54 protein-coding genes, 1 tRNA gene and 1 pseudogene are annotated in these 47,415 nt (G+C 65.1%); 25 read left to right on the plus strand and 31 right to left on the minus strand.

What is annotated here, in order from left to right:
* Positions 1-126 precede the first annotated feature (126 nt).
* Positions 127-534, plus strand: coding sequence for a tautomerase family protein (locus XI03_RS05690; RefSeq protein ID WP_271591582.1), 408 nt, complete (start codon positions 127-129; stop codon positions 532-534).
* 59 nt (positions 535-593) lie between these two features.
* Here XI03_RS05690 and XI03_RS05695 read toward each other — a convergent pair whose 3' ends face one another.
* Together XI03_RS05695 and lipB are read right to left on the minus strand one after the other, a co-directional pair.
* On the minus strand, positions 594-1,307 hold the full coding sequence (locus tag XI03_RS05695) for a DNA helicase (RefSeq protein WP_271591583.1): 714 nt from the start codon (positions 1,305-1,307) through the stop codon (positions 594-596).
* A 196-nt stretch (positions 1,308-1,503) separates the two neighbouring features.
* The gene (gene lipB / locus XI03_RS05700; RefSeq protein ID WP_271591584.1) at positions 1,504-2,241 is read right to left on the minus strand and encodes a lipoyl(octanoyl) transferase LipB; all 738 of its coding nucleotides are present in this window, start codon (positions 2,239-2,241) and stop codon (positions 1,504-1,506) included.
* 95 nt (positions 2,242-2,336) lie between these two features.
* Between lipB and XI03_RS05705 the strand changes: the two genes are divergently transcribed.
* Positions 2,337-2,579 carry a FliM/FliN family flagellar motor switch protein gene (locus tag XI03_RS05705; protein WP_011088012.1) on the plus strand — a complete coding sequence of 81 codons (243 nt, stop codon included), beginning with the start codon at positions 2,337-2,339 and terminating at the stop codon, positions 2,577-2,579.
* 220 nt (positions 2,580-2,799) lie between these two features.
* Positions 2,800-2,884, plus strand: a tRNA-Leu gene (locus tag XI03_RS05710).
* A gap of 10 nt (positions 2,885-2,894) precedes the next feature.
* On the opposite strand, the gene XI03_RS05715 is transcribed toward XI03_RS05710, so the two are convergent.
* From XI03_RS05715 to XI03_RS05790, 16 genes are all read right to left on the minus strand, one after another.
* A complete protein-coding gene (locus XI03_RS05715; RefSeq protein WP_271591585.1) occupies positions 2,895-3,080 on the minus strand; it encodes a hypothetical protein in 186 nt (61 codons plus the stop codon).
* Positions 3,077-4,291, minus strand: coding sequence for a zinc metallochaperone GTPase ZigA (gene zigA / locus XI03_RS05720; protein WP_271591586.1), 1,215 nt, complete (start codon positions 4,289-4,291; stop codon positions 3,077-3,079). The genes XI03_RS05715 and zigA overlap by 4 nt, the downstream gene beginning before the upstream one ends.
* Positions 4,292-4,548: 257 nt before the next feature.
* Positions 4,549-5,370: a DUF2182 domain-containing protein gene (locus XI03_RS05725; RefSeq protein ID WP_271591587.1), complete on the minus strand. Its 822-nt coding sequence runs from the start codon at positions 5,368-5,370 to the stop codon at positions 4,549-4,551.
* A 50-nt stretch (positions 5,371-5,420) separates the two neighbouring features.
* Positions 5,421-6,050, minus strand: a complete 630-nt coding sequence (locus tag XI03_RS05730) for a DUF1326 domain-containing protein (protein WP_038949978.1) — start codon at positions 6,048-6,050, stop codon at positions 5,421-5,423.
* 235 nt (positions 6,051-6,285) lie between these two features.
* Complete coding sequence (locus XI03_RS05735; RefSeq protein ID WP_271591588.1) at positions 6,286-7,260, minus strand: tripartite tricarboxylate transporter substrate-binding protein; 975 nt, start codon at positions 7,258-7,260, stop codon at positions 6,286-6,288.
* Between the two features lie 24 nt (positions 7,261-7,284).
* Complete coding sequence (locus XI03_RS05740) at positions 7,285-8,001, minus strand: GntR family transcriptional regulator (protein WP_038949975.1); 717 nt, start codon at positions 7,999-8,001, stop codon at positions 7,285-7,287.
* A 23-nt stretch (positions 8,002-8,024) separates the two neighbouring features.
* Positions 8,025-8,765 (minus strand): SDR family oxidoreductase, encoded by a 741-nt coding sequence (locus XI03_RS05745; protein WP_038949974.1) that lies wholly within the window; start codon positions 8,763-8,765, stop codon positions 8,025-8,027.
* Positions 8,766-8,787: 22 nt separating this feature from the next.
* Positions 8,788-9,558 carry an SDR family oxidoreductase gene (locus tag XI03_RS05750; RefSeq protein WP_271591605.1) on the minus strand — a complete coding sequence of 257 codons (771 nt, stop codon included), beginning with the start codon at positions 9,556-9,558 and terminating at the stop codon, positions 8,788-8,790.
* Between the two features lie 15 nt (positions 9,559-9,573).
* Complete coding sequence (locus tag XI03_RS05755) at positions 9,574-9,954, minus strand: carboxymuconolactone decarboxylase family protein (protein ID WP_028137140.1); 381 nt, start codon at positions 9,952-9,954, stop codon at positions 9,574-9,576.
* A 53-nt stretch (positions 9,955-10,007) separates the two neighbouring features.
* The gene (locus XI03_RS05760) at positions 10,008-11,246 is read right to left on the minus strand and encodes an ABC transporter substrate-binding protein (protein ID WP_028140569.1); all 1,239 of its coding nucleotides are present in this window, start codon (positions 11,244-11,246) and stop codon (positions 10,008-10,010) included.
* 31 nt (positions 11,247-11,277) lie between these two features.
* Positions 11,278-12,513 carry an ABC transporter substrate-binding protein gene (locus tag XI03_RS05765; protein ID WP_271591589.1) on the minus strand — a complete coding sequence of 412 codons (1,236 nt, stop codon included), beginning with the start codon at positions 12,511-12,513 and terminating at the stop codon, positions 11,278-11,280.
* 34 nt (positions 12,514-12,547) lie between these two features.
* Positions 12,548-13,255 (minus strand): ABC transporter ATP-binding protein, encoded by a 708-nt coding sequence (locus XI03_RS05770; RefSeq protein ID WP_028140567.1) that lies wholly within the window; start codon positions 13,253-13,255, stop codon positions 12,548-12,550.
* Positions 13,242-15,014, minus strand: a complete 1,773-nt coding sequence (locus tag XI03_RS05775) for a branched-chain amino acid ABC transporter ATP-binding protein/permease (RefSeq protein ID WP_271591606.1) — start codon at positions 15,012-15,014, stop codon at positions 13,242-13,244. Before XI03_RS05775 ends, XI03_RS05770 begins: the two co-directional genes overlap by 14 nt.
* Before the next feature lie 2 nt (positions 15,015-15,016).
* The gene (locus XI03_RS05780; protein ID WP_028140565.1) at positions 15,017-15,952 is read right to left on the minus strand and encodes a branched-chain amino acid ABC transporter permease; all 936 of its coding nucleotides are present in this window, start codon (positions 15,950-15,952) and stop codon (positions 15,017-15,019) included.
* Positions 15,953-16,055: 103 nt separating this feature from the next.
* A complete protein-coding gene (locus XI03_RS05785) occupies positions 16,056-17,450 on the minus strand; it encodes an MmgE/PrpD family protein (protein WP_271591590.1) in 1,395 nt (464 codons plus the stop codon).
* Positions 17,451-17,482: 32 nt separating this feature from the next.
* A complete protein-coding gene (locus tag XI03_RS05790; RefSeq protein WP_333935493.1) occupies positions 17,483-18,670 on the minus strand; it encodes an NAD(P)-dependent oxidoreductase in 1,188 nt (395 codons plus the stop codon).
* On the opposite strand from XI03_RS05790, the gene XI03_RS05795 reads away from it, so the two are divergent.
* The 4 genes from XI03_RS05795 (at position 18,589) to XI03_RS05810 (ending at position 21,928) form a co-directional block, all read left to right on the plus strand.
* Positions 18,589-19,962: an MmgE/PrpD family protein gene (locus XI03_RS05795; RefSeq protein ID WP_271591592.1), complete on the plus strand. Its 1,374-nt coding sequence runs from the start codon at positions 18,589-18,591 to the stop codon at positions 19,960-19,962. The two genes, XI03_RS05790 and XI03_RS05795, sit on opposite strands and share 82 nt — an antisense overlap.
* Before the next feature lie 43 nt (positions 19,963-20,005).
* Positions 20,006-20,395 (plus strand): carboxymuconolactone decarboxylase family protein, encoded by a 390-nt coding sequence (locus XI03_RS05800; protein ID WP_008557256.1) that lies wholly within the window; start codon positions 20,006-20,008, stop codon positions 20,393-20,395.
* Positions 20,396-20,403: 8 nt separating this feature from the next.
* Complete coding sequence (locus XI03_RS05805) at positions 20,404-21,210, plus strand: N-acyl homoserine lactonase family protein (RefSeq protein WP_271591593.1); 807 nt, start codon at positions 20,404-20,406, stop codon at positions 21,208-21,210.
* A 109-nt stretch (positions 21,211-21,319) separates the two neighbouring features.
* A complete protein-coding gene (locus tag XI03_RS05810) occupies positions 21,320-21,928 on the plus strand; it encodes a cysteine hydrolase family protein (RefSeq protein ID WP_038949966.1) in 609 nt (202 codons plus the stop codon).
* A 12-nt stretch (positions 21,929-21,940) separates the two neighbouring features.
* Here the strand turns inward: XI03_RS05810 and XI03_RS05815 are convergent, their stop codons facing one another.
* From XI03_RS05815 to XI03_RS05830, 4 genes are all read right to left on the minus strand, one after another.
* Entirely contained in the window at positions 21,941-23,116 is a 1,176-nt protein-coding gene (locus tag XI03_RS05815) for a DUF305 domain-containing protein (RefSeq protein ID WP_271591594.1), read from the minus strand.
* Entirely contained in the window at positions 23,113-23,292 is a 180-nt protein-coding gene (locus XI03_RS05820) for a hypothetical protein (protein ID WP_028140558.1), read from the minus strand. The genes XI03_RS05815 and XI03_RS05820 overlap by 4 nt, the downstream gene beginning before the upstream one ends.
* Before the next feature lie 267 nt (positions 23,293-23,559).
* A complete protein-coding gene (locus XI03_RS05825; protein WP_028140557.1) occupies positions 23,560-24,093 on the minus strand; it encodes a hypothetical protein in 534 nt (177 codons plus the stop codon).
* Between the two features lie 11 nt (positions 24,094-24,104).
* A complete protein-coding gene (locus tag XI03_RS05830) occupies positions 24,105-25,280 on the minus strand; it encodes a zinc-dependent alcohol dehydrogenase (protein ID WP_028140556.1) in 1,176 nt (391 codons plus the stop codon).
* A 172-nt stretch (positions 25,281-25,452) separates the two neighbouring features.
* Here XI03_RS05830 and XI03_RS05835 point away from each other — a divergent pair, with 172 nt between their 5' ends.
* Positions 25,453-26,235, plus strand: coding sequence for an SDR family NAD(P)-dependent oxidoreductase (locus XI03_RS05835; RefSeq protein WP_028140555.1), 783 nt, complete (start codon positions 25,453-25,455; stop codon positions 26,233-26,235).
* Between the two features lie 278 nt (positions 26,236-26,513).
* Here XI03_RS05835 and XI03_RS40250 read toward each other — a convergent pair whose 3' ends face one another.
* Positions 26,514-27,155, minus strand: a complete 642-nt coding sequence (locus XI03_RS40250; RefSeq protein WP_333935496.1) for a hypothetical protein — start codon at positions 27,153-27,155, stop codon at positions 26,514-26,516.
* 107 nt (positions 27,156-27,262) lie between these two features.
* Between XI03_RS40250 and XI03_RS05845 the strand changes: the two are divergent.
* Both XI03_RS05845 and XI03_RS05850 read left to right on the plus strand, forming a co-directional pair.
* Positions 27,263-28,431, plus strand: a pseudogene (locus XI03_RS05845) (sensor histidine kinase); the annotation flags it as partial.
* Entirely contained in the window at positions 28,431-29,177 is a 747-nt protein-coding gene (locus XI03_RS05850) for a Crp/Fnr family transcriptional regulator (protein ID WP_038949961.1), read from the plus strand. The pseudogene XI03_RS05845 and the gene XI03_RS05850, both read left to right, overlap by 1 nt.
* Here XI03_RS05850 and XI03_RS05855 read toward each other — a convergent pair.
* Positions 29,170-29,373, minus strand: coding sequence for a hypothetical protein (locus XI03_RS05855; RefSeq protein WP_038949960.1), 204 nt, complete (start codon positions 29,371-29,373; stop codon positions 29,170-29,172). The genes XI03_RS05850 and XI03_RS05855 overlap by 8 nt on opposite strands.
* Before the next feature lie 234 nt (positions 29,374-29,607).
* On the opposite strand from XI03_RS05855, the gene XI03_RS05860 reads away from it, so the two are divergent.
* Positions 29,608-29,808, plus strand: a complete 201-nt coding sequence (locus XI03_RS05860) for a hypothetical protein (protein WP_038949958.1) — start codon at positions 29,608-29,610, stop codon at positions 29,806-29,808.
* Positions 29,809-29,987: 179 nt separating this feature from the next.
* On the opposite strand, the gene XI03_RS05865 is transcribed toward XI03_RS05860, so the two are convergent.
* Complete coding sequence (locus XI03_RS05865) at positions 29,988-30,161, minus strand: hypothetical protein (protein WP_244429184.1); 174 nt, start codon at positions 30,159-30,161, stop codon at positions 29,988-29,990.
* Between the two features lie 34 nt (positions 30,162-30,195).
* Positions 30,196-30,459, minus strand: coding sequence for a hypothetical protein (locus tag XI03_RS05870; RefSeq protein WP_271591595.1), 264 nt, complete (start codon positions 30,457-30,459; stop codon positions 30,196-30,198).
* Positions 30,460-30,575: 116 nt separating this feature from the next.
* Here XI03_RS05870 and XI03_RS05875 point away from each other — a divergent pair, with 116 nt between their 5' ends.
* From XI03_RS05875 to XI03_RS05890, 4 genes are all read left to right on the plus strand, one after another.
* Positions 30,576-30,782, plus strand: a complete 207-nt coding sequence (locus XI03_RS05875; RefSeq protein WP_212475321.1) for a hypothetical protein — start codon at positions 30,576-30,578, stop codon at positions 30,780-30,782.
* A gap of 2 nt (positions 30,783-30,784) precedes the next feature.
* On the plus strand, positions 30,785-30,985 hold the full coding sequence (locus XI03_RS05880; protein ID WP_271591596.1) for a hypothetical protein: 201 nt from the start codon (positions 30,785-30,787) through the stop codon (positions 30,983-30,985).
* A 64-nt stretch (positions 30,986-31,049) separates the two neighbouring features.
* A complete protein-coding gene (locus tag XI03_RS05885) occupies positions 31,050-32,126 on the plus strand; it encodes a flavodoxin family protein (RefSeq protein ID WP_212475320.1) in 1,077 nt (358 codons plus the stop codon).
* Complete coding sequence (locus XI03_RS05890) at positions 32,123-33,025, plus strand: NAD(P)/FAD-dependent oxidoreductase (RefSeq protein ID WP_271591597.1); 903 nt, start codon at positions 32,123-32,125, stop codon at positions 33,023-33,025. Before XI03_RS05885 ends, XI03_RS05890 begins: the two co-directional genes overlap by 4 nt.
* Before the next feature lie 81 nt (positions 33,026-33,106).
* Here XI03_RS05890 and XI03_RS05895 read toward each other — a convergent pair whose 3' ends face one another.
* A complete protein-coding gene (locus XI03_RS05895; protein ID WP_271591598.1) occupies positions 33,107-34,045 on the minus strand; it encodes a GlxA family transcriptional regulator in 939 nt (312 codons plus the stop codon).
* Between the two features lie 91 nt (positions 34,046-34,136).
* Here XI03_RS05895 and XI03_RS05900 point away from each other — a divergent pair, with 91 nt between their 5' ends.
* Together XI03_RS05900 and XI03_RS05905 are read left to right on the plus strand one after the other, a co-directional pair.
* Positions 34,137-34,823, plus strand: coding sequence for a DJ-1/PfpI family protein (locus XI03_RS05900; protein ID WP_271591599.1), 687 nt, complete (start codon positions 34,137-34,139; stop codon positions 34,821-34,823).
* A gap of 115 nt (positions 34,824-34,938) precedes the next feature.
* Positions 34,939-36,207, plus strand: a complete 1,269-nt coding sequence (locus XI03_RS05905) for an ABC transporter substrate-binding protein (protein WP_271591600.1) — start codon at positions 34,939-34,941, stop codon at positions 36,205-36,207.
* 30 nt (positions 36,208-36,237) lie between these two features.
* Here the strand turns inward: XI03_RS05905 and XI03_RS05910 are convergent, their stop codons facing one another.
* Positions 36,238-36,495 (minus strand): hypothetical protein, encoded by a 258-nt coding sequence (locus tag XI03_RS05910; RefSeq protein ID WP_028140543.1) that lies wholly within the window; start codon positions 36,493-36,495, stop codon positions 36,238-36,240.
* Positions 36,496-36,768: 273 nt separating this feature from the next.
* On the opposite strand from XI03_RS05910, the gene XI03_RS05915 reads away from it, so the two are divergent.
* Positions 36,769-37,143: a hypothetical protein gene (locus XI03_RS05915; RefSeq protein ID WP_018320591.1), complete on the plus strand. Its 375-nt coding sequence runs from the start codon at positions 36,769-36,771 to the stop codon at positions 37,141-37,143.
* Between the two features lie 7 nt (positions 37,144-37,150).
* On the opposite strand, the gene XI03_RS05920 is transcribed toward XI03_RS05915, so the two are convergent.
* Together XI03_RS05920 and XI03_RS05925 are read right to left on the minus strand one after the other, a co-directional pair.
* Positions 37,151-38,428 carry a polysaccharide deacetylase family protein gene (locus tag XI03_RS05920; RefSeq protein WP_271591601.1) on the minus strand — a complete coding sequence of 426 codons (1,278 nt, stop codon included), beginning with the start codon at positions 38,426-38,428 and terminating at the stop codon, positions 37,151-37,153.
* A 178-nt stretch (positions 38,429-38,606) separates the two neighbouring features.
* The gene (locus XI03_RS05925; protein WP_038949951.1) at positions 38,607-39,377 is read right to left on the minus strand and encodes a polysaccharide deacetylase family protein; all 771 of its coding nucleotides are present in this window, start codon (positions 39,375-39,377) and stop codon (positions 38,607-38,609) included.
* A gap of 115 nt (positions 39,378-39,492) precedes the next feature.
* Between XI03_RS05925 and mgtE the strand changes: the two genes are divergently transcribed.
* The 4 genes from mgtE (at position 39,493) to XI03_RS05945 (ending at position 43,404) form a co-directional block, all read left to right on the plus strand.
* Positions 39,493-40,914 (plus strand): magnesium transporter, encoded by a 1,422-nt coding sequence (gene mgtE / locus XI03_RS05930; RefSeq protein WP_028140540.1) that lies wholly within the window; start codon positions 39,493-39,495, stop codon positions 40,912-40,914.
* Positions 40,915-41,087: 173 nt separating this feature from the next.
* Positions 41,088-41,405, plus strand: a complete 318-nt coding sequence (locus XI03_RS05935; RefSeq protein ID WP_028140539.1) for a helix-turn-helix domain-containing protein — start codon at positions 41,088-41,090, stop codon at positions 41,403-41,405.
* Between the two features lie 168 nt (positions 41,406-41,573).
* Entirely contained in the window at positions 41,574-42,392 is an 819-nt protein-coding gene (locus XI03_RS05940) for an aldo/keto reductase (RefSeq protein WP_038949949.1), read from the plus strand.
* 49 nt (positions 42,393-42,441) lie between these two features.
* Positions 42,442-43,404, plus strand: coding sequence for a hypothetical protein (locus tag XI03_RS05945; protein WP_271591602.1), 963 nt, complete (start codon positions 42,442-42,444; stop codon positions 43,402-43,404).
* A 1,028-nt stretch (positions 43,405-44,432) separates the two neighbouring features.
* Here XI03_RS05945 and XI03_RS05950 read toward each other — a convergent pair.
* The gene (locus XI03_RS05950) at positions 44,433-45,149 is read right to left on the minus strand and encodes a DUF599 domain-containing protein (protein ID WP_271591603.1); all 717 of its coding nucleotides are present in this window, start codon (positions 45,147-45,149) and stop codon (positions 44,433-44,435) included.
* Positions 45,150-45,295: 146 nt separating this feature from the next.
* Here XI03_RS05950 and XI03_RS05955 point away from each other — a divergent pair, with 146 nt between their 5' ends.
* From XI03_RS05955 to XI03_RS05965, 3 genes are all read left to right on the plus strand, one after another.
* A complete protein-coding gene (locus XI03_RS05955; RefSeq protein ID WP_028143984.1) occupies positions 45,296-45,958 on the plus strand; it encodes a glutathione S-transferase family protein in 663 nt (220 codons plus the stop codon).
* Between the two features lie 305 nt (positions 45,959-46,263).
* Positions 46,264-46,467, plus strand: coding sequence for a hypothetical protein (locus XI03_RS05960; RefSeq protein WP_018321158.1), 204 nt, complete (start codon positions 46,264-46,266; stop codon positions 46,465-46,467).
* A 157-nt stretch (positions 46,468-46,624) separates the two neighbouring features.
* Positions 46,625-47,415 (plus strand): hypothetical protein (locus tag XI03_RS05965; RefSeq protein WP_271591604.1); only part of this gene is annotated, 791 nt, incomplete at its 3' end.

Consider the following 47,415-nt stretch of genomic DNA (forward strand, 5'->3'; position numbering starts at 1 on the left):
TTGCCGCCATCTTTGGCACAGCGACGCGAATCTAATGCGAATCTACGATTGCGAACTTGTGACTCGGGACACTAGCTTCTCAGCAACGCCGGGCAAATCCCGCGCTGCATTTTGAGGAGAGCCACCATGCCGCTGATCACCGTGTCCTACACCTCGTCCCGCCAGTCGCCCTCGCTGAGGGCCGAGATCGCCAACGCCGTGTCCGAGCTCACAGCAAGGATCCTGCACAAGGATCCCAAGGTGACTGCCATCATCGTGAAGTCGGTCGAGGCCGACGACTGGTTCGCCGGTGGCAAGTCGCTCGCCGAGCAGAAGCTTGCCAGCTACTGGATCGACATCCACGTCACCGAAGGCACCAACACCAAGGACGAGAAGGCCGCTTATCTTGCCGCCATGTTCAAGCGCATGGCCGAGATTCTCGGGCCGCTGCATCCCGAGACCTATTTGCATGTCGACGAGGTCAAGGGCGATGCCTACGGTTTCGGCGGCCTCACCCAGGAACGCCGCTACATCGCCGGCAAGCTCGACGTGTAGCTGCAGGCGGCGTGAGGCTGCAAGCCGCGGGTAGAGCCATCTCACCCGCGGCCTGAGCGTCAGCTTGCTGCCCTGAACTGAACTTCGGAATTGTTCAGGAAGCACGTCTTGTCGAACAGCTTCAGATCCAGCGGATTTGGCAAGCGGACATCGTCGAGGTCGGGGCAGGGCTTGACCGCGGGATCGTAGGAACGATCGATCTGCGAGATGAAGGCGACGATCAGCCCCTTGTCGCGTGCGAACGATTTCAGCGCGCGAACCTGAACGGAGAGGTCGGGGTTTTCCCGCCTCTGGTCGAGCAGTTGCAGATAGTCGATCACCACGAACGTGCCGCGTGGTGCCGCGGCCATCTCCTTGACGATGTAATCGGCGCTGATGGCGTCGGAGCAATCGACATTGAAGAGCTCGCGGAATTGCGCGGGGTCCGCGCCGATCGCCTGGAAGCGCTCCAGAACATCCTTCTCGGTGTATTCGAGCGAGAAGAACGCAGCGCGATGGCCCGACCGCATGGCTTCCACGGCTAGTTCGAGGCTCATCAGAGTCTTGCCCTGGCCGGGGCGCGCGCCGACCAGCACCAAATCGCCGGGCCGGAATTGCGGAAACAGCCTGCCCGCCGGCGTGATGGCCGCGGCTTTCGCTGCGAGCATGCTCCAGGCGGAAAACCCTTCCGTCGTCGCGATGCGATCGAGTGCATCGTGCAGCGGAATGCCTTCCTCGCGGGACAGGCGCTTCGCCTTGCGCTTCAGATGATAGATCGGTGCAGACAATCTCATCGTCAAAACCTCCCATTGCGAGCAGAAAGCGCAATCCCTCCTTATGCCTGGCGCTCGAACAGTCGGCCGATGATCTCATCGCCCGGCATGAAGTCTGCTTTCCCGGCGGAGGGGGGAGGCGTGGGCGACACCTGACGCAAGCATAGCCGATTCCGCGACGAGCGGGGACTGCGCGCGGTTGGGCGCCACAAAAATGCTAGGCGGCCGCTTCCGGTACCAACGCTTTGGTCGGCCCGAACAGCTCCTCAAACGCCTGCCGAAGCGCGATGTCGACGTCAGCCATGGTCACGAGCTGGCCGAGATCGACCAGAGAGGTGACACCGTAGCGGGCGTCAGTGACGCCGCACGGCACGATGCCGGTGAAATGCGACAGCTCCGGCTCGACATTGATGGCGATGCCGTGGAACGAGACCCAGCGTTTCAGCCGCACGCCGATCGCCGCGATCTTGTCCTCGTAACCTTCGCCCTTGTCGGGGCGCCTGACCCAGACGCCGACCCGATCCTCACGCCGCTCGCCCCGGACGCTGAAGGCGGCGAGCGTGCGCAGAATCAGCTCCTCCAGGCTCGCGACATAGGCCCGGACGTCCGGCCGGCGGCGCTTGAGGTCGAGCATGACATAGGCCACCCGCTGGCCCGGCCCGTGATAGGTGAGCTGCCCGCCGCGTCCGGTGGCGAAGATCGGGAATCGGGGATCGAGCAGGTCGGCTTTCTTGCCCGAGGTGCCGGAGGTGTAGAGCGGGGGGTGTTCGAGCAGCCAGACCAGCTCCGCGGCCTCGCCCGCCGCAATGGCGGCGACCCGGGCTTCCATGGCGGCTACCGCCTCCGGATAGGGCACTGGCGCGTCCGAGATTCGCCACTCCACGGGCTGGCCGCGGGACGCCGAAAACGACGTCAAATCCAGCTCTTGGCGCGGGTTTTGGGGCAAATTAACCATTGGCTAACCATAACGTGGTGATCATTGCAGGCGCAAATGCCAAGGGCTTGTTCCAAGTCCTTGGTCCTTCGTCCCTGGTTGCGGCGGTCCTGACAGTGCCCACTCTCGATAAAGTCACCGTGGATCTCATGGTCGTCCTCGGGACGACCACGATGCCGATCCATCAAGTATTACGTCTTTCCCGCGGCGCCATCATCGAGCTGGACGCAACCGAGGCCGACGAGGTCAAGGTTTTGGCCAATAATCTGCCGGTCGCCTCCGGCGTCGTGCTGGTCGACCGCAACCGGATCGCGGTCGAGGTCAAGCAGATGCTGCCGCGCACGCCGGGCACGCGGTAGCGGCCCGGGGACCCGATAGGGCCGGGAGCACGCGGTCGCGGCCCGGCACACGGTAGGGGCACTGGGCCGGCGGTAAAGGCCGATTCGGGTGGAAGGCCAGGAACTTTCCTGCAAAGCTGTGGAATTCAGGGCCTTTGCAGGCTTGTACCCCTCTGATGGATTTGTTAGATCGGCGCCGTTGATCCGGCCGGCCTTCAAGCCTCAAGCCGGCATCCCCAAAGCGCTCGTGGCGGAACTGGTAGACGCGCTGCCTTGAGGTGGCAGTGAGTAAAATCGTGGGGGTTCGAGTCCCTCCGAGCGCACCACCTTCATCCCTTATTGTTGTTTGGGCTGGATTTCGGCGGCCGCCTCGTGCGCCGCCCATCGATCTGGCGGACCATGCCCGCAGCCGCCGGCAGGGATATCCGGCGGGAAGATGCTGTCGTAGATCGCACGCGCCTCGCGGATGAGGCGCTGCCGCTCAAGTTCGGATTTGGAGACGAAGCGGACGATTTTGGTCATTCGCGTTCCAAAACTTCGTTCGCGCGTCGCCAGACCGGAAACGGGTCTGCGAGCTTCGCCCATTCCGTGACGTTCATGGCCGGCCTGCCCGGAACAAGGCAGGCGTCCAGGCGTGCGCGGAGCGCGTTCTCGTCCATGCCCGCGCCGATGAACACGATTTCCTGGCGACGATCGCCATAGACGTCGTTCCAGTTCGCGCGCAACCGCTTGCGCCAGAACGGGTCGTCCGGCCAACGTTCCGCAGGCACGCTCGCCCACCAGAATCCAAGGGCCTCGGTGCGCGTGATCGCGCCGGCCTGGCTGATCTCGCCCAGCCATTGCGGCCGCGTCGCCAGCCAGAAATGTCCCTTGGCGCGAATGACACCGGGCCAGGGCTCTCGCACGAACTTGTCGAATTTTTCGGGATCGAACGGCCGGCGCGCCCGATAGACGAAGCTGCTCACGCCGTATTCCTCCGTCTCCGGCACGTGATCGGCAAAGCCGTAGAGTTCCTTGAACCAGAGTGGATGCGCTTGCGCCTTTTCGAAGTCGAACCGGCCGGTGTCGAGAATGCGATCGAAGGCGACCCGGCTGTGGTTGGCTTCGATCAACTCCGCTTCCGGATTGAGCGCGCGGATGATCTTTCGCGCTGCTTCGCGTTGTGCCGGCGAGGCGTCATCGACCTTGTTGAGCACGATCACGTCGGCAAATTCGATCTGCTCGACGAGCAGATCGACCAGCGTGCGCTTGTCGTGCGCCAGCGCTTCGCCGCGCTGCTCCAGGAAATCCGTCGATGAATAATCCCTCAGCAGATTCACCGCGTCGACCACGGTGACCATGGTGTCGAGGCGTGCCACGTCGGAGAGGCTTTCGCCGTCCTCGGAACGGAAGTCGAAGGTCGCAGCAACCGGCAGCGGCTCGGAGATGCCGGTGGATTCGATCAGCAGATAATCGAACCGGTCGTTTTCGGCGAGGGCGCGCACCTCCTTCAGCAGGTCGTCGCGCAGCGTGCAACAGATGCACCCGTTGGTCATCTCGACGAGCTTCTCGTCAGTCCTGGACAGGTTCGCATCGCCACCACGGACCAGATCCGCATCGATGTTCACCTCGCTCATGTCGTTGACGATTACCGCCACTTTCGGGCCGTGGCGGTTGTTCAGGACGTGGTTCAGCAAAGTGGTCTTTCCAGCCCCGAGGAAGCCGGACAAGACGGTGACGGGGAGTTTTTGCATGGAGATCGAACAGTCTTTTCAAGGGGATAGAGTGACGAGGGGGCATTGGGACCGGATATGTAATGTTATAACATTACATTCGTTGTCGGCGTCGTCGTCAAGCCGTTTTGCGGTTCAACTGAAGTTGCGAACGTTCAAGTGATTGTTCTTTGCCCCGTGGGAGCGGTCGGGGCAGGCAAAATGCCGGACAGCGGTGCGCCGGAGAACGGGCGACGCAGCCCAGCGTAGAAATCGAACTGAACGTCAAGCAGGTTGCATCACTGCGGCAAGTGCACCACCAGCCAGGCGCCCGCGGCCACACATGCGATGCCGGCAGCGCGCGCGATCCATCGTCCGACCGGCGTAACTTTCTCCAGGAGGACAAGCAGCGCTAGAACCGCAATCCAGAGCACGTTCATCACTCCGCCGACGAACAACAGCGCCATCAAAACCCAGCAGCAGCCGACACAATAGCCTCCGTGCCGAAGTCCCAGCAGCAGGCACCCGCGCAGGTCGCTGCGAAAGCCGCCATGGCGCATCAGGAACAGAAACGGCGACTGGCATTGGGCGAGACAGACGTCCTTCAACGGTGTCCATTGATAGACACCCGCCGCGACCAGCACGATGGCGCCGAGCAGGTTGCTTGCGAGCGCCATCCGGGAATCCAGCAAGGTGGCGCGCTCGACCGCCCATTGAAGAAAGGTGGCTGCCAGCGAAAAGCCGCACCAGGCAAGGAGATAACCGGTGGCAAACCAGCCGGTCGCGGCGAACGGCTTGCCTTGCGCTTTGCCCTGTCGGCCTACGCGGGCGTACATCAGGATCATCGGCGCGGCCGAAGGGGCCATCATTCCGATCATCATCACCGCCCACATCAGCAGCACGTAGGCGAACTCGAACGTTCGCCACGGCTCGCTCGTCGGCAGCATGATTCCGATCCCGGCCGGGATCATGCGGAATCCGGCCATGTCCATGCCGCCCATGTCCATGTCGTTGGCGAGCCAGAGCACATAGCTCCATGCCAGCCCGACAATGAGGCCGATCGCGCCGCCGACGATCCAGCGATCGCGACGCAGCACGGTTTCCAGTGGGCTGTCCGTCATTTGCGATCGAAATTGCCGGGCCTGACGCCGGCCGGTATCGGAAGTTTACATCACGCCTGGTTCGACCAGCGGATCGGCGCATAGAGGCCGTTCCTGCCGGAATTGTCCCAGCGCATGCCATGATCGCTGAAGGTATTGCCGGCGGCGCCGACGGCCATCACCATGGCATCGGGGCTGACCGGATGGCCGATGTTCGCCCACATCTCCCCGCTCGGATGCATGGTTGGCAGGGGATCGACGGACATGTGCAGGATGCCGGGAATTTCCGCGGACCGCGTCTTGCCGTCGATCCGGAACGTGATCGGGACCTTGCGCACCCCCAGGTTCTTGCTGATCAGCGGCGTGAACGCGGCCATCGGACCGCCGGCACCGCCGGTGAAGATCGCAGCCAGGGCCTCGGTCTGCTCATCGCTGGCGCGCTGATCGATATAGGCGGCGATTGACCAATCTCCGTCTGCCATGACCCCAGGTGCGTGGAGGACGACGAGGACATTAAGTCCATCCAGCTCGATGTCACCGTAGCGGCCGCTCTCGATGTGGAAGATCAGCGGTACGTTGCAGAAGCCTTCGGTCGGTCGTGCGGTCAACGGGGGCGCCGCCGACACCAGGCAGGGACACACGATGCTGCAACTGCAATTCTCGAAATAGTCACCGGAAAGGTGCCATGGGACATCTGCCATCGCTGTCTCCCGCTAGGCCGAACCCGATAGATGCTTTCGAACGAGCTACGCTTGGTTGAAAGTTACGCCGCGCGGCGGAGCCCCGCAATGGGGCTCGGCCGATTTACGGAAAAGTGCACCGATCAGCTGGAATTGCACCTGAACTCCAAACGCGACCGTCCTCCGAGCGTACCGAAGCCAATTTTCCCTTTGAGATCACGGATATCTTCTGGACGTGGTCCGGAGATGGCCGAGCCTACTGCGGCTCGATTCCGGCCGCTTTGATGATCCGTCCCCATTTGCCGATCTCGGCTTTCAGAAAAGCTTCGAGGGCTTCCGGCGTCGCGCGCTCGAGCTCGACCGGCGCCATGCTGAGCTCGGCAAAGCGGCTGATCAGCGCGGGATCCTTCAGCGCCGTCTGCAGTGCGCCCACGAGATGGTCGACGACGGGCTTGGGCGTGCCGCGCGGCGCGTAGAGGCCGTACCAGGTCGTGACATTGAACTCGGGAACGCCGGCTTCAGTCGAGGTCGGCACATCAGGCAGCGTCGCGACACGCGTCTTGCTGGTGATGGCATAGCCCTTGATCGTCTTCGACTGGATGTACGGCGTCGGCCCTGTCGCGGGATCGCAATAGACGTCGATGTGGCCTGCGATGACGTCGTTCAGCGCCGGTCCGCCGCCCTTGTAGTAGATCGGGGTGAGCTTGGTATCGGTGGCGCTCATGAACATCAGGCCGCAGAGCTGCGAGGCCGAGCCGAGACCGACATTGCCGAAAGTGACCTTGTCACCGGCATTGCGGATATGCGCGACCAGCTCGCCGAGATCCTTGGCTGGAAAATTCGGTCGCGCCACCAGGATCATCGGGACGTCGGTGACGAGCCCGATCGGGGCGAAATCGCCGACCGGGTCGAACGGCAGCTTGGCGTAGAGGGCAGGCGCGGTGGCCTGGCCGACATGCATCAGCAGCAGCGTGTAGCCATCCGCGGCCGCCTTGGCGACGCGGTTGGTGCCGAGCGTGCCGCCGGCACCGACGACATTCTCGATGACGATGGACTGTTTCAGCGTCGCGCTCATGGCGCTGCCGAGGATGCGAGCGATGACGTCGCCGGGACCGCCGGCGGAGAACGGCACGATCATCGTGACCGGGCGATTGGGAAAGTCGTCAGCGAGCGCTGCGCCGCAGGGATGAAGTAGGAGGAACAGGATCAGCGATCGTACGAGAAACTTCATCGAACACTCCCTGGCGGCATTGTTCTAGTCGTCGGAAGGCGCCGCCTCCTTGGCCGCCGACGATTTTTCGATCATGTCGAGCGCGGCCACCGCGGCCGCGTTGATGTGGTCGACGCAGCAACGCTCGGCGAGATCCGGATCGCCGTTCTGGATCGCACGCCAGATCGCGGTGACCTCGCGCAGACTCTTGTTGATCCGCTTCGGTTGCGACATCGAGGTGATCCGCAGCAGCTGGATGCGATCGTGCAGCGGCTTGAGCATGCGCTGGATAAACGCATTGCGGCAGCCGCCGATCAGCGCCGCGTAGAAATCGGTCTTGGCTTCGAGGCATCCGACGAGGTCTTGCTTGGCCGCGGCCGCCTTCAGCCGTGTCAGGGCGTCGCCGATCCGGCGTGCCACTTCGGGGTCGTGAAGCCTGGCGCATTCGCGGCCGGCGAATCCTTCGAGCACTGCGCGCGCCGCGTAGAGCTGCCGGGCCTCTTCGAGGCTGATCGTGGACACCACGGGGCCGCGGTGCGGAACCGTATTGACGAGCCCGTCGGCTTCGAGCGCACGCAGCGCTTCGCGGATCGAGGGGCGGCTGACGCCCATCATCTCGCAGAGCTCGCGCTCGACCAGGCGCTGGCCCGGCTTCAGCGTTCCCGACATGATCGCCTCACGCAGCTTCTGCGCCACCATCGCCCGGACGGTCGGGACGTCCTCGATGCGGAGTGTCGACTGCAATTCGTTGCGTCTTTCCATGTCCGGGTCCTGTTCGGGAAAACTCAGTACCGGTTTACAGGCAGAATCATCATTTCGGCAATTTGAACGTGGGCGGGCTGGTCGAGCGCGAAGACGATCGAGCGGGCGATATCGGCCGGATCGAGCGCCATCCTGAACTGGTCGAAATAGTCCTTTTCCTTCTGCTGATCGCCGCGGTAGCGGGTCAGGATGATGTTGGTCCGGGTCAGGCCGGGCTGCAGCTCGGTCACCCGGATCGCGGTTTCCGCCAGCTCGCCCCGGAGGGTCTCGGTGAACATGTGCACGCCCGCCTTGCTGGTGCTGTACGCCGCCATGTCGGGCACGATCCGCACCGCGTTGATGGAGCTGATGTTGACGATGTGGCCGGCGTTGCGCTGGACCATGCCGGGAAGGATCGCGCGCGTGACGCGCATCAGGCCGATCAGGTTGGTCTGGATGATGCTGGACCAGTCGTCCGCAGAACCGATGTCAAAGCGCGTCCGGCCGCCGATGTCGTGGCCGGCATTGTTGATGAGAACGTCGACCGGCTTGAAATGACCGGGAATGGCATCCGGCAGGCGATCGACGGCCGTTGCATCGCTGACGTCGAGCTGGATCGGAAACACCGCATCGCCCGCCGTCGCCGCCAGCTCTTCAAGCGCCTTGGCGTCGCGATCGACCAGCACGACGCGGCGGCCGCTATCCAGCAGTGCCTTGGTGATGGCGCGTCCCATGCCGCCGGCGGCACCCGTCAGCACCACGGTCTGGCCTGATTGTTCAGTCATCGCTGCACTCCCATTCCAGTTCTCATGCCACCGACCAGCCGCCGTCGATCGGCAGGCTGGCGCCGGTGATGTCGTTCGCGGCCGGACCGCAGAGGAAGACGACCATGGCGGCGACGGCGTCCATTTCGACGAAGCGCTGCGTCGGCTGGCGCTCGCCGAGATAGTCCCGCGTCACGTCCTCGACCGGACGATCGCTGGTCTCCGCCATCGTCGCGATCTTGTTCAGGATGGCCGGCGTCGGCAGCGTGCCTGGGCAGAGCGTGTTGCAGGTGACGCCGCTGCGTGCCGTCTCGATGGCGACGGCGCGGGTCATGCCTGCAATTGCGGTCTTGGTGGTGACGTAGTCGATGCGGTCCTCGACCGCGCGGCTGGAATAGATCGAGCCCATGTTGACGATCCGGCCCCAGCCGCGATGCTTCATCGCAGGCAGCGCTAGGCGGATGAGGTGGAACGGCGCCGACAAATTGACGGCGAGGGCCTCATCCCAGCGCTCGGGCGGAAACTGTTCGATGGCAGAGAAATGCCGCACGACGGCGTTGTTGATGAGGATATCGATCGCGCCGCAGCGGTCGAGCAGGTCCGCCATCATGGCCTCGATCGCCTCGCGCCCGGACAGATCGACGCCGGCTGCGATGACCTCGACGTTGAAGCGGGCGCGGAGGTCATCCGCGGCCTGCTTCGGCGCGACGAGATCGTGAAGGACGATATTAGCGCCTGCGCCGGCAAGCCCTTCGGCGATGGCGAGGCCGAGGCCCGCGGTCGCGCCGGTCACGAGTGCCCATTTGCCCTTCATCGCAGCCACGCTCCGCTACTTCTTGTCGAGCTCGGCGAAGACTTCCTTCGCGTTCCGGAACGCGTCCACGCCGGCCGGCACGCCGCAATAGATCGCGACCTGCATGAAGACCTCGCGGATTTCCTCCTTGGTCGCGCCATTGGCGAGCGCGCCGCGGACATGGGTCTTCAGCTCATGAGGACGGTTGAGTGCGCAGAGCATCGCCAGATTGAGGAAGCTGCGCGTCTTTCGTGTGAGGCCCTCGCGGCCCCAGACGTAACCCCAGCAATATTCCGTGGTGAGGTCCTGCATCGGCCGGTTGAACTCGTCGGCGGATGCGATCGCCTTGTCGACGAATTCGTTGCCGAGCACGCTCTTGCGGATTTCGAGGCCGCGGTCGTAGGTCGCTTTGTCCATTGTGGTCTCCGTTTCTTGGTTTGGCGCCGACAGCTCTCAGGTCAGCTCTCAGGTCAACTCTTGGGCCAGAACGGTTTTGCCAGCGCGAGTTCGGGCGGGAACACCGTCACCGGCACGCCGGCTTGCCACTGCACGATGGTCATGCCGGCGCCGACGCGGCGGCCCTTCTCGTCGAACTTGATCTCGCCCAGCGGGTAATATTTCGAGGGGCCGCCATCCATGGTGCGCAGCGCTTCGCCGACGGCGACGCGATCGGCCTTGCCGGCCTTCTCCAGCGCGTCCTTGATCACCCACATGTCGCCATAGGTGGAGATCGCGTTCTGCGTCATCCACGGCTCCTTGTAGCGCGTCTTCAACTCGGCGATCAGCGCCTCATGGCCCTTGGCGCCCCAACTGGCGACGCACGTCAACACGCCCTGGAGCAGTTCGGGGCTGACAGTCTGCAGCATGTCCGGCTCGGCGATCGCGATGCCGAACGAGATCGTCGGCACCTTGCCCTGGCCGAGGCCGAATTCGTTCATCTTCTCGAGCAGCAGTTTTGCATCCGAGATCACCGTCGGCAGGAAGAACAGCAGGTCGGGCTTGGCCGAACGGATCTTCTGCACCAGCGACGTCGCATCCGCCAGCGGCGGCGTGAACGTCTCGTCGACGATCAGCTGCAACTGGTTCTCCGCCAGCAGGCCCTCGCGCATCGCCTTGGCCGAGGCGATCGAGGCGCCCGTGTTGTCGGTGAGGATCGCGACCGTCTTCGGCCGCTTGCCTGAGGCCGTCTCCGCCAGCTTGATGAGCTGGGGCAACGCCTGCCGTGCTTGCGACCCCGCGGTGGCGGCAGTCTGGAACACGTATTTGAATCCGCGCTCGGTGATGAGATCCGAGTAGGAGAGGGTGAGCATCGGCAGGTTGGCGCGCTCGGTCACCTCGGTCACCGCGAGGGTGAACGAGGACAGATAGGCGCCGCTCGCCGCGACCAGATCGGTCTCCTGCGCCACCATGCGCTGCGCCGCGTTCTTGGCCTTCTCGGTGGTGTCGCCGGAATCGAGCACGACGAGCTTCAGCTTGGCGCCGCCGAGCGCCTTGACGCCGCCTTGCGCGTTGATGTGATCAATCGCCATCTCGGCGCCTTCGCGCATCACCGTTCCCGGGCGGGCATAGAGCCCCGAGATCGGCACCAGCAGGCCGACCTTCACTTCAGAAGGTTGCTGCGCCCAGCCGGCGCGGGACGCGATCAGCGTGCCGGAGGCGCCGGCCAGCAGGGTTCGCCGCGATATCGTGATCTTGCTTTTGGCAGTCATGACAGTCTCCTCCCCAGGATTTGCGCGACGCCTAGGATTTCTTCGGCCAGAACGGCTGCGCCTGCGCGAGCTCGGGCGGATAAACGGTGACAGGCACGCCCGATTGCCATTGCACGATGACGACGCCGGCGCCGACGCGGCGGCCCCTCTCGTCGAATTTGAGCTGGCCGCCCGGGTAATATTTCGACGGGCCGGCATCCATGGTGCGGAAGGCCTGCGCGACCGCGTTGCGGTCGGCCTTGCCGGCCTTCTCCAGCGCTTCCTTCATCAGCCACATGTCGCCATAGGTCGAGATGACGTTCTGGGTCATCCAGGGCTCCTTGTATTTGGCCTTGAGCTCGGCGATCAGCGCCTCGTGGCCCTTCGAGCCCCAATTGGCGACGATGGTCATGATGCCTTGCACCGTCTCCGGGCTCACGCTCTGCAGCATGTCGGGCTCGGCGATGGTGATGCTGAAGGACACGGTCGGGATCTTGCCCTGGCCGAGGCCGAACTCGCTGATCTTCTCGAGGCCGAGCTTGGCGTCCGAGACCGCATTGGGCATGAACAGCAGCAGATCGGGCTTGGCCGAGCGGACCTTCTGGATCAGCGGCGTCGCATCCGACAGCGGCGGGGTCCAGACTTCCTCGACCACGAGCTGAAGGCCCTCCTGCGCGAACAGTCTTTCCTTGAGCGCCTTGGCGGTGGCCACCGACGTTGCGGTGTTGTCCATCAGCATCGCCACGGTCTTCGGCTTCTTGCCCGAGGCATTCTCGGCCAGCTTCATCAGCGTCGGCAGGCCGAGCTCTGACTGGCGGCTCGCGGTCGCTGCGGTCTGGAAAATGTATTTGAAGCCGCGGTCGGTTAGCAGGTCCGAATAGGACAGCGTCAGCACCGGCAGCTCGGCGCGCTCGGTCACCTCGGTGACCGCCAACGTGAAGGAGGACAGATAGGAGCCGGTGGCCGCGACCAGATCAGGCTCCTGCGCCACCATGCGCTGCGCCGCGTTCTTGGCTTTCTCGGTGGTGTCGCCGCAGTCGATCACGACCAGCTTCAGCTTGGCGCCGCCGAGCGCCTTGATGCCGCCCTGCGCGTTGATGTGTTCGATGCCCATCTCGGCGCCCATCTTCATCACCTGGCCGGGGCGGGTGTAGATGCCCGACAGCGGCACGATCAGTCCGACCTTGATCTCGCCAGGTGCCTGCGCGCGGGCAACGCCGGCGAGGCCGACGGCGGCGGCGCCGGAGAGCACGGCGCGACGACTCAGTCCTTTTGAAGTCTTGTTCATTTTGTTTCTCCCTGATCTCTGTTTTTTGTGTTGGTCACATGCCGAGATAGGCTTTGCGCACGCGGTCGTCGGCGCGCAGCGTGGCGTTGTTGCCTTCGAGCACGACATGTCCGGCTTCGAGGACATAGCCGTGGTCGGCGGATTCGAGCGCCTCCGCGACGCGCTGCTCGACCAGCAGCATGGTTAGCCCGGACTGGCGCCGGATTTCGATCAGCCGCTCGAAGATGAAGTCCGCGGTCGAGGGCGCGAGCCCCATCGAGGGCTCGTCCAGCATCAGAAGCTTCGGGGAGGAGGCGAGGCCGCGGCCGATCGCGAGCATCTGCTGCTGGCCGCCGGACATCGTACCCGCGAATTGATCGCGGCGCTCCTTCAGCACCGGCAGCCATTCGAAGATGCGCTCGATATTGGCTTGCCAGTCGCGGCGGCCGCTCTCGGTCATCGCGCCCATTTCCAGATTCTCCATCACGGTCAGGGACGGGAAGACCTGGCGTCCCTCCGGGACGTGGGCGATGCCGAGATGGGCGCGCTGCGGCGGCGGCACTGCGAGCAGGTCGACGCCGTCGAACGTGATCGCGCCGCCGCTGGGCTTGACGATGCCGGAGATCGTCTTGAACAGCGTGGTCTTGCCGGCGCCGTTGGGTCCGACGATCGCGACGAACTGGCCCGCGCCGACATTGATCGAGACGTCGTTCAGGACGGGCTTGGCCGAATAGCCCGCGCTCAATCCCTCAATTCGCAGCATGGCCCACCCACTTTTTGCCGAGATAGGCCTCGATCACGCGGTTGTCGCGCGTCACCACTTCCGGCAGGCCTTCGGTGATGACGGCGCCGTGGTCGAGCACGAGGAATCTGTCGACCAGCCGGACCATCGCCTGCATGGTGTGCTCGATGATGGCGATGGTGATGCCATCGCGCGCGAGCTGCTGGATCACGGCCACGACCTCGTCCGCCTCGCCGTGGCCGAGGCCCGCGAGCGTCTCGTCGAGCAGCAGGATGCGCGGCTGGCCGGCGATCGCGCGGGCCAGCTCCATCAGCCGCAGTTCCTTGGTCGAGAGCTCGCCGGCGACACGGTCAGCCACGGCAGACAGCCCGACGCGGGCGACCGCGTCGGCGGCCAGCTTGCGGGCTTCATCGTCGGTGCGGGCGCGCACATAGGCCCCGACCACGACGTTGTCGAGGATCGACATGCGCAGGAACGGCCGCATCACCTGGAAGGTGCGGCCGATGCCGGCCTCGCAGATCACGTGCGGCCGCTGGCCCGACATGTTGCGGCCGTCGATCAGCACCTCGCCCTGGCTGGGCTTGAGGAAGCCGTTGAGGAGATTGAACAGCGTGGTCTTGCCGGCGCCGTTGGGGCCGATGATGCCGAGGATCTCGTTCTTGTGCAGCTTGAAGCTGACATCTTGCGCCGCCTTCAGGCCGCCGAAGGAGCGCGAGAGGTTCTTCACTTCGAGGACGACCTCGCCGGTGGCGGCACGCTGCCGGGAGGCGGGCTTCAGGGCCGTCACGTTGGCAGCTGCTGCTTCCGCGGTATCACTGACCGCCGCCTTGGGCGCGCTCCGCTTGCGCAGGAGATCGCGCAGCTTCCAGAACAGGCCTTCCGGCGCCAGCAGGATGACGCAGACGATGGCAATACCGAAGATGACGCCCTGAATGCCGGGGATGCGCGCGCCGGCTTCGGCGTGCAGGATCTCGGCGAGCGGGATCAGGATCACCGAGCCGATCACCGGGCCCCAGACCGTGCCGACGCCGCCGAACATCGCGACCGTCAGCGCCTGCGCCGACACCAGCATGCCGAACACCGATGCCGGGGTCACGACCAGCAGCACCTGCGCGTAGAACCCGCCGATGGCGGCGGCGATCGCCCCGCTCAGCGTGATCGCGCGCAGCTTCCAGGCGAGCGTATTGATACCGGCCGCCTCGGCCGCAGCCTCGTTTTGTTTGATCGCGAGCAGCGCCATGCCGAAGCGCGATCGCTCGATCACCTGCGTCAGCACGATGGTGGCGAGCATGAGCGCCAGCCCCAGCAGCGTGTAGAGGTGCGGATCGGCGAACTGCATATAGGCGATCGGCGCCTCGCGCTTGATCGGAAGCGTCACCTCCTGGAAGCCGAGCCATTCGAACACGTAGAGAATGGCGAGCGGGTAGGCGAGCATTGCCAAGGCGAAGTAGTGGCCCTGCAGGCGGAAGGTCGGAAAGCCGATCAGGAGCCCGGCGATGCCGCCGAGCATGGCGGCGACCGGAATCAGCAGCCAGGGCGAGATGTCGAAATAGATCTGGCCGAGCGCGGTCGCATAGGCGCCGATCCCGAAGAAGGCGGCGTGGCCGAATGAGATCAGGCCGGTGTAGCCGCTGAGCAGATTCCACGACAGCCCGAACACCGCCCACACCGGCACCAGCGTCAGGATCAGCTGGTAGTAGGAGTTGGTGACGCCGAGCGACACGACCGCATAGGCGAGCGTGAAGAGCAGGGGAGGCAGAAAGGAGCGCATCCGGAGCATGGTCACGTCCTCTCCACCATGCGCCCGAAGAAGCCTTGCGGGCGGAAGAAGATGATGAGGAGGAAGACGGCGAAGATCGCGGCGTTCTGCAATTGTGTCGGCAGGATCAGCGTCGACATCTGCTGCACGAGGCCGATCGTCATGCCGCCCCAGAAGGCGCCGATGATGCTGCCCATGCCGCCGAGCACGACGCCGGCATACATGACGATGACGTATTCGAGGCCGACGAAGGGGTGGAACGGGTAGTTGGTGGCGAGCAGGCCGCCGGCAATCGCGGTGATGCCGCAGCCGAGTGCGAAGGCGGTGCGATGCGCGCGGTCGACGTCGATGCCCATATAGGTCGCAGCCGTCGGATTGTCCGCGGCGGCGCGGAGCGACTTGCCGATCCGCGTGCGCGTGATCAGCAACGAGAGCAGGATCATGATCGCCAGCGAGACGATCATATCGATGCTGCGGGCCTTGTTGAGGAAGATGCTCATGTCGAAGAAGGGCCCGAGCTCCCACGCCGAGCTCGACAGCGGCGTACGGATCGAGGCCAGCACCGAGCCGAACACGATGAGGCCGCCGTTCTGCAGGATCAGCGCGATGCCGAGCGTGAGGATGAGCTGGGCGTAATGGCCTTCGCCTTCGAGCGAGGCAGTACGTGTCCCGGAGACGTGCGAAATCAAAGCCAGATGCACGAAATAGCCGAACACGGCGAGCACCGGCCCGGCCAGCAGGATGGCGACGAAGGGCCCCACGGCATTGCCGAACAGCGTCTGGATGCCGGCGGCGGTGAAGAGATAGAAGGCGGTGTACATGCCGAGCATCATGAAATCGCCATGGGCGAAGTTGATGACGCGCATGACGCCGAAGATCAGGCCGAGCCCGACGCACATCAGGCCATAGACGGCGCCGATCAAAAGCCCCGCGGCGAGCGCTTGCAGAAAGCCTTCCATCAGCCTGGCCTCCGAGTATCGGCTTGCCGGCAGCCATGCGCCGATGGCACTACTAAGCTGGTCTCGAAATCGACCATGTTTCCCCCGTACTCTCCGGCACTTCTCATGATGCCGGTCGTAAAGCCCGTTCCGTTGCGTTCAGGCGGCACTGCGCTGCGATGTCGCCTGCATTGCCGAGCTGCTCGCAATCGTCGATGAGTTGCTCGAGCCGCCGCACGCGATCCTCGCCGAGGCCTCCGGCTGCCGAGCTGCGAAAGCGTGCGCGAATATCTGCAGGTGTTGCGGCGATGACGTCGGGCAGAGCGTGCCGGATGGTCCGGCCGCCGCGCAGCTGCACGGACACTTCCGCACCCTGCTTGCCGGGGAAGGCGGCGGTGAAGGCGGGATCTGTCGTGAGATCGGTGACCGAGATCAGGCGGATGATGTCGGCATCATCGAGCTCGGCGTAGTTCTCTTCCTCGATCTCGCCCCGCGCCAGCGTCGCCGCGACGCTGAAGGGAATGCTCATCTTGGCCTGGAGCGCGTTCCGGTAGGGACCCATGGAATCGCAGCCGGGATAGCGAACCGCAGCGTCGGGCGCGCGGATGACGACGTGGTCGATCTCGTCGGTGCTGGCGAGCTCGTGCGAGACGCGCAGCGCGGCCTGTGCCGCTGTCTGCGCGAAATTGCAGGCGGGAACCGGCTTGTTGTAGACGGCCATGATCTCGCACTCGCCATTGGGGAAGAGCGCGATGCTCTCCGGCGCGGGCTGGCGGCGATAGGCGGCGAACAGGCCGGCTTCGCCCTCGAGGATCGTTTCCGAGCCGAAGGCGCCGGCCGCGGCAAGGCCAATTGCCCTGATCGCATTGCCCGCGGCAAAGCCGGGATGGAAATACATGTCGGAGCCGCCGGCATGCGGCCACTCGTTGAGACCACTGGAGGTATTGGCCGCGATCGCGATGGCGCTGGTCGCCTGGGCCTCGGAGAGGCCGAGCGCGAAACTTCCCGCGAGCGCTGCGCCCAGAGGGGCCACGAGGCCCGTCGGGCGATAGAGGCGTGCGAGGTCCGAGGTCAGCAGCGCGCGGCCGATCCGCGCGCCGGTCTCATAGCCGATGATGGCGGCCGCGAGCAGCCTGTCCCCGCGCAGCGGCGTCTGTTCCGACAGCGCGAGCAGGGCCGGCCAGATCACGACGCCGTGGTGCGCGATGCTGGCCGCATGCATGTCTTCCCGCACGAGGCCGTGCCCCATGACGGCATTGGCGAAGGCTGCGTCGGCCGGCGAGGAGAGCTGCGACGTCCCGATGATCGTTGCGCTGCCGCCGGCCTGCGCAATCGCAACCGCCTGGCGGCTCCAGGGATGATGGCCGGCCTCGAAGGCGCAGGACAGGAAGTCGAGCAGGCAGAGCTTTGCCTTGGCAATGACGTCCGGCCCGAAATCACCAATATCCAGCGCAAGCACGCTCCGCGCCATCTGGCGCGCAAGCGGGACCTTGCCTGATGCGGTCGGACCGATCGTCATCGCGGGTCGCTCTCCCTGAAAAGCGTGCGCGATCAGCCGCGCATCTCGACCCCGGCCCACTCCTCGAGCACCTTGGCGATCGAGGTGAAGTCGGATGAGGCGCCGTATTTGGCGTTGGTGATCGCGAGCATCTGCCGCACCACCGCGCCGCAGACCATCGGCACGCCCATCGCCTCGGCCTCGTCCACGCAGAGACGAACGTCCTTGTAGGAAAGGCCGGTGGCGAAGCCGAAATCGAAGGTGCCGGGCAGCACCGCGCGGGGGAATTTGTCTTCGGAGGCGCTGTTGCGGCCGCTGCTGGCGTTGATGATGTCGATCAGCACCTTGGCGTTGACGCCGCCCTTGACGCCCATCGCGACGGCTTCCGAGGTGATCACGAGCGCTGCGGCCGCCATCAGGTTGTTGGCGAGCTTGGCAGTCTGCGCCACGCCGGGCTTGTCGCCGGTGTAGAACAGCTTGCCAAAGTTCTTCAGGATCGGCTGCACGATGTCGTAAGTCGCCTGCGGGCACGAGACCATCACCGCCAGCGTGCCGTTGACGGCGCCCTTGATGCCGCCGCTCACGGGCGCATCGACCAGGGTCATCCCCTTGGCCTTCAAGCCTTCCGCAACGAGCTTCGCAGCGCCTGGACCCGACGTCGAGAGATCGATGACGATCTTCGCACGGTTGCCGCTGCCGATGCCGTCCTGGCCGAGCGCAACGGCCTTGACGATGTCGGGCGTCGGCAGGCTGGCGAGCACGATGTCGGAGCGTGAGGCGACGTCGGCCGGCGAGCTGGCGAGGAGCGCGCCGCGCTTGACCAGCGGCTGAGTCGCCTCGGCCTGCGTGTCATAGACGACGAGCGAATAGCCCGCGTCCATCAATCGTCCCGCCATCGGACCGCCCATGCGGCCCGTGCCGATTACGCTGAGAATCTCTCCCGCCATCGTCTGCTCCCTGTCGCGCGATCCCGTGACGGGCGCGCCTTCTTGATCTCGTTGGTCGATCGTTGTCGCCGGCCGGCCGTCTCGGCCGCCGTCGTCGTGGCAGCGGGGTCCCGCGCCAACGGGCCGGATTGTTATGATTGTCAGACAAGCTGTCAAGCATAACATTTTGGGGGTCGACAGTTTGCCGCGGATCGGCATAAGGTTCGAACAAAATGAGGAAGACGCCCCGCGTGCCGCCAGTCCCAATTCCGAGTGTGAGCAAGACGCTCGCCGATTTCGTCGCTGCCTCGTCATGGACGGACGTCGAGGCGCAGAGCCTTGAGGCGCGGCGATCGATTCTCAATTTCTTCGCGACGGCGCTCGGCTCCGCGCGCGATCCTGTCGTGATCGCGGCGATGCGCACGCTGTCGCCGTTCACCGGGGCCGCGACATCGACGGTCATCGGTCACTCGCAGCCGATGGATGCGTTGTGTGCATCATTTCTCAATGCCATCTCGGCCAATCTGCTCGACTTCGACGACACCCATCCCGAGACAATCATTCATCCGGCCGCGCCGGTTGCCGCGCCGATATTGGCGCTTTCGGAGATGCGCAAACTGTCGGGGCGGGATGTCTTGACCGCGTTTATTCTCGGCGTGGATGTGGAGTGCCGCATCGGCAATGCAGTCTCGCCGCGCCACTACGCGCGCGGCTGGCACATCACCTCGACCTGCGGGATTTTTGGCGCGGCGGCGGCGTGCGCGAAACTATTGGGCCTGCCCGCTGCGGGAATCGCAAACGCGATCGGGCTTGCGGCCAGCCAGTCGGCGGGCAATGTCGAGAACCTGCCCAGTGCCGCCAAGAATGTCAGCGTGGGCAACGCGGCTCGGAACGGATTGTTCGCGGCACTGCTGGCGCAGCAGGGCTACGAGGCATCGCCCCGCGCCATCGAGGGTCCGCTCGGCTGGGCGCGCACCATGGGTGACGAGCCCGATATTGCTCGCCTGCTCGACGGTCTCGGCAAGACCTGGGAGATTGCGAAGAACACCTACAAGCCGTATCCCGCCGGCATTGTCTTTCACGCGGTGATCGACGCCTGCCTCTCATTGCGCGAGCGCATTGGCGGGCGGGTCGACCAGATCGAGTTGGTGACGGTGCAGGGCTCGGCGCTGCTGCTCGCCCGCGGCGATCGCCCGGTCAATAACGAGCGCGATGCGCGCGTCAGCATCCATCATTGCGTGGCTTGCGGATTATTGCTCGGCGCGGCCGGGGTCGCCGAATTCGCGCATGAGACGGTGGTCCGGTCCGACATCGCGCAGCTGCGGCAGAAGGTCAGGGCGGTGCTCGATGGCGCGATGCCGGATGGCGCCGCGCGCGTGACGTTGCGCCTGTCGTCCGGTGAGGTCCTCACCGAGACCGTGATCGCGCCGCGTGGCAGTCTCGCCGCGCCGCTCACAGATCGCGACCTCGAGGCCAAGCTGCGCGATGGCGTGCGGACAGGTCGAAGCGATTGGGATGCGGACCGCGTCATCGACGCGATCTGGCGGCTCGATTCGGTCGACGACGTCGGCAATTTCCTGCAATCGCTGCGACCGGCATCGCGCTAATCAACTTCCAACTCAACTCTCTCAAGACCTGAAAGGGACGATCATGAGCAAGACCGAACTGTTCGAAAAGGGCCTCAAAGTTCGTAAAGAGGTGCTCGGCGAGGACTACGTCAACAAGTCGATTGCCGGGGCCGACGAGTTCACGCGCACCATGGCGGAATGGTCGACCGAATTCTGCTGGGGTGCCTTGTGGACGCGGCCCGGTGTCGACCGGCGCACGCGCTCGATCGTCAATCTGGCGATGCTCGGCGCACTGAACCGGCCGCATGAGCTGAAGCTGCACGTCAAGGGCGCCCTGAAGAACGGGCTGACCAAGGAGGAGATCAAGGAGATCCTGCTTCAGGTCGCGGTCTATTGCGGCGTTCCCGCCGGCATCGACGCCTTCCGCAATGCGCGCGAGGCCTTCAACGAGGTCGACGCGGCGGGTTCCTGAGCAAATCCATGGCTGACCCGGACTACGAGCTCTTTGCCATCCGCTACGCAACGCGGGAGGCGCAGCGGAGCGAGCACTTCATCAGCGGCGATCCGCATGACGGACCGATGCCGATGGACTATTTCGTGTGGCTGGCGCGGGGAGGCGGGCGCAGCTTCGTCATCGACACCGGGTTCAACGCGGAAGTGGCCAGGCAGCGCAGGCGGAGTTTCCTGCGCTGCCCGGTGGAGACGCTTGCCGCGTTCGATATCGACCCCGCCGACGTCGGGGACGTGATCCTCACCCATCTGCACTACGACCATGTCGGTAATTTCGACCGATTTCCGAACGCGCGATTTCATCTGCAGGAACGCGAGCTCGCCTATGCCACCGGTCGCTATATGCAATATCCGAGATTGTCGCATTCGTTCGAGGTCGAGGACGTCTGCGGGATCGTGCGGCTGAATTACGCGCGCCGGGTGCTGTTCTACGACGGCGACGCCGAGATTGCGCCCGGGCTGACGGTCCATGCGGCGGGCGGCCATTCCGCAGGCCTTCAATTCGTCCGCGTCAACACACGCCGCGGCCCTGTCGTGCTCGCCTCCGACGTCAGTCATTTCTACGAGAACATGACGAGCGAGCGCCCGTTCACGACGGCGTTTCATGTCGGCGACATGCTTGTCGGCTTCGACAAGCTGCGCGCCGCGGCGCCTGACGCGGACCACATCGTCCCCGGCCATGATCCGCTTGTCATGAAGCTCTACCCGGCGCCAAGCCCGGAGCTGAATGGGATCGCGGTTCGCCTCGACGTGGCGCCGGCCGCAACGCCGGCGTAACCGCGCGTCGCGGGTTCCAAGTCTGCCTCTGCACCGCGGCGGTTCGGAACCAAAGCCTTCGCCTTCGCATTCGCAATGGATCGCCGAATGCGCTTGATGGTGGAGGACGATGAGGGACAGCACGTCGGAAGTGGCCGAGATCAGGGAGGCCGTTCACCTCTGCATCGACATGCAGAACATTTTCGCCCCCGGCGGTCTGTGGGCGACGCCGTGGATGGAGCGTGTTCTGCCGACCATCGCCTCGATCGTTGCGCGCCACCAGGCCAGAACCATCTTCACGCGCTTCATCACGCCGCAGGATCCGGAAGATCGCCCGGGCCAGTGGCAGAGCTATTTTCATCGCTGGAGCCAGGCCACGCGCAAGCATCTGCCGCCATCCGCGCTCGAGCTCGTGCCCGCACTGAGCAAGTTCGTTCCGCCGGCTGCAATGATCGACAAGCCGGCCTATTCCGCATTCAGCAATCCCGCCCTCGCAGGCCGGCTGATCGACAAGAACGTCGGCACGGTCGTGATCTCGGGCGCCGAGACGGACGTCTGCGTGCTCTCGACGGTCCTGAGCGCTGTCGATCTCGGCTTCAGGGTCGTGATCGTCGAGGACGCCTTGTGCAGCTCGTCCGACGTCGGGCACGACGCGCTCATGACGATGTACCGCACCCGCTTTCACGGCCAGGTCGACCTGGTGACAACGGAAGAACTGGCCGAGTTCTGGCGGGAGTAGGGGGCGATCCGCTCAATTGACGTTGTCGGCGAGCATGTTGCGGACGGCCGTGGCGACGGCCGAAATGCCGCTCGCATCGTGCATCAGCGCGATCTCGCCCTGCTGGGCGTGGCGAATGGCATGCGCCATGACGCGCAGCCGTGGGTCTCCGCCACTGCGCCACATCCGGTCGGCCATCCTGGCCGCGCCCATGTGATGCTTGCTCATGGTCTCGACGAACACCGCATCGAACCGGTCCGCCGGCGCGGCCTTGACCTGTCGCATCTCGGCCTGAGCCAGGAAGCCCGGCATGGCGGCACGCTCTTCGGTGCTGCAGTCGGGCATCTCCGTGTCGAACCAGCTCAGCCACCAGTTCTCGAAAATCCTGATCTCGCCGGCCTGGCTCGCGACCATCAGCATCGCGAGCTTGCGCAGATGCGGGCCCTGGGCGCGCTCCACGGCGATCCGGGCCAGCTCGATACCCTGGGCATGATGCGCCGTCATGTGACGGATATAGGTCTGCTCCGCATCCCTGTCGCGGCCCATCCAGGGCGGCTCGTAGCCGTGGCTGCCGAACAACGCGATCGCGCCGAGCAGCGCCACCACGACCACCGCACCGGTGATCCAGGCATTGGTGAAACGGATGTCGCGCTCGGCTGCAGCGCCGCGCCTCCAGCGCAACCGGGCGAACAGAGGATACATCAGGGCCGAGGTGCCATGAACGAGCAGGCCGATCCAATAGGGCTGCTGCAGCGTGAACAGCGGCTGCCAGAACGGAAACAGCGGCACCAGCACGAACCACTCCGTGGCTGACGAGAACGCGGCCCAGGGCAGCGCGAGCAGCAGGATGGTCGCCGGCCGCAAGTCGGCGGTCCAGCGTCCGAGCACACCGAAGAACACCAGCGCCCAGGAAAAATCCGCCCATTGATGAAAGGCGATCCCGGTCAGGATCGCGCTCGATGACGGCTCTGCGCTGATCGCCCAGTCGCGCGCGGGAATGGCAGCGACCGTCATCCAGTCGACCGCGGCATCGCGGCCGATCCGGGCGGCGAAGAGCTGGCTGACGATGGTCGAGAAGGTGCTGCTGATCAGGCCGAGCGCGACGGCGGCAATCCAGCGCGAACGTCGTCGTCGCCCCTTGACCCGCGACAGGCCTTCGTCGGTGCGCCGCACTGCATTGGCAAGTGCTGGTCGCGGCTCTGCGTTCACGTCAGCTGCTTGAGCTTCTTCAGCGGGTTGAGCTTGCTCGGCCTGTCCTGTTCGTCACGGCCGCGCTCGGCCTCGGCCTTGCCGGCGTCGTGCAGATCCTGGTCGCCGATGATCTCGCCGACGGCTTGTCTGGTCTTGCCGACGATGCGTTGCTGGAGTGCCTTCGTCTTGCCCATGGCTTGTCTCCGAGGTGACCTGGCTTGTCTCCGAGGTGACCTGCCTCCAGACCCACGCCGCTAACCCCGGCGCCTGAAGGGGCGGTGAGCGCCGGGGTCGCGGTTTCGTGCAGTCTGCCTCCGGCAGGGGGGACGTCGGAGGCGTTGATCAGACTCTCTGGCTCGCGGATGGTTCCTCGCGGCCCTCAGCGCGGATCGAGCACGATGTTCACGCCTTCATTGCCCCGGAGCCGTGCTTCACCTCGTCAGGCCTTGGCCATGCCTTGGTCATGCTTTGGCGGGCGCAGCAATCTGCCTGGCCGCTGTTCTGACGCTCTCGATGCCCTTGGGGAAGCCGCTGCGGTTCGGATAAAGCTTGCGCCGTGCCTCGCGCGGCGGCCGCCTCGGCTTGGTGTCCTGCGCGGCGCGGTAGTCGAGCATGGCGATGCCGCCGACCATCAAGAGCGCCAGCGCGATGTTGCCCTTCTTGGGATTGTCGATTGTCAGCCCCGACAGCAGTGCGGCGGCATCGAGACCGTCGCCGCCGACGCGGGCCCACAGGCCGGCGTTCTTGTCGACCGACAGCGACATGATCCCGGCCAGGATCTCGCGCACGCCGAAGGCGCGGACCATGGTCTCATGGCCTTCCATGCCCAGCGTTTCCGTGACGCGTCTCGGCGCGAAGAATTCGACGACGCCAAGTCCGATGCTGAACCAGCCGAGCGCGCGGGCGAGCTGGTCTTCCGGCCGCTTCAGGCTCGGCCCGCCCTCGACAATCTTCGGGTCGCCCTTGGTGCGGACGATGTTGGAGAAATGAAACATGGCTTGCTCCTTCAGGGCCTCAGCACGACCTTGACGCAGGAGTCGCGCTTGTCGCGAAACACCTGGTACATCTCCGGTCCTTGTTCGAGCGGCACGGTGTGGGTGATGACGAAGGAGGGATCGATCTCGCCCTCCTCGATGCGGCGGAGCAGATCGTCGGTCCAGCGGTTGACGTGGGTCTGGCCGGTCCGCATCGTCAGGCCCTTGTTCATGAATGCGCCCATCGGCAGCATGTCGGACAGGCCGCTGTACACGCCAGGCACCGAGATGATGCCGCCGGGCCGGCAGACATAGATCATCTCGCGCAGCACGTGGGGCCGGTCGCTTTCCGCCATCACCATCTGCTTGGCGCGGTCGAGCAGTGTGTCGGGCAGGGAGGCCATCACGTGCGATTCCATGCCGACGCAGTCGATGCACTTTTCCGGTCCCCTGCCGTCGGTGAGATCGTTCAGCCGCTCCACCACGCTCTCGGTTTCGAAGTTGATGGTGGTGGCGCCGCCGGCTTCCGCCATGCTGAGCCGCTCGGGCAGGCAGTCGATCGCGATCACCTGGTTGGCGCCGAGCAGGATGGCGCTGCGGATCGCCATCTGCCCCACGGGACCGCAGCCCCAGATCGCGACGGTGTCGGTGGGCTCGATGTCGCATTGCACGGCGGCCTGCCAGCCGGTCGGGAAGATGTCGCTGAGGAATAGCAGCTGCTCGTCGGGAATGCCCGGTGGCACCTTGATGTGGGTGGCATCGGCATAGGGCACGCGGAGATATTCGGCCTGGCCGCCTGGATAGCCACCGGTCAGATGCGTGTAGCCGAACAGGCCGGCTGTCGTGTGTCCGAACACCTTGTCGGCCAGATGGCGCTTGCGGTTGGTGGTCTCGCACACGGAAAAATTGCCGCGCTTGCACTGGTCGCATTCGCCGCAGATGATCGTGAAGGGCACGACGATGCGGTCGCCCTTCTTCAGCTTGCCGTCGACGCCGGAGCCGACCTCGACCACTTCGCCCATGGTCTCGTGGCCCATGATGTCACCGGGCAGCATGCCCGGAATGAAATTGTGGAAGAGGTGCAGGTCGGAGCCGCAGATGGCGCAACTCGTGACCTTGATGATGGCGTCGCGCGGGTCCTGGATCTCCGGATCGGTGACGGTGTCGCAGCGGATGTCCTCCTTGCCGTGCCAAACCAGCGCCTTCATCTTTCCATTCTCCCGACTGAACCAGTTTGGCATCTAAGTCGAGGGGTGAACGATGGTTGCTACGCCGCGCAAATTCTTCGCACTGCACCGGCTGGCGCAAATCGCAACGCGGATAGGAACGAGAGCGCAGGGCAGTGATTGGGCGTGATCAACGTCAAGCGAGGACACGCTCATGCCCGCCAATCAACTCGCAATCGTCACCGGCGCTTCCACCGGTATCGGCCTGGAACTCGCAAGGTGCTGTGCCCAGGCGGGTTTCAACCTCGTTATCGCGGCTGACGAGCCGATGATCGAGCGGGTGGCGGTCGATCTGCGCAGGCTCGGCGTCAGCGTGGAGGCCGTTGAAGCCGATCTCGCCACCACCGATGGCGTCGACAGGCTCTGCGCCGCGGTCGGCGACCGGCCGATCGATGCGCTGCTGGCCAATGCCGGCGTCGGCCTCGGCAAGGCGTTCCTCGATCAGGACTTTGCCAGGATCAAGCATCTCGTCGACACCAACATCACCGGCACGCTCTATCTGATCCATCGCGCCGGCAACGAGATGCTGCGGCGCAAGTCGGGGCGCATCCTGATCACGGGCTCCATCGCCGGCTTCACGCCCGGAAGTTTCCAGGCGGCCTATAACGCCAGCAAGGCGTTCCTGGACTCATTCTCCTTCGCGCTGCGCGAGGAGCTGCGCGACAGCGGCGTCACCGTCACCTGCCTGATGCCGGGCGCCACCGAGACCGAGTTCTTCCGCCGCGCCGACATGATGGACACCAAGGTCGGCACCGAGAAGAAGGACGGCGCATACGACGTCGCCAAGGCCGGCTTCGATGCGATGCTGCGCGGCGAGTCCGATGTCGTCACGGGGCTGAAGAACAAGATCCAGACCACGGTTGCCAACGTGACGCCGAACGAGATGCTGGCCCGGCAGCATCGCAAGATGGCCGAGCCGGGCACGGCGAAGTCGTAGAGCGAGGTCGTCGCAATTTCTGCGGCGCTGCGCGGCTGAACGGGCGGACCGGCAAAAGGAGGCAAGCCGATTCACATAGCCTCGATTCACATAGCCTAATGCGCGGCGGCCCCGAAGCGGTCACATTGTGTGGGCTGGAGAGGGGCTGCGATGGCGATGGACCGCATCGAACGGGCCTTTGTCGCGACTGCGATCACGGGTTTTCTCGTGATGACGGTGGCCGTTGCCTGGATGATGATGAGCTGACGCGGGAAGGGCTTGCCGTCTTGCGCGTCGCGCTACCTTACGCCGCCGTCGTCCTGTGCCTGGCAGTGACCGTCTGGCTCGCCTTCGCGCATCTGCTCTGATCCGCGCCTGGTTGCGGGCTCGCTCAGCGCAGCCGGTTCAGGCGATGATTGCTGCGGCCACGCCGGTTGACCGTCGAGGAGGCTCGCCAAATTCTGGACCATGGCTACGACATCGATCGGCTTCTCCCAGATCGGCACGTCCTGGAATTCCGGCTCGATGCTGATCCTGTCGTAGCCCGTGGTGAACACGAAGGGCACCTGGCGTGCCCTGAGCTCCCGGGCGATCGGAAAGATCGGCTTTGCACGGATGTTCACGTCGAGCACCGCGGCATCCAGAACGCCGCCATCGTGCAGCATCTCGATTGCATCCTCGATATGGCCGACCGGACCGGCGATCTCCGCGCCGAACGCGCGCAGCGCCTTGCCGATGTCATCGGCAAGAAAATATTCGTCCTCCACGACGAGGATGCGGTGTCCCGTCAGCGGCGCGCGTTGACGAGACGACGAGGGTAATACGGACATGATCCCTCCGGCGAGCCTGCCGACCGATGGGAAAACCAAGGGTCGGGGCCGGCGTTTACCAACGAGGGAGGCCAAGGCGGGTTCCAAGGGCAAACGCGACTCCTTCGTCATTTGCCTTTGATCCGTTGGGAGAATATCGATTTCTGCTATTGGTAGGAGCCGGTGCACGCCGGGCATGTCGAGCGTCCCGAGCGAACTGCACGCCCCAGACGAACTTCCAGGCTACTTTCGAGGAGTTCGAGAGCAGCCCTGAGCAGCTGAAACCGTCCACGAGGAAGACCAGTCTCTCAACGAGGAGTTACATTTGGCCCACGAGGAGATCGGAACCTCGCCTGAGGAGTTGCAGTCGGTCAACGAGGAGCTGACCTCCGTCAACGGCGAGCTGACGCACCGTGTCGAGGAGTTGACGCGCGCCACCCGCGATCTCAGGAATTTCCTGGAGAGCACGCGCATCGCGACCGTCTTTCTCGACAATGATCTTCGCGTGATGAACTTCACACCGGCGATTACCCAGGTGCTGCATCTCGTCGAGACCGACACGGGCCGCCCCATCGGTCACATCAAGGCGCGCATCCCGATCGAGGATCTCTACGACGACATTCGCCGCGTGCTGCGTACGCTTGCGAGCGCCGAGCGCGAGCTGAGCGCGTCGGACAGCGGCACGCGCTACATCGTGCGCATCCTGCCTTATCGCAGCACCGACGATGTCATCGCCGGCGTCGTCATCACTTTCATCGACGTTCCGGCGATCACCCGCGCCGAGGAGCGCCAGCGCCTGCTGCTGGCCGAGCTGCAGCACCGCGTCCGTAATACGCTTGGCGTGGTGCGCTCCATCGCCCGCCGTTCGGCCGAATCCGCCACCACTGTCGAGGAATATGCTTCTCATCTCGACGGACGGCTCAACGCATTTGCCCGCACCCAGGCGCTGGTGACACGCGATCCGGAGGGCGGTGTCGACCTGGAATATCTCGTGGTCGAGGAGCTTCTCGCCTATAATGCCCGCGAGGGCGAGCAGATGCGGGTCTCAGGTCCCAAGGTGCGCTTCCAGCCCAAGGCCGCCGAAACGTTCGCGCTCGCGATCCACGAGCTAGCGACGAACGCGCTGAAATATGGCGCCTTGAGCCAGCCGAGCGGACATGTTGAAATCTCCTGGCGCCTCGATGAAGGCACCCAGCCCGCGGAGCTGGTGTTCAAATGGCGCGAGTGCGGAGGGCCACAGGTCAAGCCGCCGCTTCGAAAGGGTTTTGGCACGGAGCTTCTGGAGCGTACGCTCGCGTTCGAGTTCAAGGGGCAGACCACCCTGGCATTCGACCCCGCGGGGCTGCAATGCACGATCGCCATTCCGCCGAGCAAGCGCACGTTCCACACACCGGCGGTGGCTGATTGATGCCCTTGTCGACCTCCGATCGCAGCCTCGTGGAGCTGGTCATTCGCCGGCTGACCGTGCTGCGGCCGTTGTCGACGGAGGCCCGTGCGTCGCTCGAATATGCGTTGCTCGAAGGTCTCGAGCGCGTCGGGGCGAGTGAAGACCTGATCTCGGAGGGCGATCCCGTCGATAGCGTCCGGGTGGTGCTATCGGGCTGGCTCTGCCGCTACAAGACGCTCGAGGACGGCCGGCGCCAGATCGTCAATTTCATCTTTCCGGGCGAGAGCTGCGACGCGCACGCGTTCTTGCTCCCCGTGATGGACCATTCCATCGCGACAATGACGCCAGTGGTCTACGCCGAGATCAAGCGCGCGCGTTTCGAGAGTCTGACGATGGGCGATCGCTCGCTCGCCGAAGCGTTCTGGTGCGAGACCCTCGTCAACAACGCCATCCAGCGCGAATGGGCCATCAACCTCGGTCGCCGCACGGCCCTGGAGCGGGTGGCGCATCTGTTTTGCGAGATATTCGAGCGGCTTCGTCCCGTCGGGATGGTCGACGGCAATTCCTGCGTCATGCCGGTCACGCAGATGGACCTTGCCGACGCTACCGGGCTGTCGGTGGTGCACCTTAACCGGACCGTGCAGGAGCTGCGTGCGTCGGGCTTGATCGTGCTGCGCGATCGGACCCTGACCATCAACGATCTCGACGCGCTCAAGGCAGCGGCGTTGTTCGCGCCGAACTATCTGCAACTCTATCGACTCACTTGATCAGAGTGGGACGGCTGGTTTGGCCGAGGCTTTCGATGCGCCCGGGATTGACCGGCTCGGGCCCCTGAAACGCGTTGGATTCGGCTCGCTTGCGATACTCCTCCGCCATTTCCAGCAGCGCAGTTCGCGTTTCGGGTGAGGAGCTGAGAGCGGCCTGGCTCTCGCAGGTTTTCTGCAGTCGGCGATAGTTGTCCATCTGCGCCAATCCCAGGCGGTCCTACCACGTTCCTAAATTAGCAGATTTGGCCACCGACTAATTTAACCCATGTTACGCAAGCGAGCTTGTCTTGCAGCAGTCTCTTCCTCCTTCTGACCCCGGCAAGCAACCGTTCCGCTTCTGGAACGTTGTGGGAGCGTCGCCTATGCGCGATGACCTCAATCGGTGAGAACGCAACGGAGCGCTCCGACCCAGTGATCAGGGAGAACGCCCATGTTGACGCGGCGTCGAGTGAAGCTGACGGATCCGCTGGAGATACGTCTGGCCGTCGAAGCGGAGCGGCTGCGCGCGGAAGCCAGATCGCTTCCGCCCGGAGCGGCTCGCGACGAGATGTTGCGCAAGGCGCGCCAGGCGGAGACCGGGTCCCAGATGAGCGAGTGGCTGCGGTCGCCGGGGTTGCAGCCGCCGGATTGACGCCGGCTTGCCCTGTCCGTGTGAACGGAGCGAAGCGTGCCGCAGGTCTGGCTGCACCGCCGGGAACGGGTTAGATGTCGGCGCGTACCGATGCGCTGGTGTCGTGGGCAGAAACCGGAAAAATGAGCGCCACGTCCATCGTCCCCGTTGTGTCCGGTTGTCACCCGGCGGTGCCTTCGTCAACGCCGCTTCGCGGCTTTGGTTCGCCGGTTGTAGGGTGAGCGATTGACGGGTCGCAGCGAAATCCCTTCGCGCTGCGCCTTGCTGCGAATGGCCGCGACCGGGCGCTGAAGCTTGATGCTCATCACGCCGGTCGGCGTGTTTCCCTTCGCGAGCTGCTTCAGCTTGCTCACATCCGAGGCTGTCCAGGGCTGGCGCGCGCGGCGCTTATACGCGGGATTTGCCTTGCGCGGTCCCTTGCGGCCGATCGGTGAGCCCGGCCGCTTCCATGCTGCTTTTGCCATGACGATCCTCCTTCAAGTCCTTCTTGAACAAGCGAATCAGCAATTCGGTTCCGGCGCAGTCGATTGTCGTGACGAACGGCACGCGAGAGCGAGTGACGATGCCGTGCGGCCGTCCTCGCGCAAAATCGCGCAGCGTTAACTTTTTGAAATGCCGGAACCCGCCGTCGCGGCCGAAGCTGAAAACCATTGCCCGGCCGGGCCGCCCCCAAGCGGCAAGCCACTCGAGTGACAAGAGAACCCGGGCCCCGGCGCCCGATCCCCGCCGGGGCCGATTTCCGTCCAACCGAATAGCCGTGAAGTCCAATGACCACCAAACGCAACCGCAACAAACAGACCCGATCGCTCCAGGAGCGATTGGCCGCATTTGCCGAAAACGCCCGCGAACGCGCGCGCAGCCTGCCGCCTGGCAGGGAGCGCGAGATGCTGCTGCGGCGCGCCAAGCAGAACGAAGTGACCTCGAACCTGACGGACTGGCTGAGCGCACCGGTCTGCACGAGACGAGGAGAATGACGATGCGCAGCTTCAAGCACTACCGCGCGTTCCAGATCGACCCGGATGGGTATGTGTTCGGATGCATCAATCTCGTCTGCGTCAATGACGAGGAGGCCAAGCGCGAGGCCGCTTCGCTCGTGCTCGGCCACCGCATCGAGCTGTGGCGGCTGGACCAGCGGATCGCGAAATTTGATGCGCCGCAGGACGTGGCGCGCCAGTAGCGGCAAGGAACCGGGTGCTGCCCCCCGGGTTGGTCGGATGATACCGACTTCGCCGGGAGCCTGCATGACGGACGCTGAAATTCGCAAAGGAATGCCGCCCGTCAAGCTGTCGCGCGAGGAGTTCGAGCGCCGCTACAAGCGTCAGTTCATCGATCCCGCCTTTGCCCCGCTGCAGCGCGAGCTCGATGCCGTCGTCGGTGCCGCCTGGGACGCCTATAGCCATTCGCGCAAGGCGCCGTTGACGCGGAAGGCGGGCGCGGGTTTCTCCGATCCCGACTACGACATTGCCGTCGACTGGCTCGATGCGCGCGCGAAAATCCTATCCGCGCAGCGCCGGCACGACGATGCGCAGGAGACGCCGCGCATTCTCGTCATCAACGGCTCCGCCCGCAGCGAGCACACCTGTCCGGGCGAGATGTCCAAGACCTGGCGTCTGGTCGAGCTGGCTGAATCGGTCTTCGTCGAGATGGGATTTGCCGTGGACATCCTCGATCTCTCTCGCCTGGCTTCGGAATTCGGCAAGACCATTCATCCCTGCAAATCCTGCGTCTCGACCGCGATGCCGCTCTGCCACTGGCCGTGCAGCTGCTATCCGAACTATTCGCTGGGGCAGACCGGCGACTGGATGAACGAGATCTACCCGCTGTGGGTCGCCGCGCACGGCATCCTGATCGTGACCCCGGTGAATTGGTACCACGTGCCTTCCGGACTCAAGGCGATGATGGACCGCATGGTCTGCGCCGACGGCGGCAATCCCGATCCGACCTCGACGCATGGCAAGAAGGCCGACGCGGCCAAGGCGATGGAGCTGAAGGGCTGGCCCTATCCGCGCCATCTCGCCGGCCGCCATTTCGGCGTGGTCGTTCATGGCGATGCCGTCGGTGCCGAGGGCGTGCGCCGCGCCTTGTCGGACTGGCTGACCGACATGCAGCTGATCTCGGCGGGCCGCTTCGCCGAGCTCGACGGCTATGTCGGCTACATGGAGCCATATGCCGTTTCGCATCGCGAGCTCGATGACGACGGGGAATTCCAGCAGGAGGTGCAGAACGCGGCGCGCGCGCTCGGCAACGCAGTCCGGCTGGCCAGGAGCGGGTGCCTCCAGGAGCCCGGGACCGGGTTGCAGGACCCGAATCCCAAATGACCGGCGCGCGGTTTGATTGCCTGGTCGTCGGCGGCGGCCCCGCCGGGCTGATGGCCGCGATCTATCTGGCACGCTTCCGCCGCAGCGTCTGCGTCGTGGACACTGGCGCCAGCCGTGCCGCGCTGATCCCCCGCAGCCACAACGTTCCCGGCTTCGTCCACGGGCTATCAGGTTCTGACTTGATCGCGCGCATGTCGGCGCAGTTGGGCGAGCTCGCCGTCGAGCGCGTGGAAGCCGAGATCACCGCCTTGCAGCGGCGCGACAACGGCTTTCGGGCGATCTGGAACGGCGGCGCGCTTGAGGCCACCACCATCATCCTCGCCAGCGGCATCGTCGACAGCCATCCGCCGTTCGAGCAATGGCGCGCCGCGGTCGCGGACGGGCTGCTGCGCTATTGTCCCGTCTGCGACGCCTTCGAGGTGATCGACCGCCGCATCGGCGTCGTTGGCCCGCTTGGCCGGGCCGCCGGCAAGGCGCTGTTCCTGCGCGGCTACTCGCGCGAGGTGACGCTGCTCGTGACCGGACAGGACGACGACGAGGAGAGCGCGACAGCGGAGCTGGAAGGGGCCGGCATCGACATCGTGTTGGCGCCCGACCTGCGCTTGCGGCGGAGGGTGGGGGGCCTCGAGGCCGTCCTGGTTGATGGCCGCACGATGCAGTTCGACACGGTCTACCCGGCGATGGGTGCCGAGGTGCGTTCGCAGCTCGCGGTCTCGCTGGGCGCCCAGCATACCGGGGAGGGCTATCTGAAGGTCGACGACCATCAGCGCACTTCGGTAGACGGCCTTTACGGCATCGGCGACGTCGTCACCGACCTGCATCAGATCTCGGTCGCATTCGGCCACGCCGCGCTTGCCGCCTGCACGATCCACCACAGCCTGCCGCGGCGCCTGGCGTGACCGGGAACGAAGGGCGCGGCTTCGCCTTGGTCGAGCGGGACGCGCGACATCGACGCGCGATGCCGGCCTGAAGGCCGCTTCTCATGCGCTTCGTGCCGCGCGTCGCAGCGACTGCGGCGGCTGACCGAAGGCGCGGATGAAGGCTCTGCGCATCCGCTCGGGGTCGCGAAAGCCGGTGGATTGAGCGACGCGCTCGATGGCCTCTCCGGAGGACTGCACCCGCTCGCGCGCCACCTCGACCCGCAAGCGCTCGACCGCCTTGGTCGGCGTGGATCCGGTCTCCGCGGTGAAGGAGCGGACGAAATGCCGTGCGCTCAATCCGGCGCGTTCGGCCAGCGCCTCGACCGTGAGATGCGCATCCAGATTCTCGCGCACCCATGAAAGAAGGCTGCCGAAGCGGCCGTTCGGCGTCTTGAGCTCGAGCAAGCTCGAGAACTGCGATTGTCCGCCGCTGCGCCGATGATAGAGCACCAGCTGCCGCGCGGTCGCTTGCGAGACCTCCTCGCCATGGTCCTGCGCGATCATGGCGAGCGCGAGATCAATCCCGGCCGTGATGCCGGCCGACGTCCATACCCGATCGTCGCGGATGAAGATCTGGTCCGGTTCGAGCCTCACCTTCGGATAGCGTCCGATGAAATCGCGGGTGCAGGACCAGTGCGTGGTGGCGCAGCGGCCGTCCAGCAGTCCCGCCTGCGCGAGAAGATAGGCGCCGTTGCAAACGCTGGCGATGCGCACGCCGCGGCTCGCCAGCCGCTGAATGAAAGCGATCGTCGTCTTGCAGCGCGCCGCGGCTTCCACGCCCTCGCCACCGGCCACGAACAGCGTCGTGACCGAGCTTGCCGATCGCAGATTGCGCGCCAGCATCTCGATGCCCGACGAGCTGCGCACGGCGCCTGCTTTCGTTGCGACCGTGATCAGGCGCGGCGCATTCGGCGTGTGACGCCTGGCGATCTCGAACACCGAGATCGGACCGGCCGCGTCCAGCAACTGGAATTCAGGAAAGATCAGGAAGCCGATCATGGGCGTGTCCAGAATTGAGGGAATTAAGCCATTTCGACCACAAGGCCAACATGGCAGGCTGCAACCGTCAAGCGCGTTGTCGAGGTTGGACATGTCGGGCCCGTTGCAGATCGGTCTTCTGGTTTTTCCGCGCGTCACCCAGCTCGATCTCACTGGTCCGGCCCAGGTCTTCTCCAGCCTGCCTGACGTGACCGTGCATCTGATCTGGAAACGCATCGAGCCCGTGCCGAGCGATTCCGTGATCGCGCTGATGCCGACTGTCACCTTCGCCGATTGTCCGCAGCTCGACGTGATCTGCGTCCCCGGCGGCTACGGCACCGACGAGCTGATGCTGGACGAGGACGTTCTCGCCTTTCTGCGAAAACAGGAGAAGGGCGCGACATACGTGACGTCGGTCTGCACCGGCTCGCTGGTGCTCGGCGCCGCCGGCTTGTTGAAGGGATATCGCGCGGCCACGCATTGGACCGCGAGGGATGCATTGCCGTACTTCGGAGCCGAGCTGTCGCAGGAGAGGGTCTGCATCGACCGCAATCGCATGACGGGCGGCGGCATCACCGCCGGCATCGACTTCGCGCTCACCCTGGTGTCGATGTTGCGAGGCCGCGCCGCGGCGGAGATGATCCAGCTGCGCATGGAGTACAATCCCGCACCACCCTTTGCGGCCGGCTCGCCGGACACGGCGCCGGCGGCGATCGTCGCTGCCATGAAGGAACGGGTTGCGCCTGCGCAGGCACGGCGGCTGGAGTTCGTCAGGAAGGCCGTCCAGCGGCAGGGATAGCGAGCCAGCTTCGACCGGCCGCGCGCCGCGTGGATCGGCGCTCGGTGTGCGGTCGGCGAGGGCACATCGATCGATCATCGCGACATGCTGTCGCGATGCTGAAGCGGAGGGGGCAATGGCGCCTTGTCGTGTTGGAGAATTGCTATCGTCGCGCAGCCGGCTTTGCCGCTTGACCTTCGGCCTCATCCTGGCGCTCGGTCCGGCAGTGCTCGCCGAGCGGAGCGTCGCCGCCGATTTCTCCGGTGGCGTGGTCAGGATCGGCATCATCAATGACCAGGCCGGACCGTTGTCGGACCTGGCCGGGCCCGGCTCCGTCGTCGCCGCGCGGATGGCCGTGGACGATTTTCAGCGCGCAACGCCGGGGCTGAAGGCCGAGATCGTCGTCGCCGACCATCAGAACAAGCCGGATATCGGCGCCCAGATCGTCCGCAAATGGTTCGACGTGGATGGCGTCGACATGATCGCCGACGTCGGAAACTCCGCGGTCGCGCTCGCCATCCAGTCGATCGCACGCGACAAGAACAGGATCGTGATCTATTCGGCGGTCGGCACCACCGATATCGGCGGCAAGCAATGCTCGCGCACCGGCCTGATGTGGCTGCACGACAATTACAATCTGGTCGCCGGATCGGTCCGAAAGCTGGTGTCGCAAGGCTATGACAGCTGGTTCTTCATCGCGTCAGACTACGCGTTCGGACGCAATATGGTCGAGGTGTCCCAGCGCGTGCTGGCGGCGGCAGGGGCCAAGTCGCTCGGCGCGGTCTTTCATCCGCTCGGAAATGCCGATTACGGCTCCTTCCTGCTGCAAGCCCAGGCTTCCAAAGCCAAGGTGGTTGCGTTCGCCAATGCCGGCGAGCAGCTCGTGACCTCGATGAAGCAATGGAACGAGTTCGGAATGAACGCGGGGCCGCAGAAGGCCGTCGCCGAGCTGATGTTCCTGACCGATGTGCACGCCATGGGGGCCGAAACGGCCAAGGGCCTGACGACCGTCACTGCCTGGTATTGGGCGCTCAACGAGGAAACGCGCGCGTTCGCCCAGAGGTTCTACAAGCTTCACAACGCCATGCCGACCGCGCCGCAGGCCGCCGTCTACTCCGCCGTGTCGCAATATCTGAAAGCCGCTTCTGCGGCCGGGACGGACGAGACCAACGCTGTTCTGGAGCAGATGCGCGCGATGCCGGTCGACGATTTCTACGCGCGCGGCGCGCGGCTGCGCGCCGACAACAAGCTGGTGCATGATTTCTATCTCGTCGAGGTCAAGAAGCCCTCGGACGTGAAGACGCCGTGGGACTATTACAACGTCGTCGAGAAGATACCTGCCGAGGACGCCTTTCTGCCGCTGAGCGACAGCGAATGCCCGTTGCTCAAGACGTCACGAAACTAGCTGCGTCAAAGAAAGGGGCGGCCGGCCGCTTCAGCCATATTCCTCGCCGATGCCGTATTCCCGGTAGATCTCCAGCGGGTCGAGGTCGGGAAACAGGCGGCATTTGGCCTGGGCGAGGTGCAGGCTCACCGCCGCCGGCTCCTTGCCGTTCGCCAATATCTTGCGGATGTCGTCCATATGCGCGTTCGGCTGGTGCTTCGGTTCGAGCTGCTCCAGCGCGACCAGGGCGGTCGCGAGGGCCTCGGTCAGAACCCAGTCGTCGTGGCCGGTGATTCCCTTCTTCGGCATCGGCAGACCTCAGATGTGGCGGCAGCGTCCAGTCTATCGCGACTTTCGCCAAATCGCCATTGAGCCGTAGCGGGTGCGCTGCGTCAGGGCAGGCCCACCGCCATCGTCCGGCTTGCATTATGGCGGCGTGTGGCTAAAAGGCGGCGACTTGCAGTATCCTTGTTGAAACAAAGTTGGCGTAGACGGGCCGTCACAACCCAGCTCCCGGTCTGGGTCCCGATCCCGAATCTCGCAGCACGATCCGGCTGCGCACCCCTCAAGGCTCGAGCCAGCATGGTTTTTCTCAGCTTCGTCTACCGCTTCATCACCAACTTCGCGTTCATGGCGGTGGTCTATTTCAGCCTGAACTTCATGGAGAAATATCCGAACCGGGCGATCCTGGCGATCCTGGTGCTGATCTATGCGGCGATGCGTGCGGTCTCGACGCTGCGCGCGTTCTACTTCTTCCAGAAGATCGAGAAGCTGGAAGCCGAGACGCGGCGGCTTCAGGGCCCGATCAATGACGGCTCCGGGGGAACGAATGCGCGCAAGCAGGTGGTCGCCGACGTGGCCCGGCTGCGCCGCGACGGCGAGCTCAAGTCCTATATGGACCTGTTCTTCCTGGCGCTGATCGTGCTGCTCTGCGTCGCCGCCATCATGCGGCAATAGGTAGGGACTAAGCGCGCTTCTTCAGACTGGCGATGCGGGTCGAGCGCGGCGTGGCGCTCTTGGCCTGCGTGGCAGGCTTGGGTGCGACCGGTGCCGCATGCGCGGTGTGCCGAACCTGGGACTTGGCCGTCTTGCCCTTTGCCGCCTTGCCCCTGGCCGCATGCGGCGTCTCGGCCGCCATTGCCAGCCGGGTCGCGGCGCGCCGCGACAATGTCGTCGACAGCAGCACCTCGACCGAGCCTTCGGGGATCGCAAACAGCGCGCGGCTGGGCACGGGCAGGGCGGACGCGACGTCCATCTGACCCTTGGTCCGGCGCGGCAGCAGCGGCTGATGCTCGGTCTGCGCATTGAGGTCGCCGAGCGAGGGCGCCGGCAGCGTCCTGGTCTGCGTGAACACGAAGCTCGGAACGGAAGGCCAGCGCGCGATCGGCACGGTCTCGGTCGGCGGATGCAGCAGCCATTCCACCGGCGTGGTCGGCGTCGCTGGCCGGTCGGCGGTCGCGGGCACCACATGCACGATGCGATAGCCGCGCGCTTTGAGGTCGCGGATGATTTTTGGCAGCGCCGCCACCGTCCGCGCCTGGATGTCGTGCAGCAACAGGATGCCCTTGCCCTTGGCCTCCAGCCGCTGGATCGCGAGCTGATAGACGCGGTCGGACGACACATGGCGCCAGTCGTCGGCCGGGAAGTCAGCGCTCCACACCTGGATGCCGCGCGAGATCAGATGGTGCTCGACGCCTTCGGCGCGCATCAGGCCGGGAATGCGGAAGAACGGCGCCAGCTTGGACGGATCGGTCATCGCGGCCGAGGTCCACTCGATGCCGCCATTGATCTCGGCCTCGGCCTTCTCGATCGGCATCCGGTCGAAGGTCAGCGGATGGTTCATGCTGTGGGTGCCGACCGTGTGGCCCGCCGCCACCAGCTTGCGCACGCCTTCGGGGTTCGCCTTGGCCTGGCTGCCGATGATGAAGAAGGTCGCCTTGATGCACTCGTCGTCGAGCATCTTGAGGACCTGGTTGGAATATTTCGGCAGCGGACCGTCGTCGAAGGTCAGGACGACCTCATGATCCCTGAGCGGCAGCGTCTCGCGGTACTGCATGGTGCCGATCAGCGGATGCTCGTGCGGATCGACCACCAGGGTGCGGGACGTCCCGAGCGCGTCGGGATGGCCCGGGCAGTCGGCTGCAAGCGCCGCCGGCGATCCGATGGTCGAACATCCAAGGAATCCGCCGAGGCAAAGGACGATCCACGATCGCGTCCGCAAGACAACGCTACTTCCGATCATGAACCCCGTCTGCCCTCATGTGCGATTGCCGCCATAGTAGGTCGGAGACATCAGGAAACGGTTCAGGCCAAAGAACCTTTCCCGTCACAAAGTCCCCATCCATTTGCATGGGGTATCATGAACAGAGTGTTAATAGGGCCCAAATCACCCCATTTTGCGCCGGCGTGACATTCCGGCATCAGCGCGCATCGGCATTCTTCTGCGGGCCTGCCGGCGCGATGTGGACCACCCGATAGCCGTTCTCCCTCAGATACCGCAGGAAGGCCGGCATGATCGCCGCGGTGCGCGCCTTGGGGTCGTGGAAGAGGACGATGCCCTTGCCGCTAGCTGCGAGGCGCTCCGTGACCAGCTTCAATTCCTGCTCCGGCGTCATCTCGTTCCAGTCGCTGGCCCAGAGGTCGGCGCCGAACACGACGATGCCACGGGATTGGAGCAGGTCGAGCTGCGCTTGCGTCCCCTGGAAATAGGGAAAGCGGAAGAACGGCGTCGAGGGCGTCGCCGTCGAGCTGCCGTGCAGCGCCATCTCGACGGCCGCGACGCCGCGGTCGACCTCGCTCTTGGCCTTGTCGAACGGGATCCGCGCCATGAACGGATGCGAGAAAGTGTGGTGGCCGATGGTGTGGCCCTCGCGGGCGATGCGCTTGACCATGTCGGGATGCTGGCTGGCGTGGAGGCCGATCAGGAAGAAGGTCGCGCGCACGCATTCCTGCGCCAGCGCCGCCAGCACCTTCGACGTCGTCGGCGGGTTCGGCCCGTCGTCGAAGGTCAGCACGACCTCGTGATCGGCCAGCGCAAGCGTCTGCGGAAAGCTCTTCAAGCCCACGCGCGGCGTGGTCTTGGCATCGACGCTCAGCACGCGCGAAGTGCCGAGCGCGTCCTTGCGCGGACACTCGGCGGCCACGGCCGAAGCGACGCCGATCAAGGCCGCGAGGGCCGCGCCCGATGACATCGAGGTCCACCTCAGTCGAAGCATCTTTGTCATTGCGCTCGGAGTTGCCTTGTGGGTATTGCCTGACCGTCAGCCCAGACCATTCGTTCCAACCTGTCAAACGGCGAGGCGCGCCATGGATGAACATATGGACGTTGCCCGATCCGCCGCGGACTCGGTACTCGACCACGTGCCGATGCGCAATGAAGACGGCGATATCAGGCACGAATTCGTCGAGGAGGTCGCCCATGCGATCGAGGCCGGCGACAGCGCCTCGCTACGCGCCTGCGTCGCCGAGCTGCACGAGGCCGATCTCGGCGATCTCATCGGCGCTCTGGAGCCCGACGACCGCGTCCGCTTGGTCGAGCTGACCGGGCGCGATTTCGACTTCTCCGCGCTGAACGAGCTCGACGAGGGCGTGCGCGAGGAGATCCTCGAGGAACTGCCGCCGGAGACCGTCGCGGAAGGTGTTCGCGAACTCGAATCCGACGACGCCGTCGAGCTGCTCGAGACCCTCGACCAGGCCGAGCAGGAGGAGATCCTCGAGAAGCTGCCGCTCAAGGAGCGCGTCGCGCTCGAACGCAGCCTGCTGTATCCCGAGAATTCCGCGGGCCGCCGGATGCAGACCGAGTTCATCGCGGTGCCCCAGGATTTCACCGTCGGGCAGGCGATCGACTACATGCGCGAGACGCCGGATCTGCCCGACCGCTTCTACGAGATCTACGTCGTCGACAAGGACCAGCACTGGCAGGGCGCAGTCCCCCTCGACGTGCTGCTGCGCGCGCGCCGGCCGGTGCCGCTCACCGAGCTCACCGACGAGGACCGCCGCCGCGTCTCCGTCCTGGAGGACCAGGAAGAGGTCGCGCGCATGTTCGGCAAGTATAATCTCGTCGCAGCTCCCGTGCTCGACACCCAGGACCGCCTCGTCGGCGTCATCACGGTCGACGACGTCGTCGACGTCATCGAGGAGGAGGCGGACGAGGACCTCAAGGCGCTGGGCGGCGTCACCAGCGACGAAGAGCTGTCGGATACGTTCCTGACGATTGCGCGCGCGCGGTTCAACTGGCTGCTGGTCAATCTCGCCACCGCCTTCCTGGCGTCCTCGGTGCTCGGCCTGTTCGAGGGCCAGCTGGAGAAGATGGTCGCGCTCGCCGTGCTGGCGCCGATCGTGGCGAGCCAGGGCGGGAACGCCGCGACCCAGACCATGACGGTGGCGGTGCGGGCGCTGGCGACGCGCGAGCTGGGCTCCTCCAATGCCTGGCGCGTGGTGATGCGCGAGGCGCTGGTCGGTCTCGTCAACGGGCTCGCCTTCGCCGTGATCACGGGGATTGCGGCGGTCGCCTGGTTCAAGATCCCCGGCCTCGGCATCGTCATCGGCCTGGCGATGGTGTGCAACCTCATCGCCGGTGCGCTCGGCGGCATCCTGATCCCGATGGCGCTCGAACGCGTCAGGGCCGACCCCGCGGTGGCGTCGGGCACGTTCGTCACCACGGTGACGGATGTGGTCGGGTTCTTCTCGTTTCTCGGCATCGCGACGCTCTGGTTCGGGCTGAGGTAGGTTTCACCCCAACGTCATTCCGGGGCGCGCCTCTTGGCGCGAGCCCGGAATCCATTTTTCCGCATCGCTTGCAGCCTGATGAATTCCGGGCTCGCGCTTCGCGCGCCCCGGAATGACAATCATCTTTAATCCGAACTTAAGCGACCTGCCGCATCATCGCCTGGCTTGGGGGAATGAGCATGCGGTTGCGGCTGAAGGCGGACGGACGGGTCGTTGAGTTGCGGGATGGACAGGAATTTCCGGTCCAGCCGTCTCCGGTCGAGCTCACGGCCAATGCCGCGCCGGCCGACGCCAACCCGCTCGCGGTGCGCGATTTGCGTCGCCGCGCCTGCCTGACCCAGATGGAGTTCGCCGCCAAGCTCGGCGTTCCCGTCGAGACCATCCGCAACTGGGAGCAGGGCAAGCGGGCGCCGCGGGGACCGGCCCGCGCGCTGCTCGCGGTGATCGCGCACGCCCCGGATACGGTGTTCCAGGCGCTCGCCAAAGCCTGACGCCAAAGCCCGACGTCGAGGGCTGCCGGGCCCCGACGCGAACCTCCTGTTAGCATGGCGCCAAATATCCCGCTGAATTGCCGCGGCCTTCCGTTGGCAGCGTCATGGGCCGGGTCCATAATGAGGCCTGATGACGTCAGGGGCTGCCGCAACGGAAGAGGAGTCCTCATGCTGTTCGTCGAGGCCAATGGCGCAAAAATCCCGGCGATCGGACTCGGGACCTGGGAGCTGAGCGGAAGACCTGCCGCGCGCGTGGTCGAGCAGGCGCTGCGGTTCGGCTATCGCCACATCGACACCGCGCAGGTCTACGAGAATGAACGCGAGGTCGGCGACGGCTTGCGCGCCTCGGGCGTGCGCCGGGACGACATCTTCCTCACCACCAAGGTCTGGACCAACCATTTCGCGCCCCACGATCTCGAGCGCTCGGTCAAGGAGAGCCTGGCTCGGTTGCGGCTTCCCTCCGTCGATCTGCTGCTGCTGCACTGGCCCAATTCGCACGTGCCGCTGGCGGAGACGCTCGGCGCGCTGTCGCATGCGAAGACCATGGGCCTGACCCGCCACATCGGCGTCTCCAATTTCACGGTGGCGCTGATCGAGCAGGCGGTCGCGCTGTCGCCTGAGCCGCTGGTCTGCAACCAGGTCGAATACCACCCTTATCTCGATCAGGCGAAGGTGAGGGCGGCCTGCGACCAGCATGGCCTTGCGCTCGTCGCCTACAGCCCGATCGCCAAGGGGCGCATCAAGTCCGACCAGAGGCTGGCCGAGATCGGACGCGTCCACCGCAAGACGCCGGCGCAGGTCTGCCTGCGCTGGCTGGTGCAACAGAATGTCGCTGCGATCCCGCGCACCTCGCGCATCGAACGCCTGTCTGAAAACATCGAGATCTTCGATTTCGAGCTGTCGGAGGACGAGATGAGCCGGATCGCCGCACTCGCCAGTCCGAAGGGTCGCCTGACCGACTTCGGCTTCGCCCCGAAATGGGATTGAGAGGGGGCTGGGGTATGCTAGGACCGCGACGGCAACCCAAGATCGGTCGATGGAACTGCGGAAGATCATACGGACGGACATTGCGGCGTCAGCAATCGCGCATCTGACGCTGGTGGCGCTGATCATCGTGATCAGCGAGGTCCATCCGTTTCGCAGCCAGCCGCCGGAGACCGTGACCGTCGACATCGTCACGCCGGAGCAGGTGAAGGAAGAGATCAAGGAGCAGGAGACGAAGGAGGCGGCCAAGGAGAAGCCGCCGGAGCCAACGCCCGATCTGAAACTGCCGAAGCTTGATTTCACCGACCAGTCCGAAGCGGCGGGCAAGCCCGCGGCCAAGCAGCAGGACGCGGCACCGTCGTCGCAGCAGACGCCACCTGAACCGCAGCAGAAGCAGCCGCAGCCGCAACCCTCGCCGGCGCCGAAGCAGCGTGAGGCCAACGTGCAGCCTCAACCTCAACAGCCACAGCCGTCGCAACAGCCGCCGCCCCAACCGCAGCAACAACCGCCGCCCCAGCCACCGATGCAGCCGCCGCCGCAAGCGATGCAGCAGCCGGAGGCCGCGCCGCCGCCGGCCTATCAGGCTCCGCAGCCTGACGTCACCGTCAAGTACGGCGTCATGCTGGGCCTGCCGCCGGAATTGCCGCCGGAGCTGCCGAAGGATACCCCCAAGGACGATGGCGGCGATGCCAAGGATTCAATCGCAGCCAAGCTGCCGCAGGAAGTCATCGCCGCGCTTCGTCGCCATTTGCGCAGCTGTGCGAAATTGCCGGCCGGACTCAGCCCCACCGACGCCGTTCACATCAAGCTGCGCACGGTGTTCGCGACCGACGGCACGCTGGCGCGCGAGCCGATCCTGATCGAGGCTCCGCCGTCCGCGAAAGGCGTGGCGCTCGTGAAGTCCGCCATGAGCGCGCTCCAGAACTGCCAACCTTACAAGATGCTGCCGGCAAATCTGTACGGGGAATGGAAGATCATGGACCTGCCGTTCAGCCCGCGGGATTTCGGATCGTAGCTCTTGTAGCCCCGTTGGCTCCATCGGGGCTACGCGATCGTGCCTGTGTCGCGCTCTGTCAATCCATCTCGCCAAAAATATTCCACTTTACCGAAATTCGGTTTCGGCGTATGTGTGGCCCATCCCGGCTCACCAAGAGGGGCGATCATGTGTCGTCACGCATCGCGAGCCGGGCTTGCGGTGGACGCGGCAGCGTCGGCACGAGAGGCGCGGGCAGGGCGGGTAGTCCCTGTGAGCCCGAGGCTTCGTGCGGATGAGCGGCGCTGTTCAGTTCGTCTCGCCACATTCTTCCGGCAACGTCGACAAGGCCGGGAGATAATGTGGTGACCAGCGAATGCGCGTACGGCAAAACCGTGTGGTCCTGGCCGTCGTTGCTACGGTCAAGCTGTTCGAAGATGCGCGCGAGCCCAACCGGGTGGCCGGCATCGTCAATTCGAACGGCGAGGGAGGCCAGAAGGAATGGTCGGCTCCCGGGAGATCACGGCATAAGCCGTCCAGCCACTGCGCAGGGAAGGCCGAGTGATCGGCACCACCTGTATGCTGCTGTGCGGTTCTTCCTGCGTGTGCATTTCGCGCAGCGGACCGCGGGTGCGAGCCGGCACCCGGCCTTCCCTGCGCCCTCTTGGCTAATGAGGGTACGAGATGAAGCAAAGCTCGGGCGAAACGCGCCGCGAGAATGCGAAGGCGTGTCTGCGAGCTGAGCTGCGTGCCACAAACTCGATATCGTAGGGTGGGCAAAGCGGAAGCGTGCCCACGCCTTGTTGCTTATGGAGAGAGATCGTGGGCACGGCGCTATGCGCCTTTGCCCACCCTACGGCACTGCCGCTGGGATGCGCACTGGCGCATTGTAATGACGGTGGAGAGCGCGCGCGCCACTCACCGCTCTCGTGCCCCGGACGCGGCGCAGCACGAAGTGGTGCGCTGCAGAGCCGGGGCCCATCCATCCGCATCGTGCCGTGCCGCCTCTGGGTCCCGGCTCTGCGCCGCAACGCTCGCGCGTTGCAGCTTGTCCGGGACACGGGAGCGCCTCAACGCCCCCGCTTCATCCCCTCATCGACATCCACCACCTCCGGCGCCATCGCCGCCCATGCGCTCGACGCGAATTGCCGGCGCCAGGTCACGACCACCACGGCCGCCGTGGTCACGAACAGCAGCCAGGGGCTGACGAACCAGCCGAGATAGCCGAGCGCGAAGAAGAAGGCGCGCTGGCCGCGGTTGAAATGGCGGCCGGCGGATTCGAACAGGCGCGAGGTGCGGATGACATGGGCTTCCGCCTCCGGCGTGTCGCGCCGGTCGGCCGGCGGCATGCCGCCGAACAGGATCGCGACATAGTTGAACAGGCGATAGGCCCAGGCGAATTTGAAGAAGGCATAGACGCAGATCAGCACGAGGCCGACGCATTTCAGCTCCCACATTGCGGGCGACGTGCTGAGGTCGATCGGCAGCTTGCTCAAAATCGTGATCGCGTCGTTGGTGGCGTGCAGCAGCGCCAGCGCGCCGCCGAGCGCGATCAGGCTGGTCGAGGCGAAGAAAGCGGTTCCGTTCTGCAGCGAGGCCATGATCTGCATGTCGACCATGCGCGTCTCGCGGTCGAGCAGCCGGCGCACCCAGACCTCGCGATAGCGGTTCATGCGCGCCGACAGGCTGTCGCGGCCGTAGGCCGAATGCTCCAGCGTCAGGGCATAGACCAGCCATTCGATGATGAAGAAGCCGACCGCGGTGATGTCGACCCAGTGCCTGCTCATGTCTGTCTCATGTCCGTCTCTTGTCCGTCTCTTGGCGAGGACCGCAACGATTGCCACGCATGACGGGGCGCAGCAACGATTGATTGGCGGCAGGGGATGGCGTTAAAAGCGGCTCGCCCTAGGACGTCTCGGGAAGGACTGATGACATGGCTGCGCTGAAACTCGCGATCGGTAACAAGAACTACTCGTCATGGTCGATGCGGCCATGGCTCGCGCTTCGCGCCAACGACATCCCGTTCGTGGAGACGCTGATCCCGCTCTACACCGACAATCCCGCGGACAAGGAGCAGATCCTGTCCTTCAGCCGTGCCGGCAAGGTGCCGGTGCTGGTCGACGGCGATGTCACGGTGTGGGATTCGCTCGCCATCATCGAATACATCGCCGAGCGCTATCCGGAAGTGAAGCTGTGGCCCGACGACGTCGCCGCGCGCGCGCATGCCCGATCGGTGTGCGCCGAGATGCATTCCGGCTTCGTGCCCCTGCGCAACGAATGCGGCATGAACCTGCACCGGCCGGTCCGGCCCTTGGCGCTGTCGGCCGACGCCAAGGCCAACGTCGCGCGCATCGAGGAGATCTGGCGCGAGTGCCGCACGCGCTACGGTGCCAAGGGTCCGTTCCTGTTCGGCCGCTTCGGTGCGGCCGATGCGATGTACGCGCCGGTGGTGCATCGCCTGCGCACCTACGCGATCGACGTCGCGCCGGACACCAAGGCCTACATGGAGACGATGATGGCGCTGCCGGCGTTCCAGGAATGGACCCGCGACGGGCTGGCCGAAACCCTTGTCATCGAGAAGTTCGAGGACGCCTGACCGGTCGGTCCGAGCGAGGCCGCTGGCTGTGTGCCGGCCGGCGGCGCTCACGTTCCGGACATTGACCGGGGCTATATGCCAATCGGGCTGCGACCGGCCCTGCGACATGCCGCCTGAACATGCGGCCCCGGCGGTATCATCGACCTGTCGGTTCCATCCCTATCATTCTGAAAAGATTGCAGGATTTACACGTTTGCCATGGTGGCATGGCGCTGGCCAAAACGGCTGGCCGCGTGCTATACAGCGCTGGGTTTCTGGCCGGCCGTCGCAGTGGGACCATGGGCGAGGCAGGCGTTGTTTGAGTGATGGAGAGGGTGTTGAAGCACAAATTCCCGATTGGAACGCGCGTATTGTTCACGGCCAGCAACGTCGCGCGCCCTGCTGCCAGCGGCTCGTACGAGGTCATTCGCCTGCTGCCGACCGACGGCGACGACTGCCAGTACCGGATCAAAAGCTCGACCGAAGCCTTCGAACGCGTCGCCAAGGAAAGCCAGCTCGCGCTGTCCTGAAAACCGACGCTCCCGCGCATTCGCGCCCCCTGCGGAATTGTGTCCTGCCGCCGTCAAAAGGCCCGCTTCACCTTCCCAAGGTGGGCCTGGGGGCAGTTGCCGACTCGCGGTGCTCGCTTGACCATTCGCTCTCTGCTCGCGTGAGGGGACGTCGCGCATGAACTGGGCATGGGCCACTTCGCTCGACCAAATCTGGCGCTCGCCGGCCTTTCCGATGTGGATGACGCTGGCGGCTGCCGGATTCTTCGGATTGATCCTGCTGATCACGCTGCTGCGCGCCGACAGGTCGGTCGCCAACGGCGCGCTGACCGTGATCACGCTGCTGTCCATCGCGATCGCCGGAGCTGCCACCGTGCGCGTCTATGGACCGGCGGGGCAGGACGCTCCGACCGAAGCGCGCGCGCAAGGTGCCGTCATCGCGAGCCTGCCGGCGCTGTCCTGTCTCGACGATCTCGCCGGCGATGCGGTCGCCATTGGCTGCGAGAAGGCGCTGTTCGGCTCGCCGGATGCCGCGGCTGCCGCCGTCTCCTATACCGCGGCCCGAATCGACCGGCTGACCGCGCTCGGTGATGCCGCGATCGCCGAGAAGAGCCTGACGACGGACATGAAGGTGCTGCGCAAGGCGCTGGAGCACGATCGCTACGGCTTCGTGGCGCAGGTGCTGGTCGTGCGCGACGGTTGCACGCAGTTCGACTGCGCCGCGTTCCGCTCGCTGACCGACCAGCAGCGGGTTGCCGCCAACATGGACGCCCATCTCTACGACATGCTGGTCGCGCGCCATGCGCCAACCTGGAACGCGCCTGCAACGGCGTCGGCGATGCCGGCCACGGCCGCGCTTGCCGGGCTGCCGCCCGCGATGCCGACGGGCAAGCCGACCAGCGCTGAGTTCCCTAGCGCCTCGTCGACGCCGCCGGTCAGCATCATGAATCCGGAGCCCACGGCGACGAC

Source organism: Bradyrhizobium sp. CCBAU 65884, assembly GCF_028128835.1.
Taxonomy (GTDB): domain Bacteria; phylum Pseudomonadota; class Alphaproteobacteria; order Rhizobiales; family Xanthobacteraceae; genus Bradyrhizobium; species Bradyrhizobium ottawaense.

What these genes read in the sequence shown, in the direction of transcription:
- XI03_RS05690 (WP_271591582.1), top strand. Translation starts at nt 127, where the DNA reads ATGCCGCTGATCACCGTGTCCTACACCTCGTCCCGCCAGTCGCCCTCG.
- XI03_RS05695 (WP_271591583.1), bottom strand. Translation starts at nt 1,307, where the DNA reads ATGAGATTGTCTGCACCGATCTATCATCTGAAGCGCAAGGCGAAGCGC.
- lipB (WP_271591584.1), bottom strand. Translation starts at nt 2,241, where the DNA reads ATGGTTAATTTGCCCCAAAACCCGCGCCAAGAGCTGGATTTGACGTCG.
- XI03_RS05715 (WP_271591585.1), bottom strand. Translation starts at nt 3,080, where the DNA reads ATGACCAAAATCGTCCGCTTCGTCTCCAAATCCGAACTTGAGCGGCAG.
- zigA (WP_271591586.1), bottom strand. Translation starts at nt 4,291, where the DNA reads ATGCAAAAACTCCCCGTCACCGTCTTGTCCGGCTTCCTCGGGGCTGGA.
- XI03_RS05725 (WP_271591587.1), bottom strand. Translation starts at nt 5,370, where the DNA reads ATGACGGACAGCCCACTGGAAACCGTGCTGCGTCGCGATCGCTGGATC.
- XI03_RS05730 (WP_038949978.1), bottom strand. Translation starts at nt 6,050, where the DNA reads ATGGCAGATGTCCCATGGCACCTTTCCGGTGACTATTTCGAGAATTGC.
- XI03_RS05735 (WP_271591588.1), bottom strand. Translation starts at nt 7,260, where the DNA reads ATGAAGTTTCTCGTACGATCGCTGATCCTGTTCCTCCTACTTCATCCC.
- XI03_RS05740 (WP_038949975.1), bottom strand. Translation starts at nt 8,001, where the DNA reads ATGGAAAGACGCAACGAATTGCAGTCGACACTCCGCATCGAGGACGTC.
- XI03_RS05745 (WP_038949974.1), bottom strand. Translation starts at nt 8,765, where the DNA reads ATGACTGAACAATCAGGCCAGACCGTGGTGCTGACGGGTGCCGCCGGC.
- XI03_RS05750 (WP_271591605.1), bottom strand. Translation starts at nt 9,558, where the DNA reads ATGAAGGGCAAATGGGCACTCGTGACCGGCGCGACCGCGGGCCTCGGC.
- XI03_RS05755 (WP_028137140.1), bottom strand. Translation starts at nt 9,954, where the DNA reads ATGGACAAAGCGACCTACGACCGCGGCCTCGAAATCCGCAAGAGCGTG.
- XI03_RS05760 (WP_028140569.1), bottom strand. Translation starts at nt 11,246, where the DNA reads ATGACTGCCAAAAGCAAGATCACGATATCGCGGCGAACCCTGCTGGCC.
- XI03_RS05765 (WP_271591589.1), bottom strand. Translation starts at nt 12,513, where the DNA reads ATGAACAAGACTTCAAAAGGACTGAGTCGTCGCGCCGTGCTCTCCGGC.
- XI03_RS05770 (WP_028140567.1), bottom strand. Translation starts at nt 13,255, where the DNA reads ATGCTGCGAATTGAGGGATTGAGCGCGGGCTATTCGGCCAAGCCCGTC.
- XI03_RS05775 (WP_271591606.1), bottom strand. Translation starts at nt 15,014, where the DNA reads ATGCTCCGGATGCGCTCCTTTCTGCCTCCCCTGCTCTTCACGCTCGCC.
- XI03_RS05780 (WP_028140565.1), bottom strand. Translation starts at nt 15,952, where the DNA reads ATGGAAGGCTTTCTGCAAGCGCTCGCCGCGGGGCTTTTGATCGGCGCC.
- XI03_RS05785 (WP_271591590.1), bottom strand. Translation starts at nt 17,450, where the DNA reads ATGACGATCGGTCCGACCGCATCAGGCAAGGTCCCGCTTGCGCGCCAG.
- XI03_RS05795 (WP_271591592.1), top strand. Translation starts at nt 18,589, where the DNA reads ATGAGGAAGACGCCCCGCGTGCCGCCAGTCCCAATTCCGAGTGTGAGC.
- XI03_RS05790 (WP_333935493.1), bottom strand. Translation starts at nt 18,670, where the DNA reads ATGACGAGGCAGCGACGAAATCGGCGAGCGTCTTGCTCACACTCGGAA.
- XI03_RS05800 (WP_008557256.1), top strand. Translation starts at nt 20,006, where the DNA reads ATGAGCAAGACCGAACTGTTCGAAAAGGGCCTCAAAGTTCGTAAAGAG.
- XI03_RS05805 (WP_271591593.1), top strand. Translation starts at nt 20,404, where the DNA reads ATGGCTGACCCGGACTACGAGCTCTTTGCCATCCGCTACGCAACGCGG.
- XI03_RS05810 (WP_038949966.1), top strand. Translation starts at nt 21,320, where the DNA reads ATGAGGGACAGCACGTCGGAAGTGGCCGAGATCAGGGAGGCCGTTCAC.
- XI03_RS05820 (WP_028140558.1), bottom strand. Translation starts at nt 23,292, where the DNA reads ATGGGCAAGACGAAGGCACTCCAGCAACGCATCGTCGGCAAGACCAGA.
- XI03_RS05825 (WP_028140557.1), bottom strand. Translation starts at nt 24,093, where the DNA reads ATGTTTCATTTCTCCAACATCGTCCGCACCAAGGGCGACCCGAAGATT.
- XI03_RS05830 (WP_028140556.1), bottom strand. Translation starts at nt 25,280, where the DNA reads ATGAAGGCGCTGGTTTGGCACGGCAAGGAGGACATCCGCTGCGACACC.
- XI03_RS05835 (WP_028140555.1), top strand. Translation starts at nt 25,453, where the DNA reads ATGCCCGCCAATCAACTCGCAATCGTCACCGGCGCTTCCACCGGTATC.
- XI03_RS40250 (WP_333935496.1), bottom strand. Translation starts at nt 27,155, where the DNA reads ATGACGAAGGAGTCGCGTTTGCCCTTGGAACCCGCCTTGGCCTCCCTC.
- XI03_RS05850 (WP_038949961.1), top strand. Translation starts at nt 28,431, where the DNA reads ATGCCCTTGTCGACCTCCGATCGCAGCCTCGTGGAGCTGGTCATTCGC.
- XI03_RS05855 (WP_038949960.1), bottom strand. Translation starts at nt 29,373, where the DNA reads ATGGACAACTATCGCCGACTGCAGAAAACCTGCGAGAGCCAGGCCGCT.
- XI03_RS05860 (WP_038949958.1), top strand. Translation starts at nt 29,608, where the DNA reads ATGTTGACGCGGCGTCGAGTGAAGCTGACGGATCCGCTGGAGATACGT.
- XI03_RS05870 (WP_271591595.1), bottom strand. Translation starts at nt 30,459, where the DNA reads ATGGTTTTCAGCTTCGGCCGCGACGGCGGGTTCCGGCATTTCAAAAAG.
- XI03_RS05875 (WP_212475321.1), top strand. Translation starts at nt 30,576, where the DNA reads ATGACCACCAAACGCAACCGCAACAAACAGACCCGATCGCTCCAGGAG.
- XI03_RS05880 (WP_271591596.1), top strand. Translation starts at nt 30,785, where the DNA reads ATGCGCAGCTTCAAGCACTACCGCGCGTTCCAGATCGACCCGGATGGG.
- XI03_RS05885 (WP_212475320.1), top strand. Translation starts at nt 31,050, where the DNA reads ATGACGGACGCTGAAATTCGCAAAGGAATGCCGCCCGTCAAGCTGTCG.
- XI03_RS05890 (WP_271591597.1), top strand. Translation starts at nt 32,123, where the DNA reads ATGACCGGCGCGCGGTTTGATTGCCTGGTCGTCGGCGGCGGCCCCGCC.
- XI03_RS05895 (WP_271591598.1), bottom strand. Translation starts at nt 34,045, where the DNA reads ATGATCGGCTTCCTGATCTTTCCTGAATTCCAGTTGCTGGACGCGGCC.
- XI03_RS05900 (WP_271591599.1), top strand. Translation starts at nt 34,137, where the DNA reads ATGTCGGGCCCGTTGCAGATCGGTCTTCTGGTTTTTCCGCGCGTCACC.
- XI03_RS05905 (WP_271591600.1), top strand. Translation starts at nt 34,939, where the DNA reads ATGGCGCCTTGTCGTGTTGGAGAATTGCTATCGTCGCGCAGCCGGCTT.
- XI03_RS05910 (WP_028140543.1), bottom strand. Translation starts at nt 36,495, where the DNA reads ATGCCGAAGAAGGGAATCACCGGCCACGACGACTGGGTTCTGACCGAG.
- XI03_RS05915 (WP_018320591.1), top strand. Translation starts at nt 36,769, where the DNA reads ATGGTTTTTCTCAGCTTCGTCTACCGCTTCATCACCAACTTCGCGTTC.
- XI03_RS05920 (WP_271591601.1), bottom strand. Translation starts at nt 38,428, where the DNA reads ATGATCGGAAGTAGCGTTGTCTTGCGGACGCGATCGTGGATCGTCCTT.
- XI03_RS05925 (WP_038949951.1), bottom strand. Translation starts at nt 39,377, where the DNA reads ATGTCATCGGGCGCGGCCCTCGCGGCCTTGATCGGCGTCGCTTCGGCC.
- mgtE (WP_028140540.1), top strand. Translation starts at nt 39,493, where the DNA reads ATGGATGAACATATGGACGTTGCCCGATCCGCCGCGGACTCGGTACTC.
- XI03_RS05935 (WP_028140539.1), top strand. Translation starts at nt 41,088, where the DNA reads ATGAGCATGCGGTTGCGGCTGAAGGCGGACGGACGGGTCGTTGAGTTG.
- XI03_RS05940 (WP_038949949.1), top strand. Translation starts at nt 41,574, where the DNA reads ATGCTGTTCGTCGAGGCCAATGGCGCAAAAATCCCGGCGATCGGACTC.
- XI03_RS05945 (WP_271591602.1), top strand. Translation starts at nt 42,442, where the DNA reads ATGGAACTGCGGAAGATCATACGGACGGACATTGCGGCGTCAGCAATC.
- XI03_RS05950 (WP_271591603.1), bottom strand. Translation starts at nt 45,149, where the DNA reads ATGAGCAGGCACTGGGTCGACATCACCGCGGTCGGCTTCTTCATCATC.
- XI03_RS05955 (WP_028143984.1), top strand. Translation starts at nt 45,296, where the DNA reads ATGGCTGCGCTGAAACTCGCGATCGGTAACAAGAACTACTCGTCATGG.
- XI03_RS05960 (WP_018321158.1), top strand. Translation starts at nt 46,264, where the DNA reads ATGGAGAGGGTGTTGAAGCACAAATTCCCGATTGGAACGCGCGTATTG.